Origin of the sequence: Microvirga arvi, from assembly GCF_016892765.1 — a bacterium.
Taxonomy (GTDB): Bacteria; Pseudomonadota; Alphaproteobacteria; order Rhizobiales; family Beijerinckiaceae; genus Microvirga; species Microvirga arvi.
Map to the genome: position 1 here is coordinate 112104 of NZ_JAFEMD010000005.1, position 57671 is coordinate 169774.

The window sequence follows — 57671 nt, forward strand, 5'->3', positions numbered from 1 at the left end:
GCCCGAGATATGGGCATGCGGCAGGCTCTCGCGGATGATGCGCACCGCCTCAATGAAGGCGACGCCGTAACCGTTGTGTTCCTCGATTCCCGTAGCGACCGCGAACACGTTCGGATCGAAGATGATGTCTTCCGGCGGGAAGCCCACTTGCTCAGTCAGGATCTTGTAGGCGCGAGTGCAGATCTCGACCTTACGTTCCAAGGTATCCGCCTGCCCCTGCTCGTCGAACGCCATCACCACGACGGCGGCGCCATAGGAGCGACAGATCTTCGCGTGCTCGATGAAAGACTCCTCGCCTTCCTTCATGGAGATCGAGTTCACGATGGCCTTGCCCTGAAGGCACTTCAGGCCGGCCTCGATCACATGGAACTTGGAGGAATCGACCATCACCGGCACGCGGGCGATGTCGGGCTCGGCGGCCACGAGATTGAGGAACTCCACCATGGCCTTCTCGGAATCGAGCAGGCCCTCGTCCATGTTGACGTCGATGATCTGTGCGCCGTTCGCCACCTGATCCCGCGCCACGTCGAGGGCGGCGGCGTAATCATTGTTGGTGATGAGCTTGCGGAACTTGGCGGAGCCCGTGACGTTCGTCCGCTCGCCCACATTCACGAAGGGAATGTCGGACGTGAGCGTGAAGGGCTCGAGGCCCGCCAGGCGCATGAGCGGCTTCATCTTCGGCACATTGCGCGGCGCCTTGCCGGCAACGGACTCGGCAATGGCGCGGATGTGCTCCGGCGTCGTTCCGCAGCAGCCGCCGACCACGTTCACGAGGCCCGCATCGGCAAACTCCGCCAGCATGGAGGCGGTTGCCTCCGGGCGCTCGTCATAGAGACCGAACTCGTTCGGCAGGCCGGCATTGGGATAGGCGCAGACCAGGGTATCCGCGACCTTGCCGATTTCCTGGATGTGCGCGCGCATCTCGCGCGCACCGAGGGCGCAGTTGAGGCCGATGGAGAACGGCTCCGCATGCCGCACTGAATGCCAGAAGGCGGTGGGCGTCTGGCCTGAAAGCGTGCGGCCGGACAGATCCGTAATCGTGCCCGAGATCATCACGGGCAACTTCACGTTCTTTTCGGCGAAGACCTGATGGGTCGCGACGATGGCGGCTTTGGCGTTCAGCGTGTCGAAGATCGTCTCGATGAGGATGATCTCCGAGCCGCCATCGACGAGCCCCCTCACCTGCTCGGCGTAAGCTTCGCGCACCTGATCGAAGGTGACCGCGCGGTAGCCGGGATTGTTCACGTCGGGCGAGATGGAGAGCGTGCGGTTCGTCGGGCCGACGGCGCCTGCCACGAAGCGACGACGGCCATCCTGCTTCTCGGCCAACAGCGCAGCCTCGCGGGCGAGGCGTGCACCCTCGACGTTCAGCTCGTAGACGATCTCCTCCATGCCGTAATCGGCCTGCGCGATGGATGTGCCGGAGAAGGTGTTGGTCTCGACGATGTCGGCGCCTGCCAGGAAATAGGCGAGGTGTACATCGCGCACCGCATCGGGCTGCGTGAGGATCAGGAGGTCGTTGTTGCCCTTGACGTCCTGCTTCCAGTCCTTGAAGCGCTGCCCGCGAAAGTCCTCTTCGGAGAAGCGTGAGCGCTGCAGCTCCGTCCCCATCGCGCCGTCAAGCACAAGGATCCGCGTCAAAGCGGCTTCACGGAGGGCCTTGAGCACATCGGTGCCGTTGGCGGGGCGAGGATTGAATGCAGTCATTCGATCTGTTCTCGTTGCACCGCGACCGGTTTGCCCGACCGTCGATGTTGATTTCGATTGTGGTACAGGCAGATGCCTGTGCCGGACATCGGAGGCTTGTCAGGCGGCAGCCTTCACGCTCTGGTCGCGCAATCCGAGAAGGTGGCAGATGGCATAGACCAGATCGGCACGGTTCATGGTGTAGAAGTGGAACTCGCCCACCCCGCGGTCGACCAGATCGATCACCTGCTCCGCCGCGACCGCTGCCGCGACGAGCCTGCGGGTCTCCACATCGTTCTCCAAGCCTTCGAAGCGGGCCGCCAGCCAGTCCGGGATGCTCGCGCCGGTCTTGGAGGCGAAGTTCGCCGTCTGCTTGAAATTCTGCACCGGCACGATGCCGGGCACGATCGGGATGTTGATGCCGCGGGCGCGCACCCGGTCGAGATACCGGAAGTAGTGATCGTTATCGAAGAAGAACTGCGTGATGGCGCGGTCAGCGCCGCAATCGACCTTGGCCTGCAGCACGTCGATATCCGCATCGAGCGACGAGGCCTCCGGATGCTTTTCCGGATAGGCCGAGACGGAGACCTCGAAGTCGCCGATGGCCTTGATGCCGGCAACGAGGTCGCAGGTCTGCCGGTAGCCGCCCGGATGCGGCTCGTAGACGGTGCCGATGCCGCCCACCGGATCGCCGCGCAAAGCCACGATGTGGCGCACGCCCGCATCCCAATAGGAGCGTACGACATCGTCCACTTCCTCGTTGGTCGCGGCAACGCAGGTTAGATGAGCCGCAGGCTTCAGCTGCGTTTCCTGCACGAGGCGGGACACAGTCGCATGGGTACGCTCGCGGGTGGAGCCGCCTGCGCCGTAGGTGACGGAGACGAATTGCGGGTTGAGCGGGGCCAGACGCTGGATGGAGGACCAGAGCGTCGTCTCCATCTCCGGCGTCTTGGGCGGGAAGAACTCGAAGGACACCTTGATCGGACAGGAAACCTGCCGGCTGGGGCGAAGGGTGAGCGGTGACATCAGGCGACCTCTCTGTCGGGTTCACTCAAGGGCCAATCCGTCACCACACGGCGATCCTGGCCAAGCCAAAGGGAAACGGTCAGATGCTCGTCGCCCTTCTTGGGCGGAGCGATCTCCCGGTTGAGCGTGCAGTCGAGCCCCGCCTCGTCGAGCCAACCGGCGACCTGAGCCGGAGCAAAGCCGAGGCGGCGATGCTCCTGCGCCTCACGCAGGAATTCGAGGTTATGCGGCGCGAAATCCACCACGAGGATGCGCCCGCCAGGCGCCACGAGGCGCGCGGCCTCGCGGATCGCGCGAGCCGGATCGTCGAGATAGTGCAGGACCTGATGGATGACGACGAGGTCGAAGGTGTTGCGGGGGAACGGGGGTGCGTAGATGTCCCCCTGCCGCAGCTCAATGCCTCTCAAACCGGCCTTTTCCAGATTGGCACGGGCGACGGAGAGCATGGCATGGCTGGCATCCAACCCGACCGTGCGCTGGGCGCGGGGTGCCAGCAGCTGCAGCATGCGGCCGGTGCCGGTGCCGAGATCGACGAGGTTGCGGATCTGGCGCGGTCCCAGCGCATCAAGCACGGCTGCCTCGACCACGGTCTCCGGCGCGTGAAGGGAACGGATCCGGTCCCATTCTGGAGCGAGACGCGAGAAGAAGGCCTGCGCCGCCTGCGCACGCTGCGTACGCACGGCCTCGAGCCGGGTGCGGTCCTCCAGCAATTGCGGATCGGTACGGTCGAGGCTCTCCAGGATCGGGCGGATGATGCGCAGGGCCGCTCCCCGGTCGGTGAGCCGGAAGAAAGCCCAGGCCCCTTCCCGGTGCCGTTCCACAAGGCCCGCTTCGGCGAGGAGCTTCAGGTGGCGGGAGATGCGCGGCTGGGACTGCCCCAGGATATCGGTGAGGTCGGAAACGGAGAGCTCCCCCTCCGTCAGAAGCGCCAGCATCCGCAGGCGCGTCTCCTCGGCAGCGGCCCGCAGCACGTCCAGGGTCAGGTCCAGGGATGGAGACGGGGTGTCAGGCACGGACAAATCTCGCTCTTACATATAAAGATATATTTATATGTGTTTTGGAACGAGAGCAAGGACAGTTAGGACTTTTCTCGGGCAACCTTCGCCTGTCCTGCCAGGATGACGAGCACAAGTACGGCTCCGGCGACAAGCCAGGCGGAGAGCGGGATGGCCTCGCGGTTGAGGACGGAGGCAATCATCAAGGTGACGAAGGTCTGCAGGAGCTGAACCTGGCTGACATGGGCGATGCCGCCGATGGCAAGCCCCGCATTCCAGGCGAAAAAGCCGAGATATTGGCTCATGAGGGCGACATAGGCGAAGCTGATCCAGCTCCAGGCGGGAATAGTCCCCGGCTCCTCCGGCATGCTCCAGAGCGCCACGGGGATCGTGACCGGCAGGGCGACGACCAGAACCCAGGAGATCACCTCCCAGCCGGGGATGCCCGCACGAACCAGCTTGCCGGAGAGCACGTAGCCCAGGGCCGACGACAGGGCCGCACCGAGAAGGAAGACATCTCCTTGCCCCAAGGAGCCGCCACCTTCCTGCAAGGTGAAACCGATGACGAGAGCCGCCCCGGCCAGAGCTGCCACCCAGAAGGCCGGGCTTGGGCGCTCGCCCGCGATCAGGGTGCTGATGACGGAGGTGGCAAGCGGCAGGATGCCGAGCACCACGCCGCCATGGGATGCCGGGACACTCTGCATGGCGAGTGCGGTAAATCCCGGAAAGCCCCCGACCAGACACAGGGCGACGAGCGCCAGGGCGCAGGCCTGGCGCCGCGACGGCCAGGGCCTGCGCAGGAGAAGGACCGTCGCCAGCGCCAGAAATCCCGCGAGCGCGGCCCGGCCTGCCGTGACGAAGAGCGGGCTCAGATGCTCGACGGCGATATGCGTAAAGGGCAGCGTGCCCGCAAAAACGCACATGCCGACGAAGCCTAGAAGCAGGCCAAAGCTCTCGCGGGACATCGAGTGTCGGCTTACCGGAAGGGCGGTTCGTCGAAGCTGCGCAGCTTGCGAGAATGCAGTGACGTGCGCTGCCCTCTGAGGATGTCGAGGGCCGCTAGGCCGATCATGAGATGCTCGCTCACCGCGCGTTCGTAGAAGGCATTGGCCGCACCCGGCAGCTTGATCTCCCCATGCAAGGGCTTGTCGGAGACGCAGAGCAGAGTTCCGTAGGGCACGCGCAGGCGATACCCTTGTGCCGCGATGGTGCCGCTTTCCATGTCGACCGCGATGGCCCGGGAGAGATTGATCTGGCGCCGCTCCTGGCTCCAGCGCAGCTCCCAGTTCCGGTCGTCGTAGGTCACGACCGTGCCTGTGCGCAGGCGCCGCTTCAGCTCCTCGCCACGCTCACCGGTCACCTGGACCGCCGCATCCTGCAGGGCGACCTGGATCTCGGCCAGGGCCGGGATCGGGATCTCCGGCGGCACGGCGCTGTCGAGAATGTGGTCGCGCCGGAGATAGCCGTGAGCGAGCACATAATCGCCGATGGATTGCGACTGGCGCAGGCCCCCGCAGTGGCCGACCATCAGCCAGCAATGGGGGCGCAGCACGGCGAGGTGATCCGTGATGTTCTTCGCATTCGACGGGCCGACGCCGATATTGACCAGGGTCACGCCCTGCCCGTCCCTGCGCATGAGATGATAGGCGGGCATCTGGAACCGGTGCCACGGCGAAGAGCCGATCAGGTCCTCGACCGTCGTCGCGTCCAAGCCCCGCTCGATGCTGACGCCGCCCGGCAGGACGAGACGCGTGTAAGGCCCGTTCTCGTCGGCCAGCTCCTTCACGGCCCAGCGGATGAACTGGTCCACATAGCGGTGGTAATTGGTCAGCAGGATCCAGGGCTGAAGGCAGCGCCAGTCGCTGCCCGTATAGTGCACGAGGCGGCGCAGCGAGTAATCCACCCGCGCCGCATCGAAGAGGGCAAGGGGGCGCGCCTCGTTCTCATGGAAAAGCCAGGTGCCGTCAGCGATTTCGTCGCCGACCTTGGCGAGAAGCGGCGTCGGGAAGTGCTGCGCGAGCTCGGAGGCGGAATGCGCCCCCCGGCCCAGCTCGTCGCCCCGCTCGAAGACGTAAGGGTAAGGGATCTCCTGGTCGCTGACCCCGACCGCGATGGTGGCGCCATAATCGCGCACCAGATATTGCAGCTGTTCCAGCAGATAGGTCCGATAGAAGGCCGGCTGGGTGATGGTGGTCGCATAGGTCCCAGCCCCCTGGAACTTGGCATAGGCGCGCTGCTTGATCGGCGGCACCGAGGATGCCCGATAATCGAGGCGCAGCTCCGGATAGCGGAAGCGGGATCGTTCGAGGGGTGTAGGGGCCGTGCCGGTGGCGAAGAAGTGCTCCAGCGCGTGGCGCTGCGCCTCGATGGCGCTGTCATGGAGCTGGATGAGCCGCTCGACGGCCTCTTCGGGCGTTGCGACGGATTCAAAGCTGGAAATATGATCGGCTGGCACGTGGACTCTCTTCTTTTGTCTCGTGCCTCAAGGGTCATACACTGTTTCGTCAGATAACCCAACTGCCTTGTGGAAGCCCCGATTACTAAAGGTAAGGATGCCGAATTCCTTCGGCATCCCGGAGATCAATGGTGGGAGGCGTCCTTATTCGCAGATCTGTTCCCGGCGAATGATCACGCGTCCCCACTCGTCCACAAAGCGCCGCCGGACCATATAGCACGAAGGTGCCGCATAGGCGCCCGCGCCGTAGTAGCTTGGATAGGCCGGGGCGGCATAGGCAGAGGATGCCAGCGCACCCAGAGCGAGCCCTCCAATCACACCGGCAGCAACCGCGCCACCATTGTTGTGACGACGATAGCCGTAGTGAGGCCGGTACGCATGGCGCTGCCCGTAATAGCCTGGGCCATAGGGGCCCGCGACCATTCCGTTGCGCCAGCGACCGGTCGATTCACCTGCGGTCGCAGGAGTCGTAATCATCAGAGAGCCGCCTATGACCAGAGCGGCCGCCCCCACAGCAAAAACCTTCTTCGTGCAGACCATGTGACCCTCCACGAGGCAACGACGATTGGGAGACCACGTCTCATACGCATCTTCGCTGCCTTAGTATCGAGAACTTATCCTAGAGGACATGAACTCAGGCTGAAGGCTTTGTTGGCGTTACTGCAGGATCCTTAGCGCTCGCTGGTGGAATACCAAGTCTGTCTAAAATGAAAGAACGCGGGCGAACTCGCGCCCGATTCCGCGTCCCATGCCTGTGATGAGGGTCGTCCCCACGGCGGTTACCGCGCGAACTTCTTGTACTTGATCCTGTGGGGGATCGTGGAGTCGGTTCCGAGGCGGCGCTTCTTGTCCTCTTCGTAATCGGCGAAGTTGCCCTCGAACCATTCCACATGGCTGTCACCCTCGAAGGCGAGGATGTGGGTGGCGATGCGGTCGAGGAACCAGCGGTCGTGCGAGATGATGACGGCGCAGCCCGCATAATCCTCCAGCGCCTCTTCGAGGGCACGCAGGGTATCCACGTCGAGATCGTTGGTCGGCTCGTCGAGGAGCAGGACGTTCGAACCCGACTTCAGGATCTTGGCGAGATGCACGCGGTTGCGTTCGCCGCCCGAGAGCACGCCGACCTTCTTCTGCTGGTCGGAGCCCTTGAAGTTGAAGGCGCCGCAATAGGCGCGGGCATTGATCTCGCGCTTGCCGAGATAGAGCACCTCGTTGCCGCCCGAAATCTCCTCATAGAGGGTCTTGTTGGCATCGAGCGAGTCGCGGCTCTGGTCGACGTATCCGAGCTTCACGCTCTCGCCGATCTTAATGGAGCCATCGTCCGGCTGCTCCTGCCCTGTGATCATGCGGAAGAGCGTGGTCTTGCCGGCGCCGTTCGGCCCGATGATGCCGACGATGCCGCCCGGAGGCAGCTTGAAGGACAGGCCGTCGATCAAGAGCTTGTCGCCGAAAGCCTTCTTGAGATTGTCGAACTCGATCACGTTGTTGCCCAGGCGCTCCGCGATCGGGATGATGATCTGGGCGGTCGTCGGCCCCTTCTCGTTGGCCTTGGCCACGAGGTCCTCGTAGCGCTGGATACGGGCCTTCGACTTGGCCTGACGGGCCTTCGGCGAGGCCGACACCCACTCGCGCTCGCGCTCGATGGTGCGCTTGTGCGCCTCGTCCTCACGGCCTTCCTGCTCCAGACGCTTCTGCTTCTGCTCGAGCCAGGACGAGTAATTGCCCTCGTAGGGAATGCCCCGGCCACGGTCGAGCTCGAGGATCCAGCCGGTCACGTTGTCGAGGAAGTAGCGGTCGTGGGTGACGATCAGGATCGCACCCGGATAGCTGCGCAGATGACCTTCGAGCCAGGCGGTGGTCTCGGCGTCGAGGTGGTTGGTGGGCTCGTCGAGGAGCAGCAGTTCCGGCTGTTCCAGGAGCAGCTTGCACAGGGCCACGCGGCGGCGCTCGCCGCCCGAGAGCTTGTCCACGGACCAGTCGTCCGGCGGGCAGCGCAGGGCGTCCATGGCCTGATCGACCTGGGAATCGAGATCCCACAGCCCCTTGGCTTCGATCTCGTCCTGGAGGCGGGTCATCTCGTCCGCCGTCTCCTCGGAGTAGTTCATGGCGAGCTCGTTGTAGCGGTCGAGGATGGCCTTCTTGGCGGCCACGCCCTCCATGACGTTCTCACGAACGTTCTTCGACGGATCGAGCTGCGGCTCCTGCGGCAGGTAGCCGACGCGGGCCCCCTCGGCGACCCAGCCTTCGCCGTTCCAGTCCGTATCGGTGCCGGCCATGATGCGCAAAAGCGTCGACTTACCGGAGCCATTGACGCCGAGCACGCCGATCTTGGCGTCCGGGTAGAAGGAGAGATGGATATTGTCCAGGACCTTCTTGCCGCCCGAATAGGTCTTGGTGAGGCCACGCATGTGGTAGATGAATTGACGGGACACGGAAAAAGCCCTGTTTGATCGAGATGTGAATGGAGTTGGCCGTCAGTTAGCAGGGGCGGACGACCGGGGCAAGGCGGGGGAGTGTCGCCGCGGGTTCATCGCCAGCAGAGTTCCAAACAGCCAGCACCTTGGGGCCCGCAGCCTAAGCTGCGAGCCTTGCGGGGAGATCGAGGGCGGCGCGACGGGCAGCCCGGCTCGATGATGGATGGTGTGAGATGGAAGAGCCGAGATGCCTCTTCGCGCACGGCTTGTTTAGGCGGACAAGCGGTGCCAGCCCGGTGACCGCTCAAGGCGGGGTCCGTCTGCTCGACGGGGGCCTTGAACCGATTCCGACCACCGGCACGAAAGCCTGGGCCTCCTGTCGGTGAGCGTGCGAGGCTGCACCACAGGACCGTGTCTGCTCCCGCACTGCGACGCCTCGCGAGCGCGCCCCTCGACAGGACCAGATCTAAGACAACGATATAGCCGAGGTTGGGAATTCTGTCAAGAACAAAGTAAGAACATTGCGCAGGCTCTTACTGCTCCTCTCGCGTCATCACCGGCCTTGTGCCGGTGATCTCGATGGCATGGGGCGCTGAGCTTCACAGGATCGGGATGGCCGGGACAAGCCCGGCCATGACGGTGGAGGGAGTTGGGATCGGACAGTGCGCTCTGGAGCCTCCTTCGAGACGCGGATTGCGTCTGCTCCTCAGGATGAGGGGAAGGGAAGACAAAGATGTGGATCCCCGGATCAAGTCCGGGAACGGGGATGACGAGGACGGTGACACAGCCGGATGAGTGTCAAAGCCCGAACGGGTAGGTCTCCGGCATGCCCCTGCCATGGGCATGGCTCAGCGGGGTAACGGCCCTGGTCTCCTCGAACCAGACGAAGGCGTCGAATTGCTCGGCGAGGACCGCTTCGAAGTAGTGGCTGTAGAGTTCCGTTTCAGGGCGGTAGACCACCCCGATGGCCCGCTCCAGGCGCGGCCGCGAGAGAACCTCCGTCAGCTCGGCCTGGCCGTTTTCGCGCCATTCGGTGAGGAAGCAGCCGAGGCCCGTATCCCGGAAGATCCGCTCGTGGCTGTCCGGCCGCGCCGGGCGGACGCTCTTGACCTGCATCGGCTCGTCCCAGTCGTCGGCAGCCGCCACGGTCCCGCGATCCGTACTGAGCCCGATGAGAACCGCATCTCCGCGATAGGCCTTGCGGCAGAGTTCGCCGATGTTGAACTCGCCCTGCCAGCCCATGGCGGTGGCGGCGGCATTGCCGATATGGGAGTTGTGCGCCCAGACGACGGCCTTGGCGTTGTCGCGCCGGGCGAGAAGGCTCTGGAGCGTCTCGAACATGTGCCGGTCGCGCAGGTTCCAGGACTCCGTCGCGCCCTCGTACATGATGCGGTAGTAGTGCTCGGCCGCGTGGACGATCTTGGCGTTCTGGACCGCATCGAAGAAGGCCTCGCCCCCGTCTGCCGGAAGATAGTCCATTCGTTTGTCGAGGATCGTCTGGAGCTGGTGCAACAGAGCCTCGTCACAGGGCTTCTTCTGCCCGGTGAGAACGGCGCGGCCATAGCGGGCCGGATCGGACTGCCAGGGGCTCAGGCAGCCATAGCGTCCCCTCGCCTCTTTCGCGGCCTCCGGATCGACCTTGTCGAGATATTCGAGAACGGAGCGGATCGAGGAGTTCAGGCTGTAGACATCGAGCCCGCGGAACTCGGCCCGCTCGTCTTCCGCACGCTCCTTGTTGTGCTCGCGCATCCAGTTGACGAAATCGGCCACCTCTTCATTGCGCCACATCCAGGTGGGGAAGCGCTCGAAGGCCACGTCGTCGCCGTCGGGAACAGAGCGGTGGCGCACGTAAGAATCGATCCGGGCCGCGTCGGGCCAGTCGGCCTCCACCGCCACGATGGTGAAGCCATGGTGCTCGATCAGGCGCTTCGTGATGGCGGCGCGGGCCCGGTAGAATTCCGAGGTGCCGTGGGTCGCTTCGCCTAAGAGCACCACCTTGGCGTCGGCAAAGCGATCGAACATGGCGCCGAAGGCCTGCTCATCCTCGATCGGCGGCAGGGACTCGCCGTGCTCGCGCACACGATCAACGGCGTCCTTGATCGAGGCTTCATTCTCGCTCTGCTTCCAGGACAAACGGGCCATGGGATCACCTCCCGCCATCCGGGCCGCGATGCCCGGCTCTGGCCGAAAACGGCAGCAGGACTCGCCTTGTTCCCGCTCGCGCATCGTCCGAGAAAACGAAACAGCCGGGGCATGAACCCCGGCTGATGCGAGCACTCCTCTGCAGAAGCAGCCTACCAGTAGAAATAGAAGTGCTCGGCCTTCAGATCCTTCAGCCGGACATTGGCCAGCGTGAGCTGGTCGTCGCCCTTCAGCCACTCACCCGTCCCGAGATCCATCACGACGTTCTTGCCCACCTGCTTCATGTGCGGCTTGAGCGTGGCGAAATCGACGATGCCGGAATGGTTGATGTTGTGACGGATGAGCAGAAGCTCTTTCTGATTCACCTTGAAGTCGTAGACGATGTCCTGGCCCATATCGGAATTGAAGACATAGCGATCGGAGCCCGAACCGCCCCAGAGCTTGTCGTTGCCGGCTCCAGGGTCGAGAACATCGTCGCCTGAGCCGCCCCAGATCTGATCGGCACCGAACCAGCCGGAGATCACATCCTTGCCATCGCCGCCATAGAGCTTGTCGTTGCCGGCAGGGTCCGACATATTGTCGCCCTTGATAGTGTCGTTGCCGGCCCCACCCTGGATGATGTCGCTGCCGCCGCCGCCCTCAAGCCGGTCATCGCCGGCTTCGCCGTAGAGCTTGTCGTTGCCTTTGCCGCCATCGAGAAGATCGTAGCCATTGCCGCCGCGAAGCATGTCGATGCCGTCATCACCATACAGCATGTCGTCGCCGTCCTCACCGCGCAGCTGGTCGTTGCCCGCTCCGCCATAGAGGATATCGAGACCGTTGCCGCCATAGAGGCGGTCGTTGCCTGAATCGCCCTCCATATAATCGTCGCCGTCATTGCCGTAGAGAGCATCGTTGCCGGCGCCGCCATAGACGGTGTCGTCGCCGTTCTGACCGCTCAGATTGTCGTTGCCGCCGAGGCCGTTGATGACATCATCGCCATCCTGGGCCTTGATGACATTGGCCTTGTCCGTTCCGGTAATCTCGTCGTTGCCGGGGGACGGCTTCGTGGAAGCGCCCGCCGGTCCGGTGCCGTTGAACATGAACCACTCGGCTGTCGGCGCCGCTGACGTCATGATCGTGAGGCTGCCGCCATCCGCGAAAGCGATGACATAGCCACCGCCGACCTGATGAATCTGCAGGTCCGTGAAGCGGGTGCCGACGTTGTTCAGGACGATCCGGTCGCCCTGCCCAGGGTCGAAGCCGAGGATCGTGTCGTTGCCCTCGCCGCCAGCATAGACATAGACATCCGCACCGGCATTGCCCTGCAGGGTATCGTTGCCGCCTGCTCCGACAAGCGTGTCGTTGTTGAACCCGCCTCTCAGCACGTCACCGGCGGCCGTGCCTGAAATCAGCCTGCCCTTCACCGATTGAGGATCCTTGAAATACTGCTCGACGAGCTGGTCGGCCAGCTTGCCGTGGGTATAGTAGCCGTCATCCGGGCTGGGATCGGCCACCATCTGGCCCGCATCGTAGTTCCACAGCCAGTAGCCGCCGACCCAGCCTTCGTTGGCCTCGTCGGTGATGATCTTGTAGAAGGCTTGGAACATGTTGGCCTGCTCGACGACATCGACCGTGCCGCTGCGCCAGGTCCAGGGATCGTAGTTGCTGCCGTCGAGGCTGCGGAAACCGGTCTCGGTGAAGATCAGCTTCTTGCCATACTGCTCGGCGATCCGCTGCAACGCATCGATGGCCGAAATGTTCTCTCCGAACCTTTCGACAATCGGCTGGCTGACATGTCCGAACTTCGACGGCCTGGTCCAACCGTCAATCAGCTGCTGCAAGGTCGGGTTGGGACTATCGGTAAACGAGATGTAAGGGTTGGCGCCGATGTAATCGAGCTTGTCCCAAAAGCTCACATGGAGCGCCTCGGTCCAGGTCGCGGCATAGGTCAGCTGGCCGTCGTAGACCTCGCGCACGGCATCGATGATATCGACCCAATACTCGCGGTAGTTGTCGCCCGTCATGCTCTCGCATTCGTTGCCGATGGCGAAAGCCGTCACGCCGTTCTTCTGCGCGAGCCTGGCGTAATGCACCACGGCTTCTTTGTAGGACGCGAACCAATTGTCCGCCCACTGCTTGGCCTGAGCCGGGGTAGAGCCTTCAGGCGGACCGATCAGGGCATTCCAGTCGCCGTTCTGGACGTTGACATGAAGCTTGAAGATGATCTCGAGCCCGCGGCTCTTGGCATAGTTGATCGCGGCCTCGATCGAGCCGTCGCTTTCCGTGCGGGGAGCGTTGTCGGTGTTGTATCCGCCGGGGTCGCCGTTGTCGCGGTACACGCGGGTCGATGTCAGGCTGTCCATATACACGGTCGGGACGATTACGACCTGCGAGGCGCCATCGCCCTGGATCAGGTCGAGATTCGTCCGAGTCCACGGCATCCGGAAATTGCCGTCCCACCAGGAGGGAAGGCTTTCGGCCTGGAAATCGAACAACTTAGGCATGATGGCAGCCCTTCAGAGAATGCTTAGCAGCGCTAAAGCGCTTATAGAATTACGCTTTTGATATAACGTTTATGCAATGTTCTCGCAAGCGCGAAGGGCAGTCAGCGTTAAAGCTCCCTTGCTTGAGACATGAGAGGGGATGCGGGACGGATTGGAGGCGCATGGCACCCTTCCCGCTCCGGGCACCTCAGGAGACGATGTGCGTAACGCAACGCGAGCGTCGTTCCGCCGCAGCCATCACCACTGGCCGCGCATCTCAGGCAACGCCGGCCATGATCGTGGCAAAAGCTTCCTCGGCGGCAATGACGGTGGCCATCTGAACCGTATGGGCAAACCGGTAGGCCTCCCCGTAGATCGTCTCGTCCGGGAATTCCGTAATCAGGGTCAGCGGCGTCGGATTCCGCTCATCGGAGGTCAGGAGGCAAGGCACGTCGTTGATGATCTCGTAGGGCGTGCCGCCCGAATGGATCGAGCAGATCTCGATCTGGCGGCGATTGAATTCGGCCAGACCCGGTACGGCCGAGAGGCCGTTCGTGACGGCCTCGACCAGGGTCCTTGCCGTCCCGGCCCAGGCGGGATGATGACGGATGATCAGGAAGAAGCCCTTCGGGATCGTCCAGAGCTCGAAGCCGCGGGGCAGGTAGCCCGTGAAGGGCCGCGTCCATTCATGGGCCGGGTAACCATGGAAATTGAGATGCAGCTGTGCGCCCGACAGCGCCAGCGCCTGGTTGCGGGCGCCGATCTCGTAGACGGGTTCGGCGCGGCCATATTCCAGATCGTTGCCGAGGGAGGTATAGCGCGCGGCATGGTGCATGTGGCGCGGGCTGCCTTCGCAGAGGCGGCCATGCAGCGCGTAGCCGTCCGGGTTCTCGACGGGGATATAAGCTATGTTCGCATCAGGGCTGGCCAAAAGCCGGCGAACGGCCCTCAAGGTGCCGACCGGAGCCGAGGTCTCATTGGCATGCTGTCCGCCGGTCACGAGAACAGCCGGGCGCGATCCGGCCCGGTAGATGCCGGGGATGGGACGTCCTTCGCGGGACATTCCCTCGAACGTTTCACCAGGGAGCGCGGCAAGCTCGCGATGGATCTGCGCGAGGCTGGGAGCCGCATCCGCCGTTTCGATATCCTGCTCCGGCCGCTCAGGATCCTGCGGCGTGCCGAAGGAGCGCAGGCTCACGCGCACCTGCGCATCGCCCTCGCCGGCGCGGATGTCCGGCACGATCTGGCCCGGCTGCAGGCCGCGATCCTCGGGCGGGCGTCCGGAACGGTGCTTGAAGAACTCGATGATCGAAAAGTAGAAGTCCTCGTGCAGCGCCTCGCGGGTGCTCATGACCTCGTCGCCGTAATCGAGCGGACGCTCGATGCCGGGTATCGTGACATCGATGGCGAGCGTCTCGGCATAAGGCTCTTCTGAAGGCCATTCATGGGCCATGATTGTCGACATCACCTTGTGGAAGACTTGCTCGATCTCGGTCTCGAGCGGCTCGTCGAGGTCGGTCCCTCCATCGGCGCGGCCCGTCACCTTCAGCCAGCCGGTCGGGGTCAGGTCGACCTGATCGAGATGGTTGGTGCGCAGGCGGTTGGGCGCGAAGACCTCATGCTCCGCGACGCTTTCATCCGCATATTCGAGCGTGACCCGATAAGTCAGGCCCGTCTCGCCGGGCTCGAAGCGCGTGTCGATGCCCTCGAGCAGGGCGGCCAGAGGATAGGCCTCCGACAGGAAGCGCAGACGGTCCGCCTTCTCATGCACCGGATAGCGCACAATGGCCCGGGTCACGCCCTTCAGGTCGAACTCTTCGAGAAAGGCATGGACGAGCGGCTTGTAGGCGCTGCGCAGGCGGGCATGAATGCCGGATGCGGCAAAGACCTGCTCGGCGCGGCGACGCGCCGCCTCGTCCTCGAACAGCCAGGCTTCGAGGACCATGCCGCGATGGTCGCTTCCGCCCCATTCGCGCACGAGGCTGTCGAGAGTGCGCGGAATCCGCTCGTCGAGCAAAATTGTCATTTCGAGGTCTGTCCTGTCGGGTCGAGGAGATCGCGCAGCCAATCTCCGAGGAGGTTCAGGCCGAGCACGGTGAACATGATGGCAAGTCCCGGGAAGACGCTGACCCACCATGCCGTCTGCAGATAGGTGCGCCCGTCCGCCAGCATGCCGCCCCAGCTCGGGATCAGCGGATCGACGCCGAGGCCGAGGAAGGTCAGGCTGCTTTCGAGCAGGATGTTGTTGGCCACCTGCAGGGTCATCAGGATGATGATGGGACCGAGCACGTTGGGCAGGATGTGGGTGAGGATGATGCGTCCGTTGCCGACGCCGATGGCACGCGCGGAGAGGATGAACTCACGGTCCCGCAGCGACAGCACGGAGCCGCGCACGAGGCGCGCATACTGCACCCATTGCGCGACGATCATGAAGAAGATGATCTTGTCCACACCGGTTCCCAGAATGGCGAGGAACATGATCGCGAGCAGGATGAAGGGGAGCGCCAGCTGAATGTCGGCAAAGCGCATCAGCAGGATCTCCGTGATCCCGCGATAGTATCCGGCCACGAGCCCGATGAACGTTCCCAGAGTCACAGCTCCCAGCACTGAGAAAACGCCGACGGTGAGCGAGATCTTGCCGCCGACGATCACCCGCGCCAGCACGTCGCGGCCGAGCGGGTCCGTACCGAGAGGGTGGGCGAGGCTCTGAAACGGCGGCGTGAGCCGTGCCATGAGGTCCATGCTCTCGCCGCCATCGGGAAAGAGGAGGCCGGAGAACAGCACGGCGAGGGTCATTCCGCCGGCGAGCAGGACGCCGAGGACGAGTTCGAGGGATCTGAAGTGCCGGCGCGCCGACGACATAGCCTGAGCAGCAGCCATGAGCGTCACTCCGTCCGGATGCGCGGGTCAATCAGCCCGTAGGCGATATCGACCAGAAGGTTGATGAGAACGATGAAGAGCGCCAGCACGGTGATCGTGCCCTGGAGCACCGGATAGTCGCGGTTGGAGATGGCATCAAAAGCGAGCGTGCCCATGCCCGGCCAGTTGAACACCCGCTCCACGATCACGATGCCGCCGATGAGACCGCCGAACTGCAGGCCGATATAGGTGACGAGCGGAATGGCCGAGTTGCGCAGGGCATGCTTGTAGAGCACGACACGGTCGCGCAGGCCCTTGGAGCGCGCCACCATGATGTATTGCTGCGACAGGGTCTCCAGCATGGAGGTGCGCACGAGGCGCACATTGGTGGCGGTGAGGATGACCGCCATGGTGAGCGCCGGCATAATGAAGCTCTCGGGCCCTTCCATGCCGCTCGGAGGCAGGACTCCAAGCACGATGGAGAACAGGAGCACCAGCATGATGGCGAGCCAGAAATTCGGGAAGGACAGGCCCACCAGCGACAGGATGCGGATGAGCTGATCCGGCCAGCGTCCCCGGTTCACGGCCGCATAGATGCCGAGTGGTACGGAAAGAATGATCGATGTGATAAGCGATGCGAAGGCCAGCAGCAGCGTTGCCGGGAGAGCACGGGCGATGAGCATGGAGACAGGGGTGCCACCCATGAAGCTTTTGCCGAAGTCGCCTGTCAGGATGCCCTCAAGAAAGCTGAGGTATTGGACAAGGAACGGGCGATTAAGCCCAAGTGCCTGCCTGATGTTCTCAAGATCCTTTTCGGTGACGTTGCCGCCGCCCATGAGCATGATGGCAGGATCGCCGGACAGCCGGATCGCGAAGGCAACGATCAGGGTCACGGCCAGGACCACAAAGATGGCCTGCAGCAAACGCTTGAAAATGAAGCCTGCCATTCCTTAATACCGTCCCTATCCTAAACCGTCTTGCTTTTTGAAAGAAGCCCCGCTCGCGCGGGGCTTCTGCGTGATGATGAGGCTCGGCGAAGCGCCGGGTATCCGGCTATTCCACAGTCGTCTCGGTGAAGCGGAAGCGGCTGTCGGCGGGCGCATCGAAGTTCTTCACCCGCTTGTTCACGCCGAAGATCGTGTTCTGGTTATAGAGCGGGATCTCAAGCGCCTTGTCGGCCACGTAGCGGGCGACCTCCTGCAGAACTTTTTCACGTTCCTTCACGTCATAGATCGTACGCTGCTTCTCCAGCAGGGCGTTCAGCGTCGGATCGTTGTCGTAAGGATTCCACTTCTCGCCCGAGTGATACATCAGGTAGGCGGTGTTGTCGTAGTCGAAGGTCCAGCCGCCCCAGGCCTGATGCCAGGCCTCGCCGGTCTTGCCGTTCGGGATGATGTCGTTAAGCAGAACCGGGGGCTCGTGCGGCTGGAGCGCCGGCTTGAGGCCGAGCGCCTGGAGGAAGCCCGCGGCCGCCTGCGCCACCTCGCGGAAGGTCGCGTCATTGCCGCGGAAGTCGATCCGCACCGGCGCGCCGGCGGGCACATTTGCCTGCTGCAGCATCTGCTTCGCCTTGGCAAGATCGAAGGGCAGCGGCTTCATGGCCGGGTCGTTGCCGAAGGACAGCTCGGACTGGAAGCTCGCAATCGGCTTGCCATGGCCGAGCAGGACCGCCTTGATGATGGCATCCCGGTCGATGCCCATGATCAGCGCCTTACGGACATTCACATCCTTCGTGATGCCGTCCTTGGTGTTCAGGCGCAGCGAAACCACCGTGGGGCCGGTGATGCTCAACAGGCTCAGGTTAGGGCTCTTCTCCACTGTCGGAGCAAGACCGAAGGGGATGAGCGTCGCGATGTCGATGCGGCCGGCCTGCAATTCGGCCACCTGGGTGTTCGCCTCGGAGATGAAGCGGGCCACGACCTTGTCGAGCTTCGGGGCGCCGCCCCAGTGTTCAGGGAAGGCTTCGAGGGTCAGGCTGACCTTCGGGCTGTATTCCACGAACTTGAACGGGCCAGTGCCGACCGGGTTCATGTTGAAGTGGGCGTCGCCCTTCTCCTGGATGTATTTCGGCGGCACGATCATCGCGCCATAGCCAGCAAGCTTGGTGAGCAGCACGGGATCGGGCTGCTTCATGATGAAGTCGACCGTGTTGTCGTCAACCACCTCGACACGATCAATGGAGGTATAGTTCGACTGCTGCGGGCCCTTCTTGCCCTCGTCGCCGAGCAGACGATCGAAGGTGAACTTCACGGCCGCCGCATTGAAGGGCTCGCCGTTGTGGAACTTCACGTTCTGGCGCAGCTTGAAGCGGATGCGACTGTTGTTGTCCAACAGCTCCCAGGAGGTCGCGAGACCGGGCTTCAGCTTCATATCCGCGCCGCGGGCGGTCAGACCGTCGAAGATGTTGTTGGCGGCGGACGACCAGTTGACGAGGAAGGTATCGATTGGGTCCCAACTGCCGGGGTCGATCGCCACCGCGAAGGTCAGTGTCCCGGCAGCTTGAGCCTTGGACGCCATCAGGGGCGCCAGGGCCACTGCTGCCGTCAGGCCAAGGGCCTTGAGTGTTGTCGAGAACTTCATGCGTTGTCTCCCTTTGGAAAAGTGTTGTTATGCTGCCCCACGAAGCGAGTCCGCCTCGATGGCCACCCAGTGCCCCGGCGCGACCTCGCGCATGCGATGGATGGCGGGCTCCTGCCCGACCGGGCGTACGGGGCTCGGGATCTCGCCCTCGATCCGCACCTTCGCCCGCTCGCGCTGCGGATCGGCAATCGGCACCGCCGCCAGCAGCTTGCGGGTGTAGGAATGCTGCGGATTCTCGAAGATCGCCCGCCGTGACCCGAGCTCGACGATCTGCCCGAGATACATCACCGCGACGCGATGGCTGATCTTCTCCACCACGGCCATGTCGTGCGTGATGAAGAGGTATGACAGCCGCCGCTTCTCCTGCAGCTCCATGAGCAGGTTGATGATCTGCGCCTGGATCGACACGTCGAGCGCAGACACGGATTCGTCCGCAATCACGAGCTTGGGATTGCTGGCGAGCGCCCGCGCGATACAGATGCGCTGACGCTGACCGCCTGAGAACTCGTGCGGATAGCGCTTGGCGTGCTGCGGCTGCAGGCCGACCTGTTCCAGCAGCTCATGCACGCGCCTCGTACGCTCTTTGGAATCCTTGATCAGCCCGTGAACGATGATCGGCTCGGCGATGCTGTAGCCCACCGTGTGGCGCGGATCGAGGGAGGCGAAGGGATCCTGGAAGATGTACTGGATCTCCTGCCGCAGGCGCCGCCGCTCGGCCTGGCTCATGGCCTCCATGTCGCGCCCGTCGAAGCGGACCGTGCCGCCGGTCGGCTCGACGAGCTGCTGCAGCGTGCGTCCGATGGTGGACTTGCCGCTGCCGGATTCGCCCACGAGCGCCAGCGTCTCGCCGGGATAGATGTCGAAGCTCACCTCCTCCACCGCATGGACCCGGTGCGTCACGCGGCCGAAGAAGGTCTTGCCCACATCGAAGCGAGTGGTGAGCTTCTCCACCTGGAGAATGGGCTTGGTGTAATCGGCAGTGTCCTGCTCGTGGGTGCCGCCGACGGGCTTGGCCACGCCGCCATCCATCACCATCACGGGCGTGCGCTTCGGCAGCGGCTGGCCGGTGAAGGCACCTAAGCGCGGCACGGCGGAGAGTAGCGCGCGGGTATAGGGATGCTGCGGAGCGGCGAATACATCGCGCACCGGCGCCTGCTCCACCTTTTCGCCCTTCCACATCACCACCACATCGTCGGCCATTTCGGCCACCACGCCCATGTCATGGGTGATGAAGATGACGGCGGTGCCCATCTCGGCTTGCAGGTCGCGGATGATGTTGAGGATCTGCGCCTGGATCGTCACATCGAGTGCTGTCGTGGGCTCGTCGGCGATGAGCAGCTTGGGATTGCAGGCGAGCGCCATGGCGATCATCACGCGCTGGCGCATGCCGCCTGAGAGCTGGTGCGGATAGCGGTCGAGGAGCCTGTCCGCATCCGGCAGGCGCACCTTCTGCAGCAGGTCCCTCGCGCGCAGCCTGGCCTCGCGCCCGTTCAGGCCCTGGTGCAGGATCAGCGTTTCGGCGATCTGGTTGCCGACGGTAAAGACCGGATTGAGGGACGTCATCGGCTCTTGGAAAATCATGGCGATATCGTTGCCGCGGATCTCCCGGAGCCTGGCGTCGGATGCCTTGACGAGGTCGATGGCCTCGCCGCCGTCGGGGCGAAACAACACCTGTCCACCGGTGATGCGCCCGCCCGTGTAGTCCGTCAGGCGCATGATCGCGAGGGAGGTGACGGATTTCCCCGACCCGGATTCTCCGACGACCGCCAGGGTTTTCCCCGGCTGCACGTCGAAGCTGACGTCCTTGACCGCCTTGAAGGCCTCGTCCCCTGTGCCGAACGCCACCGACAGGGAGCGGACCGACAGGAGAGCTTCAGATTGACGATTGGCTTTATCCGACATCCATCCACGCTCTTGAGACAGCACCGGCCCGATGAGCAATCAGGCTGAAACCAATTTGATACCTATCATCCATCACAGCCGTGGTGCCGATACGTCAAGCACCGTTTGCGTCAGATCAGGCAATCACCTGGATCATAGATCCAGCCCAGCGCAAAGCGCGAGTCCTTTGTTATGAAGTAACCCATTCTCCACCGCGCATGAGCGGCTCGGCCCTGCCATCCTGTGTGATACCATCCACATCCACCTGATCGGAGCCGATCATCCAGTCGATATGGATCAGGCTCTTGTTGGAGCCACGGGAGGCAAGCTCCTCCTCGCTCATGGCGCCGCTGCCCCGGATGCACTTGCTGTAGGCCTGGCCCAGCGCGATGTGGCTCGAGGCGTTCTCGTCGAACAGGGTGTTGAAGAAGAGCAGCCCGCTCTGCGAGATCGGCGAGGAATACGGCACCAGTGCCACCTCGCCGAGGCGTCGTGCGCCCTCGTCGGTATCGAGGACCTTGTTCAGCACGGCCTCGCCCGTGCGCGCCCTGCTCTCCACGATGCGCCCGCTCTCGAACCGCACCTGGATGTCCTGGATCAGGGTGCCGTTGTAGGAGAGCGGCTTGGTGCTCGTCACTGTGCCGTCGACGCGGTCCTTGTGAGGCGTGGTGAAGACCTCTTCGGTTGGGATGTTGGCGTTGCAGACGAGGCCGTTCTTGGCCGTCGTCGATCCACCGTTCCATTCATGGCCGTCAGCCAGGCCGACGCGCAGATCGGTGCCCGGACCTCGGAAATGCAGCGCGGCGTAATTCTTCTCGTTCAGCATCCGGGTGCGAGTCTGCAGGGCCGCATTGTGCCTCTCCCACGCGGCAATGGGATCCGGGACGTCGACGCGGGAGGCGGAGAAGATCGCCTGCCACAGTCTGGCGAGAGCAACCTCGTCCGTATCGTTCGGGAACACGGTCTTGGCCCAGGCCGGCGTCGCTGCGGAGACGATGGTCCAGTTGATGTCGAACCCGGCAATCATGTTGAGGGCCGGCATGTAGGCCTTGGAGCGGGCCCGGTTGGCGCGCGAGACCTTGTCCGGGTCCTCCTTGGCAAGCAGCGACGGGTCCTCGCCCACGATGGCAAGCCGGGCGGCACCGTTCTTGTAGGCCGCCGCCATACCCTCGTAGAGCCAGGCCGGAGCCGTGTCGAAGCCTTCGTCCCGGCCATGGCGGAAGCGCGCGAGGGTGCTCTCCTCGTCGGAGAAGATCGTGGTGACGAGGGACGCACCGGCCCTGTAGGCATGCTCCGTGACGCGCCGCACGAGGGCGACGGCATCGAGCGGCGCGGTCATGACCAGTTCCTGGCCGGGCTTCAGCCCCAAGCCGACCCGAACGGCGACCTCGGCCAAACGGTCGAGAAGCTGAGCATGGGAGGCGGCATCGGGCATGTTCCGGACTTGTTCGTTCATGATGGTGGTCTCTCGTCATGAAAATGATGGCTGGAGAAGCTACACGGCCCTGCGGCCCGTGCAACCTCCATGGCTGAAGTCTCACATATTCTCCGGTTGCGTGATGCCAAGGACTTCTGGGTCGAAGGCGATGCTCTTGATGATGGCATGGACCGGAAGGCCAGGCTTCAGGCCAAGCTCGTCCACGGATTTCCGGGTCACGCGGGCCACGACGCTGTCGCCGCCGCAATCGAGTTGCACATCCACGCTCGTCCCCTCGGCCTCGTCGACCGAGGAAATGAATCCCGGCAGCACGTTCAGGGCGCTGAGGCCCTCGGGGGCCTTCAGCGATAGCATGATGTCGCGGGCGCGAAGGCGCACGCGCAGTCTCGTACCGACAGGATGCCGGAGCCGCGGGACGGTCAATGCTCCGGCTCTCGCCTCCAGAACGGTCAAGCCGTAGGCGTCATCATGCCCGCACACGCGAGCCTCGATCAGAGCGCCGGCTTCGGTGAGACCAGCCTGCGCGAAGACATTCGTGTGCCGCAGGACCTCGGCGGCCGGACCGGAGGCCATCACCTGCCCCTCGGAGAGCACGACCACGAACGTCGCCAGTCGCGCGATCTCGGACACGGAATGGCTGACGAGAACGATGGGAACACCGCCCTCGTCGCGCAGGCGCTCGAGATAAGGAAAGATCTCGGCCTTGCGCGCCTCGTCAAGCGAGGCCAGCGGCTCGTCCATCAGCAGAAGCTGGGGATCGGCCAGCAGCGCACGGCCGATGGCAACGCGCTGCTTCTCGCCGCCGGACAAGGTCGAAGGGCGGCGGTCGAGCAGATGTGCGATGCCGAGAAGATCCACAACGTGATCGAAGCTCGCCTTCCGCCCGCCTTCGGGCGTGAACCAGCGCCCGAAGAGCAGGTTGTGCCGGACATTCAAATGAGGGAAGAGCCGCCCCTCCTGAAACACGGTGCCGATCCGTCGCCTGTGCTTCGGCACGAAGACGCCCTTCTTCGTATCGACGAGCGTTCGCCCTTTCACGGTGATCCGACCATGATCGGGCCGCAGGAGGCCGCCAATGGCATTGACGATGGTGGTCTTGCCGGAACCGGACGGGCCGAAGAGCGCCGTGAGCCGTCCATCCGATTGAAAGCGCGCCTGCAAGGCGAAGGACCCTTGCTCGTGTCGGACATCGACGTCGAGGATCGTCACGCGTGGACCCTTCTCCGCACCCGCCGCGCCAGCCACTCGGACAGCCAGAGCGCGCCGATGGAGATGGCAACGGAGACGAGCGTCAGCCGCATCGCACCCGCATCGCCCCCCGGAACCTGCGTATAGGCGTAAATCGCGGACGGAATGGTCTGCGTCTCGCCGGGAATGCTGGAGACGAAGGTGATCGTCGCACCGAACTCCCCCATCGCCTTGGCGAAGGACAGCACCATGCCTGCAATGATGCCGGGCAGGATCAGCGGCAGCGTGACCACGCTGAAGACCCAGAGGGGACGGGCGCCAAGCGTGCCCGCAGCATCCTCGAGCTTGCGGTCGACGGATGCGATGGACAGGCGGATGGCGCGCACCAGCAACGGAAAGCCCATGATAGCACAGGCGAGCGCCGCACCGGTCCAGCGGAAGGAGAACACGATGCCGAAATACTCCTCCATAAAAGCTCCGATGGGACCGCGACGTCCGAAGCCGACGAGCAGGAACCAGCCCACGACCACCGGCGGCAGGACCAACGGTAAATGCACGAGAACGTCGAGCGCCTGCCGCCCCCAGAAGCGCCCGCGCTCCAGCAGGAAAGCGACGGCGACACCGGGAATGAGGCTTGCCGTCATCGCAGCGAAAGCGACCTTCAGGCTGAGGCGAACGGCCGTCCACTCTTCTGGAGAAAGCCCCTCCATCAGGAGCCTGATCCCGCTTTGTTCAAGAGAGTGAAGCCCTGCGTCTCGAAAAGGGGTTTGGCTTTGTCCGAGCGCAGAAACGCCAGGAACGCAGCAGCCTCAGGATTGGTCGAGTCCTTCGTGAGCGCGACAGGGTAAATGATCGGCGGATGGCTATCCTCCGGGAATGTCGCGGCGATAGCCACCTTCGGGTCCGATGCGGCATCGGTCTTGTAGACGATCCCGAGGGGTGCCTCGCCGCGCGAGACGAGGAGGAGCGCAGCGCGAACGTTCTCGGTCTGCGCGACCCTGTCCTTCACGCCTGCCCATGCGCCGAGATGTTCGAGAGCAGCCTTTCCGTACTTGCCAGCCGGCACGGCATCCACATGCCCCATCGCCAGACGATTGCTTCCGAGGATCGACGCAAGATCAAGGCCTGGCTTAAGCTCGACCTGCACCGCAGAGCCTTTCGGTGCGATGAGAACGAGAGAATTGCCGAGGAGGTTGACGCGGCTCTCAGGTTTGATCAGTCCTTTTGCGGCTGCATAATCCATCCAGTCGAGATCGGCGGAGAGGAAAAGATCGGCCGGTGCTCCTGCCTCGATCTGTTTGGCGAGCGCGTTGCTCGCCACATAAGAGACAACGGCTCGTTTTCCGGTTTCCTTCGTCCAGGCGGCGCTGACCTCATCGAGGGCGTTCTTCAGGCTGGCGGCGGCGAAGACCACGATATCCTTCGTCTGGGCCGATGCCCCGCCGAACGGCGCGACGCAAGCAAGGCCCAGCACCAGCACAAGCCTCCTTGTGAAACCGCCAAATGCGAAGCGCGCTGGACGCATGGTCTTTCTCCACGGGAGGGCCACAGCCTCTCCCTGGTGCATCCTAGCCGAGTGAGCCCGGTCTTCAAGCAGGGCGCCGCCGGGGGGAAGGCTTCTTCATCTGGGAACGGACCACCCGGTAGCCGAGGAGCACGGCCACGATGGCCGCATAGACGAGGGGCTCCGTCGGCCAGGACTTCACGACGAGGATGAAATGAAGCACCGCACCGATGGCTGCCAGATAGACGAGCTTGTGCAGCCTGGCCCAGGCCTGCCCGCCCATGCGCCGGATGGCGGCATTGTTGGAGGTGACAGCCAGAGGCACCAGGATGACGAAGGTCGCCATGCCGATGGTGATGTAGGGCCGCTTGACGATGTCGGCCACGATGGCCGCCATGTCGAGTCCCTGGTCGAGCACGAGATAGGTGGTGAGGTGCAGGGCGGCGTAATAGAAGGAAAGCAGACCGATGGCCCGGCGGTAGCGCAGAAGGTTTACGTTGAAGAGCTGCCGCAGCGGCGTGACCGTCAGCGTCGCGATGAGGAAGCGCAAGGCCCAGAGCCCGAGCGCCTGCTCCAGATAACGCATGGGATCGGCGCCGAGCTGGTCGGTGATGCCGGCATAGAACAGCCACACCGCCGGGATGAAGCCCACGATATAAACCAGGATCTTCGGCACCTGAGGCAGGGCAAAGCCCTTCTTGGCACCCTCGACGGAGACTCGTCCCACCATCAGTAGAACTTCTTCAGGTCCATGCCCGTATAGAGGCTGGCCACCTGCTCGGCATAGCCGTTGAACATCAGCGTCGGGCGGCGCTTCACGAACAACCCGCCCTCGCCGATGCGCCGCTCGGTCGCCTGGCTCCAGCGCGGATGGTCCACACTCGGGTTCACGTTGGCATAGAAGCCGTATTCGTTGGGCGCCTGCTTGTTCCAGGCGGTTGCCGGCTGCTTCTCGACGAAGCTGATGCGGGTGATCGACTTGATGCCCTTGAAACCGTATTTCCACGGCACCACGAGGCGGATCGGCGCTCCGTTCTGGTTCGGCAGGGTCTCGCCGTAGAGCCCGACCGCCAGGATGGCGAGGGGGTTCATGGCCTCGTCCAGGCGCAGGCCCTCCACATAGGGCCACTCGAGCACCGGGAATATGGTGTCCATCCCCGGCATCTCCTCGGGGCGGAAGGCCGTCTCGAAGGCCACGTACTTTGCGCTGCCCAAGGGCTCCACGCGCTTGATGAGATCCGCCAGCGGGAAGCCGACCCAGGGGATGACCATGGACCACCCCTCGACGCAGCGCATGCGATAGATGCGCTCCTCCAACGCCGACGACTTGATCAGATCCTCGATGGCGAACTCGGCGGGCTTGCCCACCATGCCGTCGACCTTGACCGTCCAGGGCGACGTCTTCAGCGACTTGGCCTTGGCGGCCGGATCGTCCTTGCCGGTGCCGAACTCGTAGTAGTTGTTGTAGCTCGTGACGTCCTCGCGGCTCGTCAGCTTCTCGTCGGTCGAGAAGGGGCTCTTGGCCGCCGACAGCGGCGCCGCCTCCAGGCCTCTCGGGAGCGCTGCCGCTAGGGCAAGCCCAGCCGCACCCGCCATCCATTGGCGGCGGTTGAAATAGACCTCCCGGGGCGTGATCTCGGAGGGTAGGATATCGGAAGGGCGGCGGATCAGCACGGCATCACCTCATTTGAACCCATTTTGAATGGGTACACCTGAGAACGCCAGAGGTGCTCTCACGTTTCCGTTACAGACTTTCCTTGGCGGGCCTATCGTGGATCAGCGCCCTATCGCCTGAACAAACTTCTTCGTGATCTCGCGCGGATTGGTGATGGCGGTGCCCACGACGACGGCATGGACCCCGCGACGGAAAGCTTCCGCAACGAGATCCGGCGTCTCGAAGCGTCCCTCGGCGACGATGGGAGTTGGCACTGCAGCGACGAGGGCCGACAGCAGTTCCAGATCGGGCCCCTCCGTCTTGCGGGAGGTCGTCTCCTCCGTATATCCGGACAGCGTCGTCGCGATATAGGTCGCGCCCGCAGCATGGGCCGCCCGCCCCTCCTCCAGCGTGGCGATATCGGCAAAGACCTCTTGGCCGAGTTCGCTGCGGATGCGGCCGATCAGGCGGTCCACACGCTCGCCATCACGGGGGCGAGGTGTGGCATCGAGCCCGATGATGCCGGCGCCGGCGTTCGAGATCTGCGCGGCCTGCGCGAAGCCGGGCGTGATGTAGACCGGGAAGCGGTCGTCCCAGACTTTCGCAATGCCGATGATCGGCAGCGCAGTAACCGCGCGGATGGCGGCTATATCCTCCGCGCCATTGGCACGGATCCCCTTGGCGCCGCCGGCCTCCGCCGCCCTTGCCATGGCGGACATGTAGACCGGTCCATGCAACGGGTTGTCGGCGCGGGCCTGGCAGGAGACGACGAGGGCGCCCTTCGGGATCAGCATGCTACTTCACCGCGCCCGCCGTCATGCCCTGGATGAACTGGCGCGACAGGGCGATGTAGAGGAGCGTGATGGGCGCCGCCGCGATGGTGAGACCGGCAAACAGCATGCCCCAATCGGTGGTGTACTCGCCCATGAAGGTGGTGAGTCCCTGCGGCAGGGTCTTGCGCGCATCGGTCTGAATGAAGACGAGCGGGAAGAAGAAGTCGTTCCAGATCGGCACTGCGTTCTGGATCGCCGCGATGGCCATGGGGGGACGGGCCAGCGGCAGCATCACCGACCACATGATCCGGGGCTCGGACGCGCCGTCGATGCGGGCTGCATCCTCGAGTTCCGACGGCAGCGTGCGCAGGAAGCCCGCCATTATGAAGACGGCGGACGGCAGGCCGATGGCGGTGTAGGTGACGATGAGGCTCCAGCGGCTGTCGAGAAGACCGAGATCCCGCAGCAGGATGAAGAGCGGAATGACCGCGAGCTTCAGGGGGAGCATCAGGCCCGCCAGGAAGAACAGCAGGATGAAGGTGTTCGTGCGCGACTCGTAGCGTGCCACCGCATAGCCAGCCATGGTGCCGAGCACCAGGATCAGCAGGACCGAGGTGCCGGTCACCAGGATCGAGTTGGCAAAGTATGTCGGCATCGCCGTCTCGCCGAGCACCTTGGCGAAATTCCCGACTTGCGTGAAATCGGGCAGCGCGAAGGGATGCTCGAAGATCTCGCCCGTGGTCTTGAAGGCGGAAAGCACCATCACCACGACCGGATAGAGCATGATGAAGGAGTTTGCGATCAGGATGGCCTGGGCGAGGAATGCAAAGGAGATCGGCTGGCGCGAAGCGCGGGTATCGGACGCGATGGCGGTCAAAACTGGATCTCCCGACGGCGCAGCCACAGGGTCAGCATGGACGCGAAGACGACGATGAACAGGAACAGGATCGTAGCGAGAGCCGAGCCCATGCCGAAATTCTGAATGCTGGCGCTCTGGTTGCCGAAGGCCGTGCGGTAGAAGACGAGGCCCAGCACATCCGTGGTGCCGAAGGGCGAACCGTCGAGGCCCACCATCACGTATGGGATCTCGAACCAGTTGAAGGCGCCGATGAAGAGCAGCGTGAAGAGGATGGTGGTGCTCGGCGCCACCAGCGGCCACACGATGTTCTTCAACAGCTGCCATTCGTTGGTGCCGTCGAGCCGCGCGGCCTCGATGATCTCAGGCGGGATACGCTGCATGCCGGCGAGATAGACGAGGGCCGGAAAGCCGACGAAGTGCCAGGCATTGGCGAGGATGAGCGCGCCCAGGGCCGTCGAGGAATCGCCGAGCCAGGGCTTGGCCAAGGAATCGAGACCGAGCGCATAGAGCGCCTGATTGATGATGCCGAAATTCGGGTTGAGGAAAAGCTTCCAGAGGAAGCCCACGATGATCGTCGACAGGACCACCGGCACGAACACCGCTACCCGATGGAAGCGGAAGCCGAAGGGCTCTTTGTAGAGCAGCCACGCCAGAATGAAGCCGCCGCCGTTCTGAATGATCATCAGCGCGATCAGCGCATAGACATTGTGCAGGAAAGCGTTCCACACCACGGGCGCCATGGTGGCGCCGAACAGCACTTCCCTGAAGTTCCTCAAGCCCACGAACTCGCCGCGCGCCAGCCCCTTCCAGTCATAGAAAGCGTACGCGAAGGCCGACAGGATTGGATAGACCACGAACAGCGACATAAACACGATGGGCGGAACGACGAGGAACGCCACCCACAGATGGTGCTTCAAGGGGCGGGTCTGTTGAGGCGAGGCTTGCATGTATTGACCTTGAACGACCCTTGAAAATCATCCCGACCGCCATGGCCGGGCTTGACCCGGCCATCCACGTCTTGAGAAACGCTGCGCCACCAAGACGTGGATCCCCGGGACAAGCCCGGGGATCACGTGGGGTAGTCTTACTTCTGGAACGGCTTGTAGTAGGTCGCGATGCCCTTGTTGATATCGGCTGCGGCCTGCTCCGCAGTCTGCTGGCCGGCGAGCATCTTCTGCACGTTCGACTGCAGCAGCACCGAGCCGCCCGGCTCCTGATAGCGGAAGCGCACGAGCATCAGATAGGACATGGAATTCTCGGCGAGCTTCGCCACATCCTGCGTGATGGCATCCTCGATCTTGATGCCCTTGATCGGCGACAGGTTCTTCAGGGTGTTGGTGAAGGCCGTGCCGTATTCGGGCGTCGCCAGGAAGCGCACGAATTTCAGTGCCGCGTCCTTCTTCTCGCTCTTCGCATTCACCGCATAGCCGCCGTCATAATAGGTGGCGATCAGCGCTTGGTCGCCCGCCTTCAGGATAGGAGCCGGGAAAACGCCGAGATCGAGGGTCGGGTTCTGGTTCTTGAAGTTCGCCACCTCATAGGAGCCGCCCGCGAACATAGCCGCGCGGCCGGCCACGAAGAGCTGCTGCGACGAGGGATAATCGACGCCGGTGAAGTTCGGCGAGAAGTACTGGCTGATGTCCTTCAGCTTGGCGAGAGCGTTGACGAAGCGCGGATCGGTGAAATTCGCCTTGCCGGAGACGATATCGGCTTCGAACTCCTTGCCCAGCATGGACGAGAGCAGGCCGCCAACGATGGTCTCGTTCTGCCAGGCCGTCGCCGTGCCGTTGGCGAAGGGCGTGATGTTCTTGGCCTTCAGCGCTTGGGCCAGCGCCATCATCTCGTCCCAGGTCTTCGGCGGGTTCACGCCATTGTCCTTGAAGATCTTCTTATTGTAGACGACGAGCTGGGCCTGCATGGCGAAGGGCACGGCATAGACCTTGCCGTCGGAGCGCAGGGTTTCGGCTGCGAGCGCTGCTTCTGGAAAGTTCGCCAGTTCCGGCACGTTCTGCTGATCGAGGGCGAGCAGGTAGCCCGGGGTGGCGACCGTCTCCAGGTTGCCATAGGCGCGCACCTGGATCACGTCCGGCCCGCGGCCGGCGGCGAGCGCTGTGGAGAGGATCGTCGCGTAGTTCTCGGGTGCATAGGTCTCGAACTTGACCGTGATGCCGGGATTCTTCTCCTGGAATTTCTTGATCGTATCCTGGTAGAAGGCCTTGTCCTCCTGGCGCCAGCTCCAGAAGGTGAGTTCCGTCTGCGCCATGGCGGCACCGGTCGAGAGCAGGAAGCTGCCGGCGGCAGCGCCCATCAGAATGCGTCGGGTCAGTTTCATTGTCGTTTCCCTCATTGTTGAAGTCCTTGTCCTCCCACCGCAGGTTCTGCCTTTCGAACAGCGCCTGCGGAACTCGTTCAGTCCGATAGCTCGGCTGCCATGACGAGAAAGGTCGCATCGTCGTGAGTTTTAACACGAGGATAAGCGCCTGCCATGAGGTCGCTTCGCTCCCTCTCCCGCAGCTCCTGCATCAGCTCACGCCCTCCTGCCGCAGCGAGCCGGGCATGGAGCTCGCTGTCGGAATAGGCCTCGAATACATCCACCAGCCGCATGAAGCCGTCGGTCGCGAGCACGATGGGCTCGCCCGGCCGCACCAGTGCCTCGAACCGCAGCTCCTGGCCGGCCCACGGCCGCTGCGGATTGACGACCCAATAGCCGTCCGCCCGGTTGAGCCTGTTGCGGTTTTCAAGAATCTGGAGCCTCACGGCTTCGGGAATTCGCCCGGGCTCATGGCCTTGGGCTCCGAGAGCTGCCAGCGTCTTCCGCTCGAAGGGCTTCGCCCGCTCGTCGCTCCACCGGACGATCCCATGCTCCGAAGGCACGAGGGCGATCACGTCGCCCAGGAAACGCCCCTGGAGCTTGAGCTGCCCGCCCTCCCCCGGCGCTGCCTCGACCAGGCCGAGGCACGCGGACGGAGCGTGGTGGTCGCCGACAGCCGGCACATGCGTGGTCTCAGCCTCGAACGCGGATCCGATCTCGGTCTCCAGGCGGCGCAGAACCGCACTTGCGCTCTCCAGGCTGGAAAGAGCAGCCAGCCGGGCATCGATCACCTGCGCAAGCCAGGCTGCATCGCTCCCCCCGGAGGTCAGCTGCTCGTCCGAGAGACCGGTCGCCCCATCGACGATCCATGCGAAGCGGCCCTGAAGGCCAGCCCCGTCCTCATTGACACGGGAGCCTGCCAGGGAGAGGCGGTCGAGAGACCGAAAGCGGGAGGTGGAGACAGTCACGTTCACAGACCAACTGGTCTCATATTGGTCGCTTCATGTCCATACTGGTCTTCAAGGCTGTTCACATCCTTCCGAGCGCCCGGAGGGCATGCACCACGGCGATTTTGATCCAAACCACGGCTTGGGCGTTAGTCCTTCGGATTCATCTGGAGTGGCGAGGGACGAGCCATGGTGACCCTGGAGATAGCCGGCAAGGCCGTTGCCGTAACGAATGCGGACGAGGAGCAGGCCCGCGAACTCTTTCTCAGCGAGAGCTTTAAAGATGACCTGAAGTCGTTTAAGAGCGAGAGCCGCTCCCTCTGGGACGGCTCAGCTGCCTTAACGACACGGCCCGCATCGGAAGACGAGATCGATGCCTTCTATGAGGCCCTGGATGAAGAGGACGAGGTCGACGAAAACGACGAAGACTCTGACGACGACCTCGATATCGACGTCGTGTTCCTGGTGTCCATCGACGAAATAGACGACGCCGCTGCCTCCGGCTGATCATCCTTACCGGAGCCTTTGAGGGCTCCTCTTGAAACGGTTCAGCCCTATTCCCATGCCCTTTCCTAAGTCCAATCCCAGCCTCGAGCGCGCCCTTGCTGATCGCGGCTATCAAGATCCGACCCCCGTCCAGGCCGCCGTGCTGCAGCCGGACGCCCTCGACCGGGATCTCCTTGTCTCGGCCCAGACCGGCTCCGGCAAGACGGTCGCCTATGGCCTCGCCATGGCCTCGACCCTGCTGGGCGATGCCGAGCGCTTCGAGGCCCCCCGGGAGCCCTTGGCCCTGATCATTGCGCCGACCCGCGAGCTCGCTCTCCAGGTCAACCGGGAGCTCATCTGGCTCTATGGCCCTGCCGGTGCCCGGGTCGTCTCCTGCGTCGGCGGCATGGATGTCCGCCGGGAGCAGCGGGCGCTGGCCGATGGCTGCCACATCGTGGTGGGCACCCCGGGCCGCCTGCGCGACCATCTGGAGCGCGGCCGCCTCGATACCTCGAAGATGCGCGTCGTGGTGCTCGACGAGGCCGACGAGATGCTTGATCTCGGCTTCCGCGAGGATCTGGAATTCATTCTCGAGGCAACGCCGGAGGAGCGTCGCACGCTCCTGTTCTCCGCCACCTTGCCGAAGAACATCGTCGCACTGGCGCGGCGGTATCAGCGGGATGCGCACCGCATCGACACCCTGGTTCAGAACCAGCCCCATGGCGATATCGAATACCGGGCGCTCCGATGCGCGCCCAATGAAGTCGAGCATTCGGTCGTGAACGTGCTGCGCTTCTATGAAAGCCGCGGCGCCATGGTCTTCTGCCATACCCGCGAGGCCGTGCGGCACCTTCATGCGAGCCTGGTCGAGCGCGGCTTTTCGGCAGTCGCCCTGTCGGGCGAGCTGAGCCAGAGCGAGCGCAGCCATGCCCTGCAGGCTCTGCGTGATGGCCGTGCGCGGGTCTGTGTTGCCACCGACGTCGCGGCCCGCGGCATCGACCTGCCGGATCTGGGCCTCGTCATCCACTTCGATCTGCCGAACGACCACGAGACGCTCCTGCACCGCAGCGGCCGGACGGGCCGCGCCGGACGCAAGGGCGTGTGCGTCATGCTCGTGCCCTACACCCGCCGGCGCAAGGCCGAGAGGCTGGTGGACATGGCCGGCGTCGACGTCTCCTGGGCAGGCCCGCCTTCTGCTGATGAAATCCGCCTGCGGGACCGGGAGCGCCTGATGCAGGATCCGATCTTCGCAGAGGAAGTCACGGAAGAGGATCTCGTCATGGCGCGGGCGCTCCTCGCGGAGCGTTCGGCCGAGGAGATCGCCAATGCCCTGGTGCGTTTCAATCGTTCGCGCCTGCCCGCACCGGAAGAGATCGTGGATGCCGGCTCGGATCGCGAGCCGCGTCAGCGCAAGGACAAGCGCGAACGGACCGAGGAGCGCAGCCGCGGTCCGAGGGAACGGGGCCGGGATTCGTCCGAGGGCGGGTTCGAGCGCTCGTCGGAGGACATGGTGTGGTTCCGCATGAGCGTCGGGCGCCGCAACAACGCGGATCCCCGTTGGCTGCTGCCGATCATCTGCCGCCTCGGCCATGTGACGAAGAAGGAGATCGGTTCGATCAAGATCTTCGACCGCGAGACGAAGTTCGAGATCGTGAAGTCCCAGGCCTCCAAATTCGCCTCGGCCGTGCGCAAGACCAACGATGAGGATATTCGCATCGAGCCGGCCGAGGCCGGACCCGGCAAGCCACGCGATGCCAAGCCATGGGCTGGATCCAAGGATGGACCCAAGGGCAGCGGGCCGAAGAGCGGCGGTCCCAAGGAGCGGGGTGCCCGTCCTGCGCGAAAGAGCCCGAAGGACGGCGATGGGCCAAAGGATTATAAGCGGCCAAAAGATAAAAAGCGCTTTTCGGACAAGCGCCCTTGATGAAAGACACAAGGCCGGGGCAGGCTTATGCCCCGGCTTGGAAACCGCTTGCCCTATGACTTGCCCGTGGGTGGCATTCGAAGGTGCGAATGGTGTCCCGCTCTTCTGCAGCAAGGGGATGACTAGCCAGGTCAGCTAATTTATATTGCACCGCAATATACATATTGTGCGATGCAACAAAGGCCCCATATGAGGTGTTCTCTTTGAGTCAGCCTTACCCGGAAGGGCCAATCGATTATGCAACGTCTAGGACAAATGATTCAGCAGCTGGCTCGATCCAAGCGCCAGTGGGAAACCGTCATGAAGGCGTCGAAGGCAGCGACGGCCTCATTCGAAAGCCCGGCCATACCGAACCGGCTGACGGAAGTCACCGGGTTTGGCTCCAACCCCGGCAATCTGCGCATGCTGACCTATGTGCCGGAATCTGCTCCCGCTTCCCCGGCTCTCGTGGTTGTCCTTCATGGCTGCACCCAGAGTGCTGCCGGTTACGACCATGGCTCGGGCTGGTCGGCCTTGGCCGACCGCTATGGCTTCATGTTGCTCTATGCGGAGCAGCATGAGGCCAATAATCCCAACCGTTGCTTCAATTGGTTCCAGGTCGGCGATACCGAGCGGAACCGCGGCGAGGCACACTCGATCCGACAGATGGTCGAGCATGCGATCACGCAGCATAACGGAGATCGCAGCCGCGTCTTCGTGACCGGGCTATCCGCCGGCGGAGCGATGACTTCAGCGATGCTCGCAGCCTATCCGGAGGTCTTTGCCAGCGGCGCCATCGTGGCGGGGCTTCCGTACCATTGCGCCACCAGCGTCCCTGAAGCCTTCGAATGCATGTTTCAGGGACAGACCCGATCGGCGCAGGAATGGGGCGACCTCGTCCGCAACGCTTCATCCCATCAGGGGCCATGGCCCAAAGTCTCGGTTTGGCATGGCAGCGCCGACGCCACCGTGAAGCCGATGAACGCAGGGGAGATCATCAAGCAATGGGCGAATGTCCATGGCATCAAGTCTGAGCCTACCTTTAGTGAGACCGTCGACGGCTATCCGCGCCGTGTTTGGACCGATGCCGAGGGCGAAGACGTCATCGAGGAATTTGTCATCACCGGCATGGCCCATGGCACGCCGCTGGCGACAGGCGATGACGAGCATAGCTACGGTACCGCAGGTCCGTTCCTTCTCGATGTGGGCATCTCATCCAGTTATCGAATTGCGCAATTCTGGGGGTTGACCGAGCATGAGGCTGACATCCCGCGGATCCGCACCACACCCGAATCCGTTCGGCACAACCCGCCCACGATCGTCACTGACAACCAGCCTGCGGCAGCATATGAGTGGGCGGCCCGAAACGCCATCCACAAGCCGCGACAGGATGCTCCCGACCCAAGCCCTTCGCATCTGGATGTGGGCTCGGTGATCACGAAAGCCCTCAGGGCGGCAGGCCTCATGAAGTAGGCCGATTGCATCGACGAACACGTGAAGAGCCAGGCATCAGTCGATGTCTGGCTCTTTGCATTCCGACTATGGTTTTTTCTCCTGGCTCAGCAGATCTTCCCGCTTGCGCCTCTCGCCCGTCACGCAATTCATGCTCGGCATGCCTGCCTGCGCCGGAATGATCCGGGGCGCTGCGCCGTCGATCCCCGCAATCTCCCGCATGATCTTCGTTCGGATGACCATGGCGAATTGCTCCGGATCATGCAGGGGCAGGACGAAGGCGCCCATGCCGCCGATGACGCATTCCTTGAAGTACAGATCCAGATCCTCAAGCTCCGTGCTGCCTGAAGCCCGCCTGAACATGATGGGCAGCCCGTTGATGATGACACCATCCGCGACAGCCTCATCCCGGGCGTAGATGACATGGCGGCCGTCATTGTTGGGACCATCGCCGGAGATGTCGATGACACGACGCACCGGAGTGCCGCCCAATTGATCAAACAGGTTGCGGCTGTAGTCGATGATGCCGGAGATCGACGTCATTCCCGCTTGGCGAATGGGCTGATATGAGAGCTGATTGGCGAATGAAATCGCCTGTTCCGCGCCGTCCATGACTGTCCAGGGAACGAGAACCCGCTGATCCTTGACGCCTGACCACTCGACATAGGTCACCGCGATACGACCATGCAGGCCGCTCTCGATGGCCTCGTGCACCAGGGATGATCGGAAGGCTTCGATGAATCCCTCGCGCTGAAGGCCCTGCTCCTCGCCTTCCATGGAGGAGGACACATCGACGGCAATGACGAGCGCGACATCGAGCTGGCGATCGGGATCAGGGAGGCCGGTCGCCAGAACATTGCCGGCTAGAAGAAAAAACACGAGAGTCATCAGGAGCCTGTTCGCCATGACCACCTCCGCGCTCGGATCTGGATCGATCGACCTTGGCCAGGACTGCCGCCAGTCAACGCGCCAGCTGGGCATTTGATGCTCAAGGATGGTCACAAAACGTACCGGTGAAGCTTACTGCGCCTATGGCCGACTTGGTCGGCTGGGAAGGTCCCAGGTCAAAGAGAAGAGACAGTTGCTTGGAAATGGCCTCTCGCGGACCCGAAATGAACGTAACAAAATCCACTCTCTGTACGCAGAGCAGACAGGGCCAGCGGAGTTGAGTAATGTCCAATGACGTTACGCAAGGGGGTAGAAATGAAACCTGACATGGACCTGATCGGCGCGCTCACCAGCTTCTCCGTCGGTACGCTCGACGGCCGCGACGCAATGATGGTGATCGAGCTCGCAACGACGCCCGAGGAGTATGAGCGCGGAATCCGGCGTCAGATGCCCGTTGCCATGACGCCCGAACATGCCCGTGAACTCGGTGAAGCCCTTCTGCTGGCCGCCAAGGCCGCCCAGATGGGCGAGGCGCCGAGCTACGCGATGAACTGATCCATCCAACCCGGATCAGATCGGATGTCCTACCGGCAAGCCCGGTAGGATCCCATATCGAAGTGAAAGTGATCGTGGTGAGCCTCGTTGTAGTCAGGGCTGAGCACGACATCGAAGAAGCGACAAGCCTCATCCCGTAAAGCGCGCAGGAACGCCGACCGGTGTGCAACGTCCCCGGTCCATTCGTTCTTCACCGTAATCTGTTGTCCGTCTGCGAGAACGAAGCCTGCGATGTCGATGGCATTGGCGGTGGCATGCTCGCTGCGCCGTCCGCCCGCGCGATGATTGATATTCCGACAGGCGTAAGTGCCGAGGTGGATGACCCGGACGACATCCTGTCTGAAATGCTGTCGCGCGGCTGGTAACAAGGCATGCTTCTCGAACAGGGCCCAGGCCACGGCCAGCGGGCATGTCGCCGTGAAGCTCCGGCTCAATCCAATGGAAGAGCGGGATACTTCCACCGCGTCCGACAGACCGCATCCCTCCTCGGATAGCCGGTCAGGCACAGGTCTGTGCGACACAGGGGTTTCCGCCAGCACAGCCCGACATTGCCGCCCATCCCGCTCAAGTCGCGAGAGCTTGAAGCGGGTCAGCCAGTTGACGTCATCGGCGATGCGCAAATGCGCAAAGGGATTGAACCGGCCGGGAATTGTGACGGCTCCGCTCCAGAGCAATCCGGCAACGACCATCAGCCCGAGCAGAAGGACAATCGCCAACCGGCCAAGAAGGACGGGCACGATTCTGGAGCGGTGTTGCTGCTGAGGCTGATCGTCGTGCACCCTGTTGATCTAGGGCTCTCCTGCTCCTGGACCATCTGGACGCCTGCTTGTGCGGAAACCCGTCTTGGAGATTTCCTCGCCGGTCATCCAAGAGGGCTCCGGCATCACGAGGAACGGAGCACCCCAACGGACAAATCGCGATATCTCCCCTGCGGGTTGAAGCGGTCAAAAAAAAGCAAGGCAGTTCCCTGCCTTGCTTTTCATGAACACCTTTGTCGGCCGCTGAAGGAGCCTGCTCCTTCAGCCCCTCCGGTCGCTCAGATCGATTCCTTGAGCTCCTTGGCGGCGCGGAAGGCGATCTTCTTTGAAGCTTTGATCTTCACCGGCTCGCCGGTCTGAGGATTGCGTCCCATGCGGGCGGCGCGCTTGCGTACCTGCAGGATGCCGAGACCGCTGAGGCGAATCTTGTCGCCCTTCTTCAGGCTCTTGGCGATCATCTCGACCACCTGGTTCAGCATCTCGTTGGCCTGGCGCTTGGGAACCTCGTGCATCTCGGAGAGGCGGTCGGCAATGTTGCGCAGCGTCAGGATCGGCGATGCCGACGCGGCGGAAGCCTTCGCGGTCTTCTTCACAGAAGCCTTCGCCGAAGTCTTGCTGGCAGCAGCCTTCTTGGCAGTCTTAGCAGGTGCCTTTGCAGCCTTCGACGTTGCCTTTGCTGCAGCCTTGGGCGCCGCAGCCTTCTTGGCCGGGGCCTTCTTGGAGGAAACCTTGGTTGCAGTCTTGGCCATCAGGAACTCCTTCTTTTAAACCATGAATGCATAGACAGCATTTCCTCCTTAGCGTGTTCGTCAAAGATTTAAAGTGGTAAAGTCAGTTATACGCACAATAGTCAGGGATACTTGCCCGTTTCTCGTCAACCTGGGCCTCAATGCTGCCTCGTTGACGCGCCGTCTTCTGTATTGCCTACGGGTCCTTGGACGGTGGGCCAAGCCCGAAGCCAAGCACTGATCAAGCGAATCAGTATCAGACCAGCTTGCGAAGGGAACTGGCGATCGATGCGGAATGGATCATGCCTTCAGGCAGCGAGAGCCAAGGTATTGAAGGGCAATCTGTTGTGATTTTTCCCGGCTGAATAGGCGTATGCATGCCATATTCAGATCGACAAACAGGACCAGCTCGCCATATTCCCTTGCAGGATCGGTAACGCCACGGTGAAAGCATGACACGGGTCGCCTGCATTGGAGAATGCATGATCGAGCTTCGGGAGGAGGCCGACGGCAGGCTGTCCCGAAGCTTTGGCGGCGATACCCTCAACACGGCCGTCTATCTTGCCCGGCTCGGCACCCGGGTTGATTACATCACAGCCCTTGGCGACGACAGCTGGAGCGATGAGCTGATCGCCGCCTGGGACGCGGAGGGTGTCGGCACGGATCGTGTCCTGCGCCTGCCTGGCCGGCTGCCCGGCCTGTACATCATTCAGACCGATCCCAAAGGCGAGCGCCGGTTTTCCTATTGGCGCGAGACCGCAGCCGCTCGCCTGCTGTTCAAAGCTCCTGAAGCTCAGCCCATCATCGAGTCTCTCGCCACTTATGATCTGATCTATCTCTCCGGTATCTCCTTGTCCCTCTACGGGGACGAAGGACGCGCTCGCCTTTTTTCCGTGCTGCGCGACGCGCGCTCTGCCGGCAAGCGCGTGGCCTTCGATACGAACTTCCGCCCACGGGGATGGCCCGACCAGACAGTCGCTCGAACGGCCTTCCGGCAGGCCTTCGAATGCGCCGACATCATTCTCGCATCCACAGAAGACCTTGACCTCCTGTTCGGAGGCACCGGTGTCGACGCGTTGCTTGCGTTCTCCGACCGGGCCGAGATCGTTCTCAAGCATCCCGACCTGACCTGCCGCGTGCTGTCGAAGGGCAAGGAGATCCTCGTGCCAAGCAAACCTGCGGAGGATGTGGTCGACACCACCGCTGCCGGCGACAGCTTCGCGGCCGCCTATCTGAATGCGCGCCTGTCGGGGAAGAGCCCCGAGGCCGCAGCGCAATCGGGGCATCGCCTTGCAGGTCAGGTGGTGCGCCACCGCGGCGCGATCATCCGGCGTGACGCCATGCCCAACCCATAAGCTGCCCTCCATGGATGCATTGCTCAAGGAGTTCCTCGGATGACCCAAGATCTGTCAGCTCTCGCAGCTTCCCGGGACAGGAAGCTTGCCAGCCTTCTCGCCGTGGGCCCTGTCGTTCCGGTCATCACCCTCGAGCGGGTCGAAGATGCGGCTCCCCTCGCACGCGCGCTTGTGGCGGGCGGACTGCGCCTGCTGGAGATCACCCTGCGCACGCCGGCGGCGGCTGATGCTGCAGCGGCGATCATCCGCGAGGTGCCGGAGGCCATCGTCGGCATCGGCACCGTTCTGACGCCGAAAGATCTGGAGCGCGCTCAGGCGCTCGGTGCGCGATATGCCTTGAGCCCCGGCGCCACGCCGGAGTTGCTCGATGCGGCGTCCCGAAGCGAGATGCCGTTCATCCCGGGCATCGCCACGGCTTCCGAGCTGATGGCGGCGCTGGCCCGCGGCTTCCAGACCGTCAAATTCTTCCCCGCCGTTGCGGCAGGAGGCATTCCGGCCCTGAAGGCTCTCGCCGGCCCCTTTCCGCAGGCGCGCTTCTGTCCGACAGGCGGCATCGACGAGAAGAACGCCAAGGACTGGCTTGCGCTTCCCAACGTCGTGGCGGTCGGCGGCTCCTGGGTTTGCCAGACATCCGACATCCGCGCACAGGCGTGGGATGAGATCACGGCGAAGGCCCAAAAGGCAGTGACCTCAGTGACGGCCTGAGCATCCACCTCACATTTGGTAGGGTTGTCAGGCTCCTCCCCCGTGGCGATACTTGTAGCCCAAGGGGAGGAACCGACGTGGCCTCTGGCATCTATGACACCCATCTCGACAAGAACCCGGCGAACTATCAGCCGCTGACGCCTCTCACCTTCCTGGAGCGAGCGGGCAGCGTGCATCCGGATCGGATCGCCATCATCCATGGCCCTCTGAAGCGCAGCTATCGCGACTTCTACGCCCGCTCTCGACGCCTGGCCTCGGCCCTGGCTCAGCGCGGCATCGGGCGCGGCGACACGGTTTCAGTGATGCTGCCGAACACGCCGGCCATGCTCGAATGCCACTATGGCGTGCCCATGACCGGCGCCGTGCTCAACACCCTCAATACGCGCCTCGATGCGAAGGTCATCGCCTTCTCGCTGGAGCACAGCGAGGCCAAGGTTCTGATCACGGACCGGGAATTCTCCGCCACCGTCAAGGCGGCCCTTGAACTGAGCTCGGTCAAGCCGTTCATCATCGACTACGACGATCCCGAGTTCACAGGTCCGGGCGAGCGCCTCGGCACCCTGGAATATGAGGAGTTCCTTAATCAGGGCGACCCGGATTTCGCATGGAACCCGCCCCGGGACGAGTGGGACGCCATCACCCTCAATTACACCTCCGGCACCACCGGCGATCCGAAGGGTGTCGTCTATCACCATCGCGGCGCCTATCTGCTCGCCATGGGCAACATCATCACCGGTGGCATGGGCCAGCACCCGGTCTATCTGTGGACCCTGCCGATGTTTCATTGCAACGGCTGGTGCTTCCCCTGGTCGCTCTCCATCGTGGCCGGCACCCATGTGTGCCTGCGCGCCGTGCGCGCCAAGCCCATGTACGATGCGCTGGCCGACCACGGGGTGACGCATCTGTGCGGCGCGCCCATCGTCATGTCGACGCTGCTCAATGCCCCTGCCGCCGAGCAGCGCCCGCTGCCCCATACGGTAAAGTTCATGACGGCAGCGGCGCCACCGCCGGAGGCCGTGCTCGCAGCGATGAAGGCCGCAGGCTTCGATGTGACCCATCTCTACGGCCTGACTGAGGTCTACGGCCCCGCCGTCGTCAACGAGTGGCATCAGGACTGGGATCAACTCAACGCGGGCGAGTATGCGGCGAGGAAGGCTCGGCAGGGTGTGCGCTATCCGGTGCTGGAAGCGCTCGACGTGCTCGATCCGGAGACCATGCAGCCCGTACCCGCGGACGGCCAGACCCTCGGCGAGGTCATGTTCCGCGGCAACGTGGTGATGAAAGGCTATCTCAAAAACCCCACCGGCACCGCCAAGGCCTTCGAGGGCGGCTGGTTCCATTCCGGCGACCTCGGCGTGAAATATCCCGACGGCTATGTACAGCTGAAGGACCGCTCCAAGGACATCATCATCTCGGGCGGCGAGAACATCTCCTCCATCGAAGTGGAGGATGCGCTCTACAAGCACCCGGCCGTTCAGGCCGCCGCCGTCGTGGCCATGCCGGACGAGAAATGGGGCGAGACGCCCTGCGCCTTCGTCGAGCTTAAGCCCGACCAATCCGTATCGGCCGATGACCTCATCGCCTGGTGCAGGCAGAACCTCGCGTCCTACAAATGCCCTCGGACATTGATCTTCACGGAACTGCCCAAGACCTCCACGGGCAAGATCCAGAAGTTCCAGCTCAGGGAGATGGCGCGGGCCTACAAGGCCGCAAGCTGAAGACGGAGCGCTAGCGCCCCTTCCACACCGGCTTGCGCTTCTCGATGAAGGCGTCGATACCCTCCGCTGCATCCTCTGCCATCATGTTGCAGGCCATGACGTTGCCTGCATAGGCATAGGCCTCCTCCAGGCTCATGGAGCGCTGGCGGCCGAACATGGCTTTGCCCGTGCGGATGGCCACCGGGCTCTTGGCGCAGATGCTTGCGGTCAGCGCGTCGACGGCCTCATTGAGCCCGGCATCCGGCGCCACGCGGCTGACGAGCCCGAAGGACAGGGCCTCGGCGGACGAGATGAAGCGGCCCGTCACCAGCATGTCGAAGGCCTGCTTGGGCGAGACGTTGCGCGAGAGCGCCACCGCCGGCGTCGAGCAGAACAAGCCCACATTGATGCCCGAGACCGCAAAGGTCGCGCTCTCGGCGGCAACGGCCAGATCGCAGGAGGCCACCAGCTGGCAGCCTGCGGCGGTCGCCATCCCATGCACGCGGGCGATGACCGGGACAGGCAGGTTCACGATGGCCTGCATGACCCGGCTGCATTGGGCGAACAGGGCATCGTAGTAATCCTGGCGCGGATTGGCGCGCATCTGCTTGAGGTCGTGGCCGGCGCAGAAGGCCTTGCCCGATGCGGCGATGACGACGCACCGCACCGCCTCGTCTGCCGCGATGTCATCGAGCGCCGCCTGCAGCGCACCCAGCATCGCGTCGGACAGGGCGTTGAACTGGCCCGGACGGTTGAGGGTGAGAGTCACCACGCCATCCCGCTCCTCCCGCAGCAGAATGGTCTCGTCGGACAAAGCCTGCTGGGCGCTCATGGATGCTCTCCTTCATATCAGGACACGTTGTTTGCGGAATCCAACCCGAATAAGCTCGATCTGGCAAGAAGCCTCCGGAAAGCGCCCTTCGGAGAAGCCCATCGAGAAGAGGTGTCCCGTGAGCAAGCCCCCCATCAGCCGTTTCCCCGTTCCCGAGATCGCCGATCTGCCGGAGGATATCCGCTCGCGCATCCTGGCCGTTCAGGAGAAGTCCGGCTTCGTGCCGAACGTCTTCCTGGTTCTTGCCCGCCGACCCGACGAGTTCCGCGCCTTCTTCGCCTATCACGACGCCCTGATGGACAAGCCCGGCAACCTCACCAAGGCCGAGCGCGAGATGATCGTGGTCGCGACCAGCAACGCCAACCAATGCCAGTATTGCGTCATTGCCCATGGCGCCATCCTGCGCATCCGGGCCAAGAACCCGCTGATCGCCGATCAGGTCGCCGTCAACTACCGCAAGGCCGATATCACGCCCCGCCAGAGGGCAATGCTCGATTTCGCCATGAAGGTGGCTCTCGAAGCCCATGCCGTGAGCGATGCGGACATCACAGCCCTCAACGACCACGGCTTCACCGAGGAGGACGTGTGGGACATTGCGGCGATTGCCGCCTTCTTCGCCATGTCGAACCGCTTGGCCAATGTCAGCAGCATGCGGCCGAACGACGAATTCTACATGCTGGGGCGCGGGTGACATCGTCGGATGCTATCTCATAAAACCAAACCTCATCCTGAGGAGCCGCTGTAAGCGGCGTCTCGAAGGAGCGTCCAGAGAGCACTGGAACCTCCTTCGAGACGCAGACTGCGTCTGCTCCTCAGGATGAGGGCTCAGGGTATGCAGATTTCGCGGCGGCTTCTCAGATTGGAAACACCTTGCCCGGATTGAGCCGATTGTCGGGGTCGAGCGCCCGCTTGATCGCGCGGGCAAGCTCCATCTCGGTGGAGGCGCGGTAGCGGGCAAGCTCGCCGACGCGGTACTGGCCGATGCCGTGCTCCGCCGAGATGCTGCCGCCGAAGGCCGCGACCACGTCATGCACGATGCGGTTGACAGCGCCTGCATCGTGGCTGGGCTCAACAAGCACGTTGTAGTGGATGTTGCCGTCGCCGAGATGCCCGAAGGCATTCACCCGCGTTCCCGGCGCTCCGGCAGCCAGGGCCTCACCCGCCTCTACGAGGAAGCGGGGCACCTCCGTGAGCGGCACGGAGACATCGTGCTTCACGCTCTTGCCTTCCCGCGCCTCCGACTCCGTCACATGCTCGCGCAGGGCCCAGAGCTGGGCCGCCTGAGCCCCCGACTCAGCGATCACGCCATCAAGTGCAATCTCCTGCTCGAAGGCTGTTCCGAGCATGGTCTCGGCGGCTTCGCGCAGGCCCGCGAGGCTGGAGGCTGCCTCGATCAGAACGAACCACTCACCCTCGGCGATGGGAGCCTTCAGGCCGGCATGCTTGGCCACCAGCTGCATGGAGGTGGCGGAGATCAGCTCGAAGGCGGAGATCTGGTCACCCAATTCGCCCTGGGCCAGCTCCAGGAGCCCCAGGGCTGCCGCAGGATCGGCGACCGAGAGCAGTGCCGTCACGGTATGCTTCGGGCGCGGAAGGAGCCTCAGGATTGCCGCCGTGACGATCCCGAGCGTACCCTCGCTGCCGATGAAGAGCTGCTTCCAGTCGTATCCCGCATTATCCTTGCGCAGGCGGCGCAGCCCGTTGACGATGGTGCCATCCGGCAGCACCACTTCGAGGCCGAGCACAAGGCTTCGGGTCATGCCGTAGCGCAGCACGTTGACGCCGCCCGCATTGGCCGCCACCACGCCGCCGATGGTGGCCGAGCCCTCCGCCGCCAGACTGATCGGCAGCAGGCGCCCTGCTGCCGCTGCCGCATCCTGCGCCACCTTGAGGATGCATCCGGCCTCCGCCTCGAGGGTCAATCCCACGGGATCGAGATTGCGGATGGCCGACATGCGGTTGAGGGACAGAACGACCTGTGTGCCGGAAGCGTCCGGCACGGCTCCGCCGGCCAAGCCGGTATTGCCGCCCTGCGGCACGATGGCGGCACCGGCCTCGCGGCAGACCTGGACGATCTCGGCCACCTGCTTGGTGGATGACGGACGCACCACGCAGGCGGGCTTGCCGGGAAAAAGCTTGCGCCAGTCCACCGCATAGGGCTGGAGACCGGAATCGTCCGCGATGATGCCTGCCGGTCCGACAAGGCTCGTCAAGCGTTGCAGGAGATCAGTCGGCATCGTCATCCAAACCCCTCGTGGCCTCGTTCACGGCGCTGAGCACCGCTCCTGACGGATCACGGCGTAATCGTCAACGTGACTTCCACGAGGGATTTGAATAACGCAACAAAGTTGCGTTCATTTCTTTCCCGATCCGGGCTCGGCCATCTTGCGATGCTGCTCGGCCAATATGCCGGCCGGCGTCACCGAGGCAAGGACGGTGGTGAACTTGTTCTTCCATCCACTGACCACGTCGCCGTCACCGCGCATCATGGCGTCGAAACCGACTTTCGCCACGTCCGCCGGATCGTCCTTCTTGTCCTGGCCGACCTGCGTATCCATCATGTCGGCCCGCTCGAAGAACTCGGTCTCGGTGGCGCCGGGCATCAGGCAGGTCACCGTCACCCCCGTGTCCTTCAGCTCAGCCCGGAGGGCGAAGGAGAAGGAGTCGATGAACGCCTTGGTGCCGTTATAGACGGCCTGGAACGTGCCCGGCATGAAGCCGGCGATGGAACCGGTGATCAGAATGCGTCCCTCGCCGCGGGACCGCATATCGCGCCCGACCTTCTGGATGAGATAGATCGTGCCAGTGATGTTGGTGTCGATGACATGACGCGCCTGGGTGAAGTCCTGATCCAGAAACGCATGCCCGAGTCCGTGGCCTGCATTGGCGAGAAGCGCCCCGACTGGCCTGCCCTTCGCCGCCGCATAAAGCTTGTCGACACCTTCAAGCGTGGCGAGATCGGCCTCGACCGCATCGACGGCCGCGCCCAAGGCCTGGAAGTCCTTCGCCGCATCGTGAATGGCAGCCTGATCGGCGGCGATCAGCAGATCGTAGCCGTTCTGGGCGCAGAGCTTGGCAAGCTCGTACCCGATGCCGGTGGATGCTCCCGTGACGATAGCAAGCGGTTTGGATGTGTCTGGCATGGCACTCTCTTTGCAGATAGGGCGGAATTCGACCGGTCACTTCCGGAGAGGAGCGAGCGCGGCGCACGGAGCTTGAACTCCGGAAGGAGAAGAGAGTTCAATCACTTGCCAAGCTTCCGGCGGACGTTGAGGCGGCAAAGTAGATTCGATCCGGCCAGAGACCGGATCCGAGCGAATACCTGCCTGTTGCTTTCGATCTGACGGCAAGATACCTTCACCATAACAATAACGACAGATCGGGCCTCAAAGGGTCGGCAGTCGGGAGAAGCGCTCTTGGATCCACAGGAAGCGGCGACCTTAGGCGTTGCGGTGAGAGATGGCGCTCGCGGGCACAGCAAAGCCCGAAAGGCCACCGGCAGAACCGCAGGGGCGAGCTTTGCCAAGCTGAAAAGGATCATAGGTCCATACCCCCTGCATGAGGACCGTGCCCCCAGAATGCGCGTGACGGAGGATGGGGGTCGAAAGCTGAACGGGCCCTCTCCTCACCATACGCATTCCTTTCCCATCTCAGGTCCGCGCGACGTCCAAGGGATTGCCGATGACTCTCACTCTTGAAGGCGTCTCGAAGAGGGTCGGCGCAGCCACTCATATCCATGATGTCCATCTCACCCTGGAGGGTGGCTCCCTCAACGTGCTGCTCGGCGCGACCCTGTCCGGCAAAACCTCTCTCATGCGCCTCATGGCCGGGCTCGACACACCGACGAGCGGCCGGGCCCTCATCGATGGGGAGGATGTGACCGGGCGGCCCGTGCAGCGACGCAGTGTGGCGATGGTCTACCAGCAGTTCATCAACTACCCCTCGCTCACCGTCTACGAAAACATCGCTTCGCCTCTGCGCGTCTCAGGCCTCCCGCGGAACGAAATCGACATGCGCGTCCGCGATGCCGCCAAACTTCTGAAGCTCGAGCCCTATCTCGACCGCAAGCCGCTCAACCTTTCCGGCGGCCAGCAGCAGCGGACCGCCATTGCGCGAGCCTTGGTGAAGCGTGCGGATCTCGTGCTGCTCGATGAGCCGCTGGCCAATCTCGACTACAAGCTGCGAGAGGAACTGCGCGAGGAGTTGCCGCGCGTGTTCGCCGCCTCCGGCGCCATTTTCGTCTATGCCACGACGGAGCCGTCCGAAGCCCTGCTCCTCGGAGGCAACACGGCGACCCTGTTCGAAGGCCGGGTGACGCAGTTCGGCCCGACTCCGCAGATCTATCGCCATCCCCGGGATTTGATCACGGCCCGTGTTTTTTCGGACCCGCCGCTCAATACGTTGAAGGTCACCAAGGCCAATGGCAGCGCGACCATGAGTACAGGCGGGCTGATCCCTGCCACCGGCGCGCTCTCCGCCGTTCCCGACGGCGAGTATACGGTCGGCTTTCGGGCTCATCACCTCACCCTCGATCCGGCAGGAGCCGATGAAATCGCCATCCCCTCGGTTGTGTCCATCGCCGAGATCACAGGCTCGGAGAGCTACGTCCACCTCGATGCAAGCGAGCATCGGCTCGTGGCCCTCGTGCCCGGCGTGAGGCGCCTGGAACCGAAATCCCGGGTCACTGCCTATCTCGATCCGCGCCATCTCTTTCTCTTCGATGTTGATGGCCGCCTCGCTGCTGCCGGTCCGGCGTCGAAAGCGGCGTGAGGAGAGATTCATGGCCCGCATCACGCTCGATCATCTCGCCCATGCCTACAACGCCGATCCCCGCACGGCAGAGGATTATGCACTCAAGGAGATCAACCATGTCTGGAGCCAGGGCGGCGCCTATGCGCTCCTGGGCCCTTCCGGCTGCGGGAAGACCACCCTGCTCAATATCATCTCGGGTCTCGTGCGTCCCACGCGAGGACGCGTCCGCTTCGATGACGTCGATGTAACGGACTTAGCCACGGAAGCCCGGAATATCGCTCAGGTGTTCCAGTTTCCGGTGGTCTACGACACGATGACCGTGCGCGAGAACCTCGCCTTTCCGCTCAAGAACCGGCACGTGCCGCGCGACAGGACGGCTCAGCGGGTCGAGGAGATTGCGCGCCTCCTCGACCTGACCCGCGTGCTCGACCGCAAGGCCAGCAATCTTACGGCGGACATGAAGCAGAAGATCTCTCTCGGACGTGGCCTCGTGCGTCCCGACGTGGCGGCGATCCTGTTCGACGAGCCGCTGACCGTCATCGACCCGCACCTGAAGTGGCAGCTGCGCTCGACCTTGAAGGAGATCCACCGCGCGCTCGACATCACCATGATCTATGTGACGCACGACCAGACCGAGGCGCTCACCTTTGCCGACAAGGTGGTGGTCATGCATGACGGTGCCGTGGTGCAGACCGGAACTCCGGACGAGCTGTTCGAGCGCCCGGCCCATACCTTCGTGGGTCATTTCATCGGTTCACCGGGCATGAACATCCTGCCCTGCCGTGTCGAGGGCGCCATGGCCATCGTTGGCACCACCATGATCCCTCTGCACCGGGCCTACCGGACCCTCTCGGGCGGTGAGCGCATCGAACTCGGCATCCGACCGGAGTTCGCCCTGCTTCAGCCGAAGGGAGCAGGCCTGCCTGTCCAGATCCGTCGGATCGACGATATCGGCCGCGCCCGCATCGCCCGCGTGGAGATGAGCGGCCGCCCTCTTGCCGCAAGCGTTCCGAACGACATTTCCATTGAAGGAAATGAAGCTTCGCTCGTGCTCGATCCGAACCATGTGCATATCTATGCCAATGGACATCTGGTCGCCGGCGAAGATAACCGGGGGCGGAGTGCATGACGAAGATCGTCAACAACAGAGCCTGGTTCTTCGTCCTCCCTGTTTTCGCCACCGTGGCGTTCTCGGCGATCCTGCCACTGATGACCGTGGTGAACTACTCGGTCCAGGACACCTTCGGCAACAACCAGTTCTTCTGGAACGGGATCGGCTGGTTCCAGGAACTGCTCGACCCCTCAAGCCAGCTCGGCGAGCAATTCCTTTCCTCGCTCCTGCGCACCTTGCTGTTCTCGTTCATCATCCTGATGATCGAGATTCCGCTCGGCATCGCCGTCGCGCTCGCCATGCCGCGCGAGGGGTGGACCGTCGCACTCTGCCTGGTGCTCATGGCGCTGCCGCTTCTCATCCCGTGGAACGTGGTCGGCACCATCTGGCAGGTCTTCGCCCGCGGCGACATCGGCCTCCTCGGCTGGATCGTGAACCGCCTCGGCATCGACTACAACTACACGGGCGATGCGCTCGATGCCTGGATCACGATCATCGTCATGGATGTATGGCACTGGACGAGCCTTGTCGCTCTCCTTTGCTATGCCGGCCTGAAATCCATTCCGGACGCCTACTATCAGGCGGCCCGTATCGACGGCGCCTCGCGCTGGGCGGTGTTCCGCACCATCCAGCTGCCGAAGATGCGGCGGGTGCTGCTGATCGCCGTCCTGCTGCGTTTCATGGATTCCTTCATGATCTACACCGAGCCCTTCGTGCTCACCGGCGGCGGACCCGGCAATGCCACGACCTTCCTGTCGATCGATCTGGTGAAGCTGGCGCTCGGGCAGTTCGATCTCGGCAAGGCTGCCGCCATGTCCCTCGTCTACAATCTGATCATCCTTGCCGTCTGCTGGGTCTTCTACACCGTCATGACCAATGTGGATGCCGAGCGCGAGAGGGTCGAAGCATGAGCGGAACCATCGCTGTCGGCCCGACCGACGTCAAACCTGTCGCAGGATCCATGGCAGCAAACCGCGCCTTGTCCGGCCCGCGGGTGAACGGGCGCGTGGTGGTGATGACCCTCTATCTCCTGTTCCTGATGCTGCCGATCTACTGGCTCGTGAACATGAGCCTGAAGACCAACACGGAAATCACATCCGGCCTCACTCTCTGGCCGCGGGAGATCACCTTCGACAACTACGTCAAGATCTTCACGGACGAGAGCTGGTATTCGGGCTATATCAACTCGCTCACCTATGTGATCATCAATACGGTGCTGTCGATCTCCTTCGCACTGCCGGCTGCCTATGCCTTTTCGCGCTACAGGTTCCTCGGCGACAAGCACTTGTTCTTCTGGCTGCTCACCAACCGCATGGCGCCCCCGGCGGTCTTCGCCCTGCCTTTCTTCAATCTCTACTCGGCCATCGGCCTCTTTGACACGCCTTGGGCCGTGGCGCTCGCCCATTGCCTGTTCAATGTGCCGCTCGCGGTGTGGATCCTGGAAGGGTTCATGTCCGGCGTGCCGCGGGAGATCGACGAGACGGCGGCCATCGACGGCTATTCCTTCCCACGCTTCTTCATCAAGATCTTCATGCCGCTGATCGCCTCAGGCGTCGGCGTTGCGGCCTTCTTCTGCTTCATGTTCTCCTGGGTCGAGCTGCTGCTGGCGCGCACGCTCACCTCGGTGACTGCCAAGCCCATCGCCGCCACCATGACGCGCACCGTCTCTGCGTCCGGCATGGATTGGGGATTGCTCGCCGCTGCGGGGGTGCTGACCATCCTGCCCGGCGCGCTCGTGATCTGGTTCGTCCGTAACTACATCGCCAAAGGCTTCGCCCTGGGCCGGGTCTGAAGGAGAGCAGCATGCCTGATTTCGCCTGGATGGCCTGGACCTGGCAAACCGGCCTCTTCTTCGCGGGCATTGCAAGCCTGCTGCTGCTCATGACGCTGCTCGCGATCTATCGCCCCGAGACGGAACGTGTCGGGGTCTTGCGCATCCCGACCACGCGCGGTGATCGTCTCTTCATCTCTCTTCTCGGCTCGGCCTTCATCCACCTCGTCTGGCTCGGTCTCGTCGGCGCGGATCTGTGGTGGGCATCGGCTCTTTCACTCCTCTATGCCGCGGCAGTTTTCCGCTACGTGTGAGGAGCGCACATTCAAAACCTGCGGTTCGCCCGAACCGCAGGGACAAAGACCGGCGCATCAGCCGGCAGGGCATCACTTGGGAGGAACGAATGAAACTCACCCAATCTCACCGGCACTTGAAACTCTTCGTCTCGACGAGCGTCCTCGCCATGACGCTCGGTAGCGGCGTCGCCTTTGCCGGCATGGAAGAAGCCCGTCGCTGGATCGACAGCGAATTCCAGCCCTCGACGCTCTCCAAGGACGATCAGCTGAAGGAGATGGAATGGTTCGTGAATGCGGCGAAGCCCTTCGCCGGCATGGAGATCAACGTGGTCTCGGAGACCATCACGACCCATGAATACGAGGCGCGCACGCTCGCCAAGGCATTCTCGGAAATTACCGGCATCAAGCTCACCCACGATCTGATCCAGGAAGGTGACGTGGTGGAGAAGATCCAGACGCAGATGCAGTCAGGCCGTAACATCTACGACGCCTGGGTCAACGATTCCGACCTCATCGGCACCCACTTCCGCTACAAGCAGGCGGTGGCGCTCGACGATTGGATGGCAGGTGAAGGCAAGGACGTGACCTCGCCGACTCTCGACATCAACGACTTCATCGGCAAGTCCTTCACGACGGCGCCGGACGGCAAGATGTATCAGCTGCCGGACCAGCAGTTCGCCAACGTGTACTGGTTCCGGTACGACTGGTTCCAGCGCCCCGACATCAAGGAAAAGTTCAAGGCCAAGTACGGCTACGATCTCGGCGTTCCGGTGAACTGGTCAGCCTATGAGGACATCGCCGAGTTCTTCACCAACGAGGTGAAGGAGGTCGACGGCGTCAAGGTCTACGGCCACATGGACTACGGCAAGAAGGATCCATCGCTCGGCTGGCGCTTCACCGATGCCTGGCTCTCCATGGCCGGCAATGGTGACAAGGGCATTCCGAACGGCCTGCCCGTGGACGAGTGGGGCATCCGCATGGAGGGCTGCCGTCCGGTCGGCTCGTCCGTCGAGCGCGGCGGTGACACCAACGGGCCTGCGGCCGTCTATGCCATCACCAAGTATCTCGAGTGGCTGAAGAAGTATTCTCCGCCGCAGGCGGCCGGCATGACCTTCTCGGAATCCGGGCCCGTCCCGGCCCAGGGCAACATTGCCCAGCAGATGTTCTGGTACACCGCCTTCACGGCCGACATGGTGAAGCCGGGGCTTCCGGTCGTGAATCAGGACGGCACGCCGAAATGGCGCATGGCGCCCTCGCCGCACGGGGCCTACTGGAAGGACGGCATGAAGCTCGGCTACCAGGATGCGGGCTCATGGACGCTGTTGAAGTCCACGCCTGTCGATCGTCGCAAGGCAGCCTGGCTCTATGCGCAGTTCGTGACGTCCAAATCGGTCTCGCTGAAGAAGAGCCATGTGGGTCTCACCTTCATCCGCGAGAGCGACATCTGGCATCCGTCGATGACGGAGCGGGCTCCAAAGCTCGGTGGCCTCGTCGAGTTCTACCGCTCGCCCGCTCGCGTGCAATGGACCCCGACCGGCAACAACGTGCCGGACTATCCGAAGCTCGCGCAGCTTTGGTGGCAGAACATCGGCGATGCGGCCTCCGGCGCCAAGACCCCGCAGCAGGCGATGGATTCGCTCGCAGCCGCCCAGGACGACGTGCTCACCCGTCTCGAGCGCGCCAATGTGCAGGGCGAGTGCGGTCCCAAGATGAATCCGAAAACCACTGCGGAGGAATGGTTCAAGAAGGCCGAAGCCGCCGGCACGATCGCGCCGCAGCGCAAGCTGGCGAACGAAAAGCCGAAAGGCGAGACGGTGGATTACGACACGCTCATCAAGAGCTGGCCCGCTTCTCCACCGAAGCGCAGCTGACCTAGACCGGCCCCGCCCCAGAAGGGCGGGGCTTTTTCATGATGGGTGGCGGTCGCACGACCTAGCCGCCCGGCCAGTATTCAAGAAAAACATTTGCTGGCAGGATCGTCTGGATGATGACCGAAGGGGTTTGTCATGCCAGATCCATCAGCCGGTTTTTCCCTTGATACAATCTCGGATAGTGCCGCCGATCTGCTCGATGGCATCGCACCACAGCTCGTGACGATCCATGGCCGCAAGCGTGGAACGTCGAGCGGGTTTCTCTGGCGCCCAGGCCTCGTGATCACGGCGGAGGAAGCACTGGAGTTTGATGAGGACGTGGCGATTACGCGTCCCGATGGAAGTCAGGCCACAGGAAGCCTCATCGGCCGCGATCCGAGCACGGATATCGCCCTTCTCCGCATCGAAGAGCAGCCTCTGGAGGAGATCGACTTCAGCCCAACGGACAGCCTTCGCGCGGGTCATCTCATTCTAGCCGCAGGGCGCCAACCCGAGGGCCTGAGCGCAGGCCTTGGCATCGTTTCCCTTGCAGGGGGAGCTTGGAGGAGCCTGCGCGGCGGTCATATCGACCGCAGAATTCATCTGGATCTCCGGCTCAATTTCCAGTCGGAAGGCGGCATCGCCCTTGATACGAACGGCCGGATCATCGGTATGACAGTGCTCGGTCCGCGTGGCCGGGTTCTTGTCATCCCATCGGAAACCATCGAGCGGGTCGCTCCGCAGCTTCTAGAAAAAGGCCGTGTCGCCCGCGGCTATCTGGGCCTCGGGCTCCAGCCGGTCCGCATCGACAAGGCGGCGGCCGACGCGGCGGGACTTGCGGAACCGCGAGGACTGATCGTGATCAGCGTGGACCAGGACGGTCCGGGACACAGTGCCGGCATTCGTCAGGGCGATATTCTCATTAGCTGGAACGCGGACGCCCTGCCCTCGGTCCGCCGCGTCTATACGCTTCTCGGACCCGAGAGCGTGGACCAATCCGTCGATCTGGGAATCGTGAGGGCGGGTGCGCATATGACTCTTGCGGTTGAGATCACAGAGCGCCCGAAGCCTCAGTAGCGAGTGGGCGCCGATAGGGTAAAGCCTTGCGGAAAGTGGCTCTTCAGATCGACGATGCAATTCTGCTCGACCGCATCGCCACGATCCTGGCCGAGGAGGCCGGCATCGCTACCCTGCATTCAGATAACCCCGACGTGGTGATCACGGATCACCTGCCCATTTATGGAAAGGCTCCGACGATCCTCTTGGACGATGGCCCGAACGGGCCCGAGGTGATCAAGACCGGAGCAAGCGGGATCCTCTCCCGCAATGTCGCGGACTCGGATCTTCTGCTGGCGATGGAAGCCGTCAGCCGGGGCTTCGTCATCATGCCGCGAGATGCTGCCGGTCGAGTTTCGGATTCACACGCTCCGTCCGACTCACCAAGAGACGATGTGCTCACGGCGCGCGAGCTCGAAGTTCTGCGGCTGCTGGCGGAAGGAGCCTCGAACAAGCTCATCGCACGCAGGATAGGAATTTCATTCCACACTGCGAAATTCCACGTCGCCTCCATTGCGGCGAAACTCGACGCAACGGGGCGAACGGATGCGGTCGCTCAGGCCGTCCGGCTCGGCCTCATTCTGCTGTGATACAGGCTCTTGGTTCCTGTGCCTCGCATCACCACATGATATGAAATAGCGTTATCCTTGGAGGGCTAAATGCTCGATCGCGCTCCAACCTTTCTCCTCAACACCGACAGCTCCGTATCGCCATCGCAGCCCGCTTCCGTTGATCGCGATGACGATAGGCTTCTCGATTCCTACTCCCAGGCGGTGACAAGCGTCGTCGACCGTATCGGTCCGGCAGTGGTGCGAGTCGAGCCGCAGGTTTCGGGCCGAACGGCGGGCATGGGTTCCGGCGTCATCATCTCGCCCGATGGGCTCCTGCTCACCAACAGCCATGTCATGCAGGGCGTACGTGATGCAAAGATCACCGGCTCCGACGGACGCACCATCGAAGCGCGGGTGGTCGGCGACGATCCGGATACGGATCTCGCCCTATTGCGCGCCAACGACGACAGGCTTCCCTTCGCCACCTTGGGCGATTCCAAGCGACTGAAGCGGGGCCAGATTGCGATCGCCATCGGCAATCCGCTCGGCTTCGAGTCAACGGTAACGGCCGGAGTGATCTCGGCGCTCGGACGCAGCCTGCGGGCGAAATCGGGACGGCTGATCGACGATGTGATCCAGACCGATGCGGCCTTGAATCCGGGCAATTCCGGTGGCCCTCTCGTAGCATCCTCAGGCGAGGTGATCGGCATCAACACGGCCGTCATCAAGGGAGCACGGGGCATCTGCTTCGCGGTCGCAAGCAATACGGCGAGTTTCGTCGCGTCGGAACTGATCCGCCACGGCCGCGTTCGCCGGGCCTCGATCGGCATTGCGGGACAGACAGTGCTTCTGCCGCGGCGAATCAGCTATGCGGCCGGCTTAACGGGGAAGTTCGGCGTGGTCATCGCCGCCGTGGAACCGGGCAGCCCCGCAGAACATGCACAGCTCGAACAGGGTGATGTCATTCTCTCGCTCGATGGCGAACAGGTCGACGGTGTCGACGATCTGGTCCGCCTGCTGAATGGCGAGCGGATCGGGCGCTTCGTCGAACTCGTGCTTCTCAAGAAGGGCGAGATGCGCACCGTGACGATCATGCCTGTCGAGCGCAAGGCGAAAACCGTTCGCGCGGAGTAAGGGGCAAGATAAGGATCTCGAGCGGAGCCCAGTTCTCTACTTCGCGTCCGCTCGAATTTCCTCTTCCTCCATGCGCGAAGGATCGAGCGTGAACAGCTCCTGCGGACGGGCGACGCCTCGCAGTGCATAACGACCCACCGACACCAGGAATTCCTGATCGTTCTTCGCGGCTGTTGCATGGAAGGCGGATGACACGAGAACGTCGCGCTCGACGGAGCGGCATAGAGCGCCGATGCGGCTCACCTCGTTCACGGCAGGCCCAACGACGGTGAAATCCAGGCGATCCTGGCTGCCGATGTTTCCATAAAAGACCTCGCCGATATGCAGGCCGAGATAGGCACTCGTGACCGGCAGGTTGCATGACCGGCGCTCTTCGTTCAGCGTGCGAATTCGGGAATGCATCAGACGCTCGGCCTTCAGAGCGCACCGGCAGGCCTGAATTGGATCCTCCTCCTTGAAAATCGCGAGGGCTCCGTCCCCGATCAGCTTCAGGACGTCGCCGCCTGCCTCATAGATGGAGGAGATGATCGCTTCCGAATAATCGTTCAGGAACGGAATGATCTGCTCGGGGTCGGCCGTCTCCGTGATGTGGGTGAAGCCGTGCAGATCGCTGAACCACAGAACGGCCTGGATCCGGTCTGTGACACCGCGGGCGATGCGGCCGCTCAAGACAAGCCGACCGGCATCGCGGCCGAGATAGGTTTCCACGAGCGTCTTGGCGATGCGCGCGATCGAGGCCCATTTCAAGGCAAGCATCAGGGGCGAGGCCAGTTCGCGAAGAAGCGAGATCTGCTCATCGGCAAAGCCGGAGGGCGCATCCGTCGTCCAGGATGAATAGAAGGAATCCATCTCACCGATGGCGCCTGCCGCCTCGAAGCGATGAATCAGGACCAAATAATCTGTTTGTCCCTCATTGCGCAGATCCCCGAGGACAGAGAAATCCTCAAGGTGACCGGGACCGATCCGGCGCCGCAGGAAGTCCTCTCCGCTCAGCAGGAGATGATAAAAGGTGCTCCGGCGCCAATTGTCCGCGGCCCGCCCCTCTACATTGGTTCGGCCATACTCGACGACAGGATCCTGATCGCCCTGATCGTCACGGCGCCAGCGGAAGACCCGCCCCTTCATGGATCGGGTGCAGCGTGTCGATGACGATACTGACCCGCGCGACGGGCAATCCGCCTGCGACGAGTCGGTCACAGAAGCCGTGCAGGAGTTCGAGCTCCGACATGCCGGTCAGCCCAGCTTCGGTGACCCATTTCGCGATGCTTGCTGCCTTGGCTGCGTCCATAAGGACCTCTTCACGGTGACGACTTTGCTGGCCATCCATGACAGCTAAACGGGTGGCCGGTCAAAGCCGAGCTTTGGTCAAATGGCAACCTTCCCCATTGACTCCGCCGGTGACAGGTGGGTTTCCACGGGCTCGGCTGGTTTTGGAGCCGGACGCCTAAACAGGCGCAGCACCACGAGCCTGACCGCCACATAGAAGACCGGCGTCAGGAACAGTCCGAACACGGTCACGCCGAGCATGCCCGAGAACACGGCCGTTCCGAGGGCCCGCCTCATCTCGGCGCCGGGCCCGGTCGCAATCGCGAGCGGCAGCACACCGAGGATGAAGGCGAAGGCCGTCATCAGAATGGGCCGCAGGCGCAGCCGGCAGGCCTCGACGACCGCCTCCACGGGCGTCTTGCCGTCAAACTCCGCCTGCCTCGCAAATTCGACGATGAGGATCGCGTTCTTCGCGGCGAGGCCAACGAGAACCACGAGACCGATCTGGGTCAGGATGTTGTTGTCCTGTCCTCGGATCATCACGCCGATCAGCGCGGAGAGCACGCTCATCGGCACGATCAAAATGATGGCGATGGGCAGCGACCAGCTTTCATACTGGGCCGCGAGGACGAGGAACACGAACAGCACCGACAGGGCGAAGATGAACACTGCCGTGTTGCCGGTCTGCCGCTCCTGGAACGCCAGTTCCGTCCAGTCGAAACCCATGCCCGGCGAGAGGTTTTGCCGAACCAGCGCCTCCATGACATCAAGCGCATCACCCGAGGAGACGCCTGGAGCCGCATTGCCCTGCAGGGCTACCGAGGTGAACATGTTGTAGCGCTGGATCAGATCGGCGCCGGAGACCTCCCGCATCTCGACCAGCGTTCCCAGAGGCACGAGAGCCCCCGTGGACGAACGGACCCGCAGCCGGTTGATATCCTCCTGGTCGATGCGGAAGCGCTGATCCGCCTGAGCGCGAACCTGGTAGACGCGGCCGAACGCATTGAAGTCGTTCACATAGGCCGTGCCGAGATTGATGCGGAGCGTCTCGAAGATGTTCGGGATCGGCACGTTCAGGATGCTCGCCTTCTGGCGGTCGATCTCCAGATAGACTTGCGGCGAATTGGCCGAGAATGTTGTGAAGACACCAGACAGGTTTGGGTTCTGCCGCGCCTGCCCCATCAGCTGATAGGCGACGGCGAGGATGCCGCGCACATCGTCGCCGGTCCGGTTCTGGATCTGGACCTTGAAGCCGCCCGAATTGCCGAGACCGCGCACGGGCGGCGGCGGGATGGCGATGATGAACGCCTCCTCGATCTGCTGCATGCGGGCAAAAAGATCGCCAATG

The 57671-nt window shown here is 63.1% G+C and carries 49 protein-coding genes and 1 pseudogene (2 of these 50 cut by a window edge); 17 read left to right on the plus strand and 33 right to left on the minus strand.

Features of this window, described 5'->3' with window-relative positions:
- From metH to ILT44_RS04975, 25 genes are all read right to left on the minus strand, one after another.
- On the minus strand, window positions 1-1707 hold the 5' end (the start) of the coding sequence (gene metH / locus ILT44_RS04855) for a methionine synthase (protein ID WP_204238442.1). 2052 nt of this gene lie to the left of the window's left edge; the window shows 1707 of its 3759 coding nt (coding positions 1-1707); the start codon lies at window positions 1705-1707; the stop codon falls past the left edge of the window.
- 99 nt (window positions 1708-1806) lie between these two features.
- The gene (metF, locus tag ILT44_RS04860; protein WP_204238443.1) at window positions 1807-2712 is read right to left on the minus strand and encodes a methylenetetrahydrofolate reductase [NAD(P)H]; all 906 of its coding nucleotides are present in this window, start codon (window positions 2710-2712) and stop codon (window positions 1807-1809) included.
- Entirely contained in the window at window positions 2712-3725 is a 1014-nt protein-coding gene (locus ILT44_RS04865; protein WP_204238444.1) for an ArsR/SmtB family transcription factor, read from the minus strand. Before ILT44_RS04865 ends, metF begins: the two co-directional genes overlap by 1 nt.
- 65 nt (window positions 3726-3790) lie before the next feature.
- A complete protein-coding gene (locus ILT44_RS04870; protein WP_204238445.1) occupies window positions 3791-4672 on the minus strand; it encodes a DMT family transporter in 882 nt (293 codons plus the stop codon).
- A gap of 11 nt (window positions 4673-4683) precedes the next feature.
- Entirely contained in the window at window positions 4684-6162 is a 1479-nt protein-coding gene (locus ILT44_RS04875; protein WP_204238446.1) for an AMP nucleosidase, read from the minus strand.
- Window positions 6163-6306: 144 nt separating this feature from the next.
- Window positions 6307-6702 carry a hypothetical protein gene (locus ILT44_RS04880; protein WP_204238447.1) on the minus strand — a complete coding sequence of 132 codons (396 nt, stop codon included), beginning with the start codon at window positions 6700-6702 and terminating at the stop codon, window positions 6307-6309.
- Between the two features lie 239 nt (window positions 6703-6941).
- The gene (gene ettA, locus ILT44_RS04885) at window positions 6942-8594 is read right to left on the minus strand and encodes an energy-dependent translational throttle protein EttA (RefSeq protein ID WP_204238448.1); all 1653 of its coding nucleotides are present in this window, start codon (window positions 8592-8594) and stop codon (window positions 6942-6944) included.
- A gap of 780 nt (window positions 8595-9374) precedes the next feature.
- The gene (locus ILT44_RS04890) at window positions 9375-10718 is read right to left on the minus strand and encodes an erythromycin esterase family protein (RefSeq protein WP_204238449.1); all 1344 of its coding nucleotides are present in this window, start codon (window positions 10716-10718) and stop codon (window positions 9375-9377) included.
- Window positions 10719-10870: 152 nt separating this feature from the next.
- Window positions 10871-13204, minus strand: a complete 2334-nt coding sequence (locus ILT44_RS04895) for a glycoside hydrolase family 113 (RefSeq protein ID WP_204238450.1) — start codon at window positions 13202-13204, stop codon at window positions 10871-10873.
- 256 nt (window positions 13205-13460) lie between these two features.
- The gene (locus ILT44_RS04900; protein ID WP_204238451.1) at window positions 13461-15209 is read right to left on the minus strand and encodes a M14 family zinc carboxypeptidase; all 1749 of its coding nucleotides are present in this window, start codon (window positions 15207-15209) and stop codon (window positions 13461-13463) included.
- Window positions 15206-16063, minus strand: a complete 858-nt coding sequence (locus tag ILT44_RS04905) for an ABC transporter permease (protein WP_204238452.1) — start codon at window positions 16061-16063, stop codon at window positions 15206-15208. Before ILT44_RS04905 ends, ILT44_RS04900 begins: the two co-directional genes overlap by 4 nt.
- Window positions 16064-16068: 5 nt before the next feature.
- Window positions 16069-16989, minus strand: coding sequence for an ABC transporter permease (locus tag ILT44_RS04910; RefSeq protein ID WP_204238453.1), 921 nt, complete (start codon window positions 16987-16989; stop codon window positions 16069-16071).
- A gap of 106 nt (window positions 16990-17095) precedes the next feature.
- Window positions 17096-18622, minus strand: coding sequence for an ABC transporter substrate-binding protein (locus tag ILT44_RS04915; RefSeq protein ID WP_204238454.1), 1527 nt, complete (start codon window positions 18620-18622; stop codon window positions 17096-17098).
- A 27-nt stretch (window positions 18623-18649) separates the two neighbouring features.
- Window positions 18650-20524: an ABC transporter ATP-binding protein gene (locus ILT44_RS04920; protein ID WP_204238455.1), complete on the minus strand. Its 1875-nt coding sequence runs from the start codon at window positions 20522-20524 to the stop codon at window positions 18650-18652.
- A 169-nt stretch (window positions 20525-20693) separates the two neighbouring features.
- Complete coding sequence (locus ILT44_RS04925) at window positions 20694-21959, minus strand: aminopeptidase (protein ID WP_204238456.1); 1266 nt, start codon at window positions 21957-21959, stop codon at window positions 20694-20696.
- Between the two features lie 81 nt (window positions 21960-22040).
- A complete protein-coding gene (modC, locus tag ILT44_RS04930) occupies window positions 22041-23150 on the minus strand; it encodes a molybdenum ABC transporter ATP-binding protein (RefSeq protein WP_204238457.1) in 1110 nt (369 codons plus the stop codon).
- A complete protein-coding gene (modB, locus tag ILT44_RS04935) occupies window positions 23147-23839 on the minus strand; it encodes a molybdate ABC transporter permease subunit (protein ID WP_204238458.1) in 693 nt (230 codons plus the stop codon). Before modB ends, modC begins: the two co-directional genes overlap by 4 nt.
- Entirely contained in the window at window positions 23839-24654 is an 816-nt protein-coding gene (modA, locus tag ILT44_RS04940; RefSeq protein ID WP_204238459.1) for a molybdate ABC transporter substrate-binding protein, read from the minus strand. The genes modB and modA overlap by 1 nt, the downstream gene beginning before the upstream one ends.
- Before the next feature lie 64 nt (window positions 24655-24718).
- Window positions 24719-25363: a protein-methionine-sulfoxide reductase heme-binding subunit MsrQ gene (msrQ, locus tag ILT44_RS04945; RefSeq protein WP_204238460.1), complete on the minus strand. Its 645-nt coding sequence runs from the start codon at window positions 25361-25363 to the stop codon at window positions 24719-24721.
- Complete coding sequence (gene msrP, locus ILT44_RS04950; protein WP_204238461.1) at window positions 25363-26307, minus strand: protein-methionine-sulfoxide reductase catalytic subunit MsrP; 945 nt, start codon at window positions 26305-26307, stop codon at window positions 25363-25365. The genes msrQ and msrP overlap by 1 nt, the downstream gene beginning before the upstream one ends.
- A 102-nt stretch (window positions 26308-26409) precedes the next feature.
- Window positions 26410-27081, minus strand: coding sequence for an N-acetylmannosamine-6-phosphate 2-epimerase (locus ILT44_RS04955; protein WP_204238462.1), 672 nt, complete (start codon window positions 27079-27081; stop codon window positions 26410-26412).
- A 1-nt stretch (window position 27082) separates the two neighbouring features.
- On the minus strand, window positions 27083-27937 hold the full coding sequence (locus tag ILT44_RS04960; RefSeq protein ID WP_204238463.1) for a carbohydrate ABC transporter permease: 855 nt from the start codon (window positions 27935-27937) through the stop codon (window positions 27083-27085).
- Window positions 27934-28836 (minus strand): carbohydrate ABC transporter permease, encoded by a 903-nt coding sequence (locus ILT44_RS04965; RefSeq protein WP_204238464.1) that lies wholly within the window; start codon window positions 28834-28836, stop codon window positions 27934-27936. Before ILT44_RS04965 ends, ILT44_RS04960 begins: the two co-directional genes overlap by 4 nt.
- A gap of 167 nt (window positions 28837-29003) precedes the next feature.
- The gene (locus ILT44_RS04970; protein ID WP_204238465.1) at window positions 29004-30251 is read right to left on the minus strand and encodes an extracellular solute-binding protein; all 1248 of its coding nucleotides are present in this window, start codon (window positions 30249-30251) and stop codon (window positions 29004-29006) included.
- 77 nt (window positions 30252-30328) lie between these two features.
- On the minus strand, window positions 30329-31204 hold the full coding sequence (locus ILT44_RS04975; protein WP_204238466.1) for a hypothetical protein: 876 nt from the start codon (window positions 31202-31204) through the stop codon (window positions 30329-30331).
- Between the two features lie 162 nt (window positions 31205-31366).
- Here ILT44_RS04975 and ILT44_RS04980 point away from each other — a divergent pair, with 162 nt between their 5' ends.
- From ILT44_RS04980 to ILT44_RS04990, 3 genes are all read left to right on the plus strand, one after another.
- Complete coding sequence (locus ILT44_RS04980; RefSeq protein WP_204238467.1) at window positions 31367-31684, plus strand: hypothetical protein; 318 nt, start codon at window positions 31367-31369, stop codon at window positions 31682-31684.
- A gap of 55 nt (window positions 31685-31739) precedes the next feature.
- Entirely contained in the window at window positions 31740-33587 is a 1848-nt protein-coding gene (locus tag ILT44_RS04985; protein WP_204238468.1) for a DEAD/DEAH box helicase, read from the plus strand.
- A gap of 237 nt (window positions 33588-33824) precedes the next feature.
- Window positions 33825-35039 carry an extracellular catalytic domain type 1 short-chain-length polyhydroxyalkanoate depolymerase gene (locus ILT44_RS04990; RefSeq protein WP_372441132.1) on the plus strand — a complete coding sequence of 405 codons (1215 nt, stop codon included), beginning with the start codon at window positions 33825-33827 and terminating at the stop codon, window positions 35037-35039.
- A gap of 66 nt (window positions 35040-35105) precedes the next feature.
- Here ILT44_RS04990 and ILT44_RS04995 read toward each other — a convergent pair whose 3' ends face one another.
- Window positions 35106-35924, minus strand: a complete 819-nt coding sequence (locus ILT44_RS04995) for a DUF1194 domain-containing protein (RefSeq protein ID WP_204238470.1) — start codon at window positions 35922-35924, stop codon at window positions 35106-35108.
- Window positions 35925-36221: 297 nt separating this feature from the next.
- On the opposite strand from ILT44_RS04995, the gene ILT44_RS05000 reads away from it, so the two are divergent.
- Window positions 36222-36461: a hypothetical protein gene (locus tag ILT44_RS05000; protein ID WP_161723532.1), complete on the plus strand. Its 240-nt coding sequence runs from the start codon at window positions 36222-36224 to the stop codon at window positions 36459-36461.
- A gap of 29 nt (window positions 36462-36490) precedes the next feature.
- Here the strand turns inward: ILT44_RS05000 and ILT44_RS05005 are convergent, their stop codons facing one another.
- Window positions 36491-37198 (minus strand): extensin-like domain-containing protein, encoded by a 708-nt coding sequence (locus ILT44_RS05005; protein WP_204238471.1) that lies wholly within the window; start codon window positions 37196-37198, stop codon window positions 36491-36493.
- Between the two features lie 299 nt (window positions 37199-37497).
- The gene (locus ILT44_RS30700) at window positions 37498-37968 is read right to left on the minus strand and encodes an HU family DNA-binding protein (protein WP_204238472.1); all 471 of its coding nucleotides are present in this window, start codon (window positions 37966-37968) and stop codon (window positions 37498-37500) included.
- Window positions 37969-38399: 431 nt separating this feature from the next.
- On the opposite strand from ILT44_RS30700, the gene ILT44_RS05015 reads away from it, so the two are divergent.
- The 3 genes from ILT44_RS05015 to ILT44_RS05025 all read left to right on the plus strand — a co-directional run bounded on the left by ILT44_RS05015 (window position 38400) and on the right by ILT44_RS05025 (window position 41725).
- A complete protein-coding gene (locus tag ILT44_RS05015) occupies window positions 38400-39302 on the plus strand; it encodes a sugar kinase (RefSeq protein ID WP_204238473.1) in 903 nt (300 codons plus the stop codon).
- Between the two features lie 39 nt (window positions 39303-39341).
- Window positions 39342-40007, plus strand: a complete 666-nt coding sequence (eda, locus tag ILT44_RS05020; RefSeq protein WP_204238474.1) for a bifunctional 4-hydroxy-2-oxoglutarate aldolase/2-dehydro-3-deoxy-phosphogluconate aldolase — start codon at window positions 39342-39344, stop codon at window positions 40005-40007.
- A gap of 77 nt (window positions 40008-40084) precedes the next feature.
- Window positions 40085-41725, plus strand: a complete 1641-nt coding sequence (locus ILT44_RS05025) for an acyl-CoA synthetase (RefSeq protein WP_204238475.1) — start codon at window positions 40085-40087, stop codon at window positions 41723-41725.
- Window positions 41726-41735: 10 nt separating this feature from the next.
- Here the strand turns inward: ILT44_RS05025 and ILT44_RS05030 are convergent, their stop codons facing one another.
- Window positions 41736-42536, minus strand: coding sequence for an enoyl-CoA hydratase (locus ILT44_RS05030; protein WP_204238476.1), 801 nt, complete (start codon window positions 42534-42536; stop codon window positions 41736-41738).
- Between the two features lie 118 nt (window positions 42537-42654).
- On the opposite strand from ILT44_RS05030, the gene ILT44_RS05035 reads away from it, so the two are divergent.
- Complete coding sequence (locus tag ILT44_RS05035) at window positions 42655-43227, plus strand: peroxidase-related enzyme (protein WP_204238477.1); 573 nt, start codon at window positions 42655-42657, stop codon at window positions 43225-43227.
- Window positions 43228-43390: 163 nt separating this feature from the next.
- Here the strand turns inward: ILT44_RS05035 and ILT44_RS05040 are convergent, their stop codons facing one another.
- Window positions 43391-44779 carry an FAD-binding oxidoreductase gene (locus ILT44_RS05040; protein ID WP_204238478.1) on the minus strand — a complete coding sequence of 463 codons (1389 nt, stop codon included), beginning with the start codon at window positions 44777-44779 and terminating at the stop codon, window positions 43391-43393.
- A 111-nt stretch (window positions 44780-44890) separates the two neighbouring features.
- Window positions 44891-45679, minus strand: coding sequence for an SDR family NAD(P)-dependent oxidoreductase (locus ILT44_RS05045; RefSeq protein WP_204238479.1), 789 nt, complete (start codon window positions 45677-45679; stop codon window positions 44891-44893).
- 538 nt (window positions 45680-46217) lie between these two features.
- On the opposite strand from ILT44_RS05045, the gene ILT44_RS05050 reads away from it, so the two are divergent.
- The 9 genes from ILT44_RS05050 to ILT44_RS05090 all read left to right on the plus strand — a co-directional run bounded on the left by ILT44_RS05050 (window position 46218) and on the right by ILT44_RS05090 (window position 55057).
- Window positions 46218-47306, plus strand: a complete 1089-nt coding sequence (locus tag ILT44_RS05050) for an ABC transporter ATP-binding protein (protein WP_204238480.1) — start codon at window positions 46218-46220, stop codon at window positions 47304-47306.
- A 10-nt stretch (window positions 47307-47316) separates the two neighbouring features.
- Window positions 47317-48417: an ABC transporter ATP-binding protein gene (locus ILT44_RS05055; RefSeq protein ID WP_204238481.1), complete on the plus strand. Its 1101-nt coding sequence runs from the start codon at window positions 47317-47319 to the stop codon at window positions 48415-48417.
- Window positions 48414-49310, plus strand: a complete 897-nt coding sequence (locus ILT44_RS05060; RefSeq protein WP_204238482.1) for a carbohydrate ABC transporter permease — start codon at window positions 48414-48416, stop codon at window positions 49308-49310. Before ILT44_RS05055 ends, ILT44_RS05060 begins: the two co-directional genes overlap by 4 nt.
- A 50-nt stretch (window positions 49311-49360) precedes the next feature.
- A complete protein-coding gene (locus tag ILT44_RS05065; protein WP_204238504.1) occupies window positions 49361-50191 on the plus strand; it encodes a carbohydrate ABC transporter permease in 831 nt (276 codons plus the stop codon).
- Window positions 50192-50202: 11 nt separating this feature from the next.
- Window positions 50203-50484, plus strand: coding sequence for a DUF2160 domain-containing protein (locus ILT44_RS05070; protein ID WP_204238483.1), 282 nt, complete (start codon window positions 50203-50205; stop codon window positions 50482-50484).
- A 149-nt stretch (window positions 50485-50633) separates the two neighbouring features.
- Window positions 50634-52337, plus strand: coding sequence for an ABC transporter substrate-binding protein (locus ILT44_RS05075; RefSeq protein WP_239467922.1), 1704 nt, complete (start codon window positions 50634-50636; stop codon window positions 52335-52337).
- A 135-nt stretch (window positions 52338-52472) separates the two neighbouring features.
- Entirely contained in the window at window positions 52473-53393 is a 921-nt protein-coding gene (locus ILT44_RS05080) for a S1C family serine protease (RefSeq protein WP_204238485.1), read from the plus strand.
- Between the two features lie 269 nt (window positions 53394-53662).
- Window positions 53663-53962, plus strand: coding sequence for a response regulator transcription factor (locus tag ILT44_RS30705; protein WP_372441136.1), 300 nt, complete (start codon window positions 53663-53665; stop codon window positions 53960-53962).
- Between the two features lie 69 nt (window positions 53963-54031).
- The gene (locus ILT44_RS05090) at window positions 54032-55057 is read left to right on the plus strand and encodes a S1C family serine protease (RefSeq protein ID WP_204238487.1); all 1026 of its coding nucleotides are present in this window, start codon (window positions 54032-54034) and stop codon (window positions 55055-55057) included.
- A gap of 36 nt (window positions 55058-55093) precedes the next feature.
- Here ILT44_RS05090 and ILT44_RS05095 read toward each other — a convergent pair.
- Window positions 55094-56345, minus strand: a pseudogene (locus tag ILT44_RS05095) (adenylate/guanylate cyclase domain-containing protein).
- Between the two features lie 77 nt (window positions 56346-56422).
- Window positions 56423-57671: the 3' portion of an efflux RND transporter permease subunit gene (locus tag ILT44_RS05105; protein WP_204238490.1), read on the minus strand. It continues 1958 nt past the right edge of the window; 1249 of the gene's 3207 nt are visible here — the last part of the coding sequence; its start codon lies off the right edge, out of view; the stop codon is at window positions 56423-56425.

Coding starts and splice junctions, on each gene's coding strand:
- metF (WP_204238443.1), bottom strand. CDS start 2,712: ATGTCACCGCTCACCCTTCGCCCCAGCCGGCAGGTTTCCTGTCCGATC.
- ILT44_RS04870 (WP_204238445.1), bottom strand. CDS start 4,672: ATGTCCCGCGAGAGCTTTGGCCTGCTTCTAGGCTTCGTCGGCATGTGC.
- ILT44_RS04880 (WP_204238447.1), bottom strand. CDS start 6,702: ATGGTCTGCACGAAGAAGGTTTTTGCTGTGGGGGCGGCCGCTCTGGTC.
- ILT44_RS04890 (WP_204238449.1), bottom strand. CDS start 10,718: ATGGCCCGTTTGTCCTGGAAGCAGAGCGAGAATGAAGCCTCGATCAAG.
- ILT44_RS04895 (WP_204238450.1), bottom strand. CDS start 13,204: ATGCCTAAGTTGTTCGATTTCCAGGCCGAAAGCCTTCCCTCCTGGTGG.
- ILT44_RS04900 (WP_204238451.1), bottom strand. CDS start 15,209: ATGACAATTTTGCTCGACGAGCGGATTCCGCGCACTCTCGACAGCCTC.
- ILT44_RS04905 (WP_204238452.1), bottom strand. CDS start 16,063: ATGGCTGCTGCTCAGGCTATGTCGTCGGCGCGCCGGCACTTCAGATCC.
- ILT44_RS04910 (WP_204238453.1), bottom strand. CDS start 16,989: ATGGCAGGCTTCATTTTCAAGCGTTTGCTGCAGGCCATCTTTGTGGTC.
- ILT44_RS04915 (WP_204238454.1), bottom strand. CDS start 18,622: ATGAAGTTCTCGACAACACTCAAGGCCCTTGGCCTGACGGCAGCAGTG.
- ILT44_RS04920 (WP_204238455.1), bottom strand. CDS start 20,524: ATGTCGGATAAAGCCAATCGTCAATCTGAAGCTCTCCTGTCGGTCCGC.
- ILT44_RS04925 (WP_204238456.1), bottom strand. CDS start 21,959: ATGAACGAACAAGTCCGGAACATGCCCGATGCCGCCTCCCATGCTCAG.
- modB (WP_204238458.1), bottom strand. CDS start 23,839: ATGGAGGGGCTTTCTCCAGAAGAGTGGACGGCCGTTCGCCTCAGCCTG.
- modA (WP_204238459.1), bottom strand. CDS start 24,654: ATGCGTCCAGCGCGCTTCGCATTTGGCGGTTTCACAAGGAGGCTTGTG.
- msrQ (WP_204238460.1), bottom strand. CDS start 25,363: ATGGTGGGACGAGTCTCCGTCGAGGGTGCCAAGAAGGGCTTTGCCCTG.
- ILT44_RS04955 (WP_204238462.1), bottom strand. CDS start 27,081: ATGCTGATCCCGAAGGGCGCCCTCGTCGTCTCCTGCCAGGCCCGCGCC.
- ILT44_RS04970 (WP_204238465.1), bottom strand. CDS start 30,251: ATGAAACTGACCCGACGCATTCTGATGGGCGCTGCCGCCGGCAGCTTC.
- ILT44_RS04980 (WP_204238467.1), top strand. CDS start 31,367: ATGGTGACCCTGGAGATAGCCGGCAAGGCCGTTGCCGTAACGAATGCG.
- ILT44_RS04985 (WP_204238468.1), top strand. CDS start 31,740: ATGCCCTTTCCTAAGTCCAATCCCAGCCTCGAGCGCGCCCTTGCTGAT.
- ILT44_RS04990 (WP_372441132.1), top strand. CDS start 33,825: ATGCAACGTCTAGGACAAATGATTCAGCAGCTGGCTCGATCCAAGCGC.
- ILT44_RS04995 (WP_204238470.1), bottom strand. CDS start 35,924: ATGGCGAACAGGCTCCTGATGACTCTCGTGTTTTTTCTTCTAGCCGGC.
- ILT44_RS05000 (WP_161723532.1), top strand. CDS start 36,222: ATGAAACCTGACATGGACCTGATCGGCGCGCTCACCAGCTTCTCCGTC.
- ILT44_RS30700 (WP_204238472.1), bottom strand. CDS start 37,968: ATGGCCAAGACTGCAACCAAGGTTTCCTCCAAGAAGGCCCCGGCCAAG.
- ILT44_RS05015 (WP_204238473.1), top strand. CDS start 38,400: ATGACACGGGTCGCCTGCATTGGAGAATGCATGATCGAGCTTCGGGAG.
- eda (WP_204238474.1), top strand. CDS start 39,342: ATGACCCAAGATCTGTCAGCTCTCGCAGCTTCCCGGGACAGGAAGCTT.
- ILT44_RS05030 (WP_204238476.1), bottom strand. CDS start 42,536: ATGAGCGCCCAGCAGGCTTTGTCCGACGAGACCATTCTGCTGCGGGAG.
- ILT44_RS05040 (WP_204238478.1), bottom strand. CDS start 44,779: ATGACGATGCCGACTGATCTCCTGCAACGCTTGACGAGCCTTGTCGGA.
- ILT44_RS05045 (WP_204238479.1), bottom strand. CDS start 45,679: ATGCCAGACACATCCAAACCGCTTGCTATCGTCACGGGAGCATCCACC.
- ILT44_RS05050 (WP_204238480.1), top strand. CDS start 46,218: ATGACTCTCACTCTTGAAGGCGTCTCGAAGAGGGTCGGCGCAGCCACT.
- ILT44_RS05055 (WP_204238481.1), top strand. CDS start 47,317: ATGGCCCGCATCACGCTCGATCATCTCGCCCATGCCTACAACGCCGAT.
- ILT44_RS05060 (WP_204238482.1), top strand. CDS start 48,414: ATGACGAAGATCGTCAACAACAGAGCCTGGTTCTTCGTCCTCCCTGTT.
- ILT44_RS05065 (WP_204238504.1), top strand. CDS start 49,361: ATGGCAGCAAACCGCGCCTTGTCCGGCCCGCGGGTGAACGGGCGCGTG.
- ILT44_RS05070 (WP_204238483.1), top strand. CDS start 50,203: ATGCCTGATTTCGCCTGGATGGCCTGGACCTGGCAAACCGGCCTCTTC.
- ILT44_RS05075 (WP_239467922.1), top strand. CDS start 50,634: ATGACGCTCGGTAGCGGCGTCGCCTTTGCCGGCATGGAAGAAGCCCGT.
- ILT44_RS05080 (WP_204238485.1), top strand. CDS start 52,473: ATGCCAGATCCATCAGCCGGTTTTTCCCTTGATACAATCTCGGATAGT.
- ILT44_RS05090 (WP_204238487.1), top strand. CDS start 54,032: ATGCTCGATCGCGCTCCAACCTTTCTCCTCAACACCGACAGCTCCGTA.